Source organism: Paenibacillus sp. LC231 (assembly GCF_001860525.1).
In the GTDB taxonomy this organism is placed as follows: domain Bacteria; phylum Bacillota; class Bacilli; order Paenibacillales; family Paenibacillaceae; genus Paenibacillus_AQ.
Genome location: NZ_JFOM01000044.1, coordinates 342,701 through 395,847, shown reverse-complemented (window position 1 = coordinate 395,847; position 53,147 = coordinate 342,701). Strand labels below are relative to the sequence as shown.

Genomic DNA, 53,147 nt, shown 5'->3' with positions numbered 1-53,147 from the left:
GATCTCCTCCTCGTGTTTTAAATTTGGTTGGCGAACCGAATTTATCTTAACACTTCGGAGGATTTTTTTTATACAACGCTTAAGCTATCCTGAACCATACGCATAGCGTATGGTTTTCTTTTTACAATAAAAGACCCCCGCTAAAGCGGAGGTCTTATTTTTGCACGAACGGGCGCTGGCATCTGCACCTTAACGGTTTGCAGAATGGTCCCCTGGCGTGTTCAGTTCGCCAAACTCAGCATCAAACTTCTCGTTCGGTTTTTTGTAGTTCTCTTGAACTTTGGAATTCCCTTTTGGGTTGCTGGCTATGCTGGTATCTTCAGCAAACTCAGCGTTAAACTTTTCATTCGGCGTTTTAAAGTTTTCTTGTACCTTGTTCTTTTTAGCCACAGTATTCACCTCCCTGTTCATATGCAATACCATCATCCTCTTCAGGGGTTTGGCCCCCGAAAAGTAGTATGTGATGAACAGGGAGGCATTATTCTTAAATGTTTACTGCCAATCTACGCGCCAAAATCACCCTAAATGGCTTCTTCCAAAACGGATGCCGGCAGGAAACGATAGGTCTCGATCGCGTTATCCAGGGTTCTGAGCATTTCCTCCGTGCATTTGCCGCTCCCGGTTTTAATGACCTGTACCTCGACGTCCTTCTTCCCCCACTCCTTAAACACTTGTTTGGTTGTGGAGAAATAAAGATCGATTTTTTGCCCTTTGATCGCTGATCCGATATCCGCTACGATTCCATAACCATAGCCCGGTATATAGAGAATACTGCCAAGCGGAAATACATCCGGATCCGCGGCAATCGTTGATAGCGTATTTCGATCCCGCTTCACCTTCACCCCGGAATAGGTAATTCCATATTGAGGATGCCCGGGCTTCTTCCCGGTCGATTCATAACCTGCCGTATAGCCCGTAGCGGTTACCTTCACCGTATGCAGCACCTGGTCCTCCCTAGGCGCAAGCACGGGCATGGATTCGCGTTTCTTGCCAGGCACGCTGGCCTTAGGCCCCGTATCCGGAACATCCAAGTATCTATTCATATCGCTAAAACCTGCTACTCGAAGCGCATAGAAGCGAGACATTTCCACGTAATCGGAGCCTTGAAATTCCCCGGACGGATCATACACATTTCTTAAGTCTGTTGAATCATAGGATTCGCTTAGAATCAGATTATGGGCATCTACTATTGAAGAACCTGCACTGAACAAGACGGCTGATAAAATAAAACCAGCAAAAAACCTCTGCCATTTTTTCCATTGGATCATGTGAGTACCTCCCCCTTACTAGCGAGGGTTCCCACTTCCCAAAAAGAATATACGTGATGGCAGAGGTTTGCATGTCCCTTCGTTACTTAACCTTATAGCTAAACTTAAACGACGTGGGTGTTAATTTCTTCACGAAGCTTGAGGATGATCTCGTCGAGCGGCTGGGCACCGATATCCCCTTCGCCGCGTTTGCGAACGGAAACCGCGCCCGCATTTTTCTCGTTCTCGCCAACGATGAACATGTAAGGAATCTTCTCGAGCTGCGCTTCCCGAATCTTGTATCCCAGCTTCTCATTGCGAAGATCCGGCTCTACAGAGATACCGGCGAATTGAAGCTTCTCGGCCACTTCCTTGGCATAATCCTCAAAGGCATTGGAGACCGGAATGACTTTCACCTGTACCGGTGACAGCCACAGCGGCAGCGCACCCGCAAAATTCTCAAGCAAGAACGCAGTGAAGCGTTCCATCGTGCCCAGAATACCGCGGTGGATAACGACCGGACGATGCTTCTGGCCATCGTCGCCGACATATTCCAGCTCAAAGCGCTCAGGCAGCAGGAAGTCGAGCTGAACGGTTGACAGCGTCTCTTCCTTGCCTAGAGCCGTACGGATCTGAACGTCGAGCTTCGGACCGTAGAAGGCAGCTTCGCCTTCGGCCTCATAGAACGGCATATCCAGGCTTTCGACGACTTCGCGCAGCATGCGCTGGGACATTTCCCACATTTCATCATTCTGGAAATACTTCTCGGTATCCTGCGGATCCCGGTAAGAAAGACGGAAGCGGTAGTCATGGATGCCAAAATCCTTGTAAACCGTCATGATCAGCTGAATGACCCGTGCAAACTCTTCCTTGATCTGATCCGGACGGCAGAAAATATGCGAGTCGTTCAACGTCATCGCTCGCACCCGATGCAAGCCGGTCAATGCACCGGACATTTCATAGCGGTGCTGCATGCCAAGCTCAGCAATACGGATCGGCAAATCCCGGTAGCTGTGCATATCGCTCTTATATACCATCATATGGTGAGGACAGTTCATCGGACGAAGAACAAGCTCCTCGTTGTCCATCTCCATTTTCGGGAACATATCTTCCTGATAGTGCTCCCAGTGACCGGAGGTTTTGTACAGCTCCACGTTTCCGAGCACAGGCGTGTACACGTGCTGGTACCCGAGGCGCTCTTCCATGTCCACGATATAACGCTCCAGGGTACGACGCAATTTCGCGCCGTTTGGCAGCCAGATCGGCAGGCCTTGTCCAACAAGCTGAGAGAACGTAAACATTTGCAATTCCTTGCCCAGCTTACGATGGTCACGCTTCTTGGCTTCTTCCAGCAGATGAAGATGCTCATCGAGCTGCGCTTTTTTCACAAACGCCGTACCGTACACTCGCTGAAGCATTTTGTTCTTGCTGTCGCCGCGCCAGTATGCGCCCGCCACATTCATGAGCTTGAATACTTTGATCTTGCCGGTTGAAGGGACATGCGGTCCACGACAGAGATCAAAGAACTCGCCTTGCTCATAGATCGTAATAACGCTATCCTCAGGCAGGGCATTGATCAGTTCCAGCTTGTACGGATCCCCAAGCTCGCCAAAGATGCGCAGCGCTTCCGCACGGCTTACTTCCTTGCGGACAATCGGAAGATTCTCGCCGATAATGCGTTCCATTTCCTTCTCGATCTTTTGCAGGTCCTCCGGATTCAAAGGCTCTTCCAGATCCATGTCATAGTAGAAGCCGTCCTCAATGACCGGACCCACGCCCAGCTTTACTTCTTTCGCTCCATACAAACGCTTGGTCGCTTGAGCCAGCAAATGCGCTGTACTATGACGCATCACTTCAAGCCCTTCGGGCGTATCCTGCGTTACGATCTCGATCAAAGCTCCGTCCTGAAGCGGTGTCGAAAGATCCACGACGATCCCGTCCATTTTTCCCGCGACCGCATTCTTTCTAAGTCCGCTGCTGATTGAAGCAGCCACATCCTCAATACTGCTGCCCGCATCATACTCCCGTACGGAGCCGTCAGGCAATTTAATGCTAATAGCCACCTTGTATTCCTCCCAAGAAAAAGAATTTCACGTTTCTTCCATATATGAAGGACGCGTTAGTCTCCCCGCGAAGACAGGCATGGACCGCTGAGGTGCCCGCCAAGACTTCAACGAAAGATACCGGAACATGCAAAAAACACCCGTCCCGCGAAGGGACGAGTGTTATACCCGTGGTTCCACCCTAATTCGATCTCTTTCATCACCTTATGTACTGGGTACATAAACGATTAAGATCCTTCATCAGCATTGAGTAACGGTCATGAACCGGTGAAGCCTACTCATCCGCAATCATCATGACGTGCGGGTTCGACGACACAGCTACAAAGGGGTAAATCAATGGTGAACCGGAGGAAATTGCAGCCAAGGTTTCCTCTCTCTGAGCGGTCAAATCCAAAATTGATTCATGTCTTTGTCAGAGCTTTTACGTGAATTTATCAGTAATTATAATCCTGACCGCTTCGATGCGTCAAGTCATCATTCGTCCGCTTCCGAGAAGCGCGCTGCATTCGGGACAGCTGCAGCATACTTCGGCGCGGTTATCAAAGATATGGGCCAATGTCACGATGACGGGAAGCTCAGGCTGCCTCGTATGGATAATCATGCGGGCCGGAGATACCGAAATCAGCGTACTGACCACCATATCTTCAATCTCCATATCCTGGTCCAGCCTCTCCATAACGAGTCCTTCATCCCGAGGGCGTTCAATCGGGCGAAGATTGCCATCCAGCAGCAGGAACTCTTCCTCCCCCTTATGAATGACATGAACCAGCGGCATTTTGGGCTCCTGAAAATAAACAAAATATTTCAGCAGGCTGACGAACTCCTCGTACTGCTGATCGAGCATAAATTCATCCACTGCATACTCCGCCATCTCGCGGAGCTCCTGTTCATAAGACTGAAGCCGGAAGGTTATAAACCCATCCAGATTAAGCTCAGGCGCCTCGTTCAGGCATTGATATATGCCTTCCGACAGCTTGCGTTTGCGGCTCTGCCAAAAGTCCCCGGACGGGCCTTCCTCTTTTTGCAGGAGCATCAAAAACCACTGCAGGATCCGCCCCGCTTCTTCCTCATCATCAAACTCGAATTCCGAGAACATTAACCGTGCAGCAATCTCCTGCTCTTTCTCTTCCATAATATAAGCAGTGACTGCTTCGGCAGTGAGCCGGCGCAGCGTGTCGGCCGATGCGGTCCATGAGGACAGCGGAAGCTTGCCGGAGCACGTCCAAATTACGCGGTCATCCGAAGCGCTGAATGTGAATTTCAGCTGCTTGCATTGTTTATGTAGCTCTTTCTGCTTGTCTGACAATATACGGTGAAACGCCTTTTTCTCGTCTTCCGTCCGTGTACCGACAGAAATGCTGAACAGTTCCATGGAATCACTCCTTTCGAGTTCCCTTTTCAGTATATGGGGACCCGCTCGGGGATATACGGAACTCCTGCTTGGAAAAACAAGCAAGTCCGGAAAATATCTAATCAACGGCCGCATCCTAAATATGTCCATCAACGCACATACTCTCTGATGTAAATTAAAAAGGCGGACCGAGTTGCTCGGCCCGCCTTGCGGATCTACATGAAGTATAGAATTAGTTCTGCATAACGAAGTCACGCTCAACGGTGCTGTTATCTTCGAACACGCGCAGAATATCATACCGGGTGTTGCGTTGAGCCGGGATGTTGCCGGTCTCCCGGATCAATTGAATTATCGATTCAATATTGACCTTATAGACGGCTCCTGCGGAAGAAACCACGTTCTCCTCCATCATCGTGCTGCCAAAGTCATTGCAGCCGTAGCTGAGTGACAGCTTGCCGATTTCAGGTCCCATCGTTACCCAGGAGGATTGCAGATTCGGAACGTTATCGATCGCCAAGCGACCAATGGCTACCGTCTTCAAGTACGCCTCCGGCGTTTCGCGCTCGCGCTTAAGGTTCGTATTGTCCGGCTGGAACGTAAATGGAATGAAGGCCAGGAAGCCTTTGGAATCATATCCGTTCTGAATGCATTCATCCTGCGCATCACGTACGCGAAGCATATGTAACGCACGCTCTTCCATCGTTTCACCCAGACCGATCACCATGGTAGCCGTCGTGTTCATGCCGACTTTATGGGCCGTTTGCATGACATCCATCCACTGGCGCCATGTGCCTTTCAGACGACTGACCTTTTTGCGGATACGATCATCCAAAATCTCGGCCCCGCCGCCAGGCAATGAGTCCAGACCCGCGCTGTGAAGCTCGCGCATCACCTCTTCGAGCGTAAGCCCGGAGATCTCCACCATTTTCATAATTTCCGCCGGGGAGAAGGAATGCATCGTGATGTTAGGAAACCGCTTCTTAATGTTGCGAAGCAGGTCGGTATAATAATTGAAAGGCAAATCCGGATTGACGCCGCCCTGCATCAGAATTTCAGTACCGTTCACATCCTCGGTTTCCTGAATCTTCTGGAAGATTGTTTCATCGGGCAGTACATAGCCCTCGGAAGAGCCGGGTCTGCGATAAAAAGCGCAAAAACGGCAGAATACATCACATATGTTTGTGTAATTGATATTCCGGCCGATAACAAATGTCGTGATAGGATCCGGATGCAGACGCTTTGTCATCACATCCGCCGCATGACCAATTTTCTCAATCTCATCACTTTCAAAAAGCGTTACGGTATCTTCCAGGTTCAAACGCTCACCGCGTAAAGCTTTATCCAATATACGGTTTACCGCACTCATTCTTGCAGCCTCCCTACTTAGAGCAAAATAACAAATCACCAGCAAAACTTTTTCTATCTCATCCTACCACAATCCGGCATTAAAAACGACATCCCGTCCGTGACAGGATGCCGAATTCTATGATTTGGCAAATCTTTAGTAACTGGCAGCAAAAGCCCGATCCAGATCAGCAATCAGATCGTCCACATCCTCGAGTCCGACCGAGAAACGGAGCAAGCCATCCGTAATTCCGCGTTCATGCCGAACCTTCTCACCCATGGCCGCATGCGACATCATTGTCGGGTACGACAGGATGCTCTCCACGGCTCCCAAGCTGACCGCGACCAGCGGCAGCTTCACATGGTTCAGCACCTGCTTGGCGCGTTCGCCTGAGCCGACGTCAAAGGAGATGACCGCGCCATAACCACTCGATTGCTTCTCATGGACTTCACGTCCCGGATGATTCAAGAGGCCAGGGTAGTACACTTGCTCAATGTCGCTTCTCCCTTGCAGCCATGCCGCCAGCTTGGCCGCGCTTTGCTCGGAGTGGGCCATACGTGTGCTGAGTGTTTTCATTCCGCGCATAAGGAGCCAGGAATCCTGGACCCCAAGGACCGTGCCCAAACCATTTTGCAGCTGCTTCAGTTGGTCTCCCAGCTCCTCGGTTCTGGCTACCGCGAGACCTGCCAGCACATCGCTGTGCCCGCCAAGGAATTTGGTCGCGCTATGGATCACGATATCCACGCCGAACTCAATCGGACGCTGGTAAAACGGCGTCATGAACGTATTATCCAGCAGGGTAAGGAGGCCATGCTCCTTCGCCCAATCCGTCACCGCACCAATGTCGGTAATTTTCAGGGTCGGGTTTGAAGGAGTTTCCATATAGACGGCTTTCGTATTCGGTTTGAGGGCCGCCTTCACCTGATCCAGATCGGTCATGTCCACGAAGGTGCTCTCGATGCCCATACGGCTTAAAATGCTGGTCAGCAAGCGGTAGGTTCCGCCGTACACATCCTCCGTCACGATCATATGATCCCCCGCACTGAGCAGCATGAACGAGCTGGAGATCGCTGCCATACCGGAAGCATAAGCGAAACCGCGTACGCCTCCCTCCAAAAGGGCGATATAATCCTCCAGCGCCTGCCGAGTCGGATTGCCGGAACGGCTGTAATCGTGTTGCGGCGGGTTAAAGATATCTTCATGGTGAAACGTCGAGGCTTGATAGATCGGAACGCTCGAGGCGCCGGTTGCCCGGTCGATTTCCCCGCCGAAATGCAATAGTTTTGTCTCGAAACGCAGTTCTTCCTCGTGTCCCCGTTTAGCAGCTAACTGCTTGGTTTGCGTTTCCAATCCGGATGGACCTTTATCGATGCTCATTCTCCCGTGCTCCCTTCCACTTCAGCCATGGCCGCGCTCAGTGCAGCATCCAAATCCGCGATCAAGTCATCCGCATGCTCGATGCCGACCGAGAACCGGAGCAAACGGTCATCCACGCCGATTGCTTCCCGAATCTCAAGCGGGATGTCCGCATGGGTCTGAACGGCAGGGTATGTCATCAGGGACTCAACGCCCCCCAGGCTTTCAGCGAACGCAATCAGCTTAATGTGCCGCAGCACGGGCTCCACATAACGGGCGTCCTTCACCTTGAAGGAGAAGATGCCCGTGTTGCCGCTGGATTGACGATTCTGGATGTCATGTCCCGGATGGTCCGGCAGGGCAGGATAATACACCTCGCCGATCGCCGGGTGAGTTGTCAAAAACGTTGCCACTGCGGTTGCATTCGTCTCGTGCCGATCCATGCGCAGCGCAAGCGTCTTCATTCCTCTCATCAGCTGATAGGAATCCGTCGGGCTTAACACCGCGCCGATGGAGTTATGAAGGAAAGCGATCTCCTCCGATAGTTCCTTGCCCTTCGTTACGATGATCCCCGCCAGCACATCGTTATGTCCTCCCAAATACTTGGTGGCGCTATGTATAACGATATCCGCCCCAAGCTCGATGGGTCTTTGGAAATACGGAGTAAGCAGCGTATTATCCACGATGCTGATCAGTTGATGATGCCTTGCCCACGTACAGACGGCTTCGATATCCGTAATCATCATCAGCGGATTGGTGGGCGTTTCGATAAATACAGCCTTCGTGTTGGGCCTTCTTGCCCCTTCCAGCGCATCCCGGTCATTCGTGTCCACGTACGTAGCCGTAACGCCGAACTTGGACATAATCCGCTCCAGCAGCCTATACGTCCCACCATACAGATCCAGCGATACAATCAGATGATCCCCTTGACCGAACAAAGCAAAAATCGTCTGAAGGGCTGCCATGCCCGAGCTGCAAGCAAAGCCGGCATCTCCGGATTCCAGCTCGGCGCAGGCGTCCTCCAGTACCGACCGGGTCGGATTTTTCGTACGGGCGTAGTCAAACCCCGTGCTCTGGCCTAATTTGGGATGGCGGTATGCCGTAGCCTGATAAATCGGAAAATTCACGGCTCCGGTTACCGGTTCTTGCACCGAGCCGATCTGTGCCAGCCGGCTCTCTATATTAAAAGGTTTCTTCTCCATCACAAACTCTCCTCCCGTATACGGCTATATTTGCGGACCAATATCGTATGGCGTTTCCTGATATACATAGTAATTGAGCCAATTAGTAAATAATAAGTTTGCATGCGCCCGCCATATGGATGGAGGCGTCCTTGTTGGATCATTATTCGGATAATAGTTGCGCGGCAGTTCGATATCCATGCCCTTGGCAACGTCCCGGTCATACTCCCACTTCAGAGAGTCCGCATCATACTCGGAATGCCCTGTGGCAAAAATCTGCTTTCCATCCCGGCTTGATACCAAATAAATGCCTGCTTCCTCGGATTCGGACAGGATGACCAAATCGTCAATGCCTGTAATGTCTTCGCGCCGAACTTCCGTATGGCGGGAATGCGGAACAAAGAACATTTCGTCAAATCCGCGGAGCAGCTTGGTACATGTTTCATTGATCGTATGTGGAAATACGCCGAAGCATTTTTCCTCAAGGCTGTATTTCGGCACGCCGTAATGATAATAAAGTCCGGCTTGCGATGCCCAGCAGATATGGAGCGTGGAGGTTACATGCGTCTTGGTCCATTCAAAAATTTCAGTAAGCTCATCCCAGTAATTCACTTCTTCAAACTCCAACTGCTCGACCGGAGCGCCTGTAATGATCATGCCGTCAAAACGACGGTTCTTCACTTCTTCAAAGGTTTTGTAAAATGATTTCAGATGCTCAGCCGACGTATTCTTCGAAACGTGCGAACTCGGGTGAAGAAGGACAACATCCACCTGGAGCGGGGAGTTACCGATCAATCGCAGCAGCTGGGTCTCCGTCGTTTCCTTGGTTGGCATCAGGTTCAAAATAGCGATCCGCAATGGGCGGATATCCTGATGAAATGCGTGACTCTCATCCATGACAAAAATGTTTTCTCCAGCCAGAACTTCCTTTGCCGGCAAGGCATCCGGAATTTTAATCGGCATCGTGGCTCACTCCTTCGAAATATGAAATGATACATCCATAAAAAAGCTGTGAGAAAGAGCGTTAGACTGTATAAACGCAAGAAGACCTTTCTCAAAGTAGAGAAAGGTCATCATATACGTATCACAATGCGCCTCTCTCATCTGTCAGACTATACAACGGCTTCAAAGAAGCGTCGTATCTCCTGCAAGAATTAGCACCGTGCGATGTTGCCGCCGGTTGCCGGGTTTCATAGGGCTAGTCCCTCCACCTGCTCTTGATAAGATTTCGCTTTATTCAGTTGTCTTAAATTGTTCGTAATTGATACTTACTTTAAATCATTCCCAATTTTTCGTCAAGAACCTTTTCATAAAGTCCGTCACACTTCACCGAAGGTTTCCATACCCTGTACAAATGGCCCTTGGCTGCACCGGATTTCAACTTGAAAGGTCCTACACCCGGCGTTATACTAGACAAGTGCTGTTTAAAACCGAGTATGAAAGAGGTGACATGGAAGATGGACGGTGACCCGAGCCAGAAACTGGATGCACAAGACGCACAACCGCATAGGATCAAGATCAGCTTACCGGCAGAGGGCGGCGTTATTTTTCATGCGCTTTTTATCGTATTCTAACCTTCCTTGATTATGCCCGTATACCGGTGGGCTGATATCCTGTGCCTTTACTGCTTAACCAAGCAGCTTGTATTTGACAAAGGAGTGATATCAGATGAAAATCCGGTTGGTCGATTCGGGCGTATTTACCCCTATTGATGACATCGAAATGACGCTGACACCTCCGGCCAGCGGCTTCTACTGGCTGGATGCGGACGTGGATGATTTAGCCGAACTGCAGCCCCTCTTCTCCCTGCATGATCTTGCGGTTGAGGATTGCCTCAGCGAAGAGGAGCAGCGTCCCAAAATTGAAATATACGAGAACCACTATTTTATCGTCGTGAACAGCATCCGGTTTGACGACGAAGAGATTTTCCTTCGGGCATTGAATGTTTTCCTGGGCAGACATTTTATTATTACGGTGACCAAGCAAAAGATCCACGAGCTTCGCACCGTTAAACCTCTTCTCTGGGAGGATGAAGTCAGCACGCCTGACCGCTTCCTCTATCTCTTGATCGACCTTGTGACGGACAACTATTTCTCCGTCGGGGACCGCATCGAGGCGCGGATTGAAAAGCTGGAGGAAGACATTCTGATGCATACCAAAAAATCCCACCTCAGCGAGATCATCGGTCTGCGAAGCGAGATTCTTTGGTTGAAAAAGGTGCTTGGACCGCAGAAGGAAGTTATCAATACGCTGAACAAAAAAGATCTCCGGCTGATCGATGACCAGCTGCAAAAATATTTCAGCGATATCTATGAAAATGCCGTGAAAATTTCCGAAACCTTCGAAACTTATCGAGATCTCATGGGGAACCTACGAGAGGCTTACCAATCCAGTATCGCCAATCGGGCCAATGAAATCATGCGCGTGTTTACCGCCATTACAACGATCTTCATTCCACTGACGCTGATTACGGGCATTTACGGCATGAACTTTGACAATATGCCTGAGCTTCACTGGGAATATTCTTATTATGTAGTTATAGGCGTCATGATTTCTGCCGGTGCTCTCATGTTTTATCTGTTCCGTAAGAAAGACTGGATATGAATACTCGAAACCATCAGGACGGATCTCCCTGCCGCAAGGGAATCCGTCCTGTTTCATTACCTGGAATTAGCCTGCGTTCGCTTTACCAGGTTCTTGCCGCCGGAAGCGTATCCTGATCAGGCGCAGCCGCTCATACAGCTCCTCCGTTCCGCCAATCTCTTCTACCTCTCCATTGTGAGCTTGTCCTTCTCCATATACCCGTTGTAATACGGGTTTAAGAAATGTATCGCCCAGCTCCTCAAAAGCCTTCCATACCGTCGCCTGCTCGGTAGCCGTCATCGTATTCAGCTCAACCTCCAGCAGCTGCTCCGTATCATAACCTTCCTTCTCAAGACCTTCCAATTCCTCAACCAAATCTCGACGAGTTAACGAAGTGCGTTCTTCCAGCTCGGTCAGCGAAGCTCCCTCGGCTATGCCAAGCAGCATCGTACGGCGAATTCGGAAGCGGTCCAGCTCTTGCTTGTATCGCTGCTCCTTCTGCTTATACAGCCAGGACAAGAACACCTCTTCCTGCAGCTGCTTATCAACCCAATCCAGTGGAAAGGTTGTGGTTCGCTCGATTTTCGTCGTGATCTCCAGCCACTCCGCCCCATGCTCTGAAGACTTGCTGATCCCGATTCCCGGAAGCTGCAGCAGCTCTTCCTCATTCTGGGGGATGAAGGCGCTAATCATGCGCAGCACCCGATTGCTGGCAATGAAATAAGGTGCTTTTCTTCCGGAGGCCGCCTTTCTTCTGCGCCAGGCACACAGCTCCGTGTACAGCTCCTCCGAGCCATACAGCTCACTGTAGCACTGCAGCTTCTGCACACCAAGATTCTTTCCTCCAGTCTCTCCCGGTTCGTGGAATACCCCCTCCACAAGCGGCCGGAACCCCTCTCCAAGCTTCTTCGCTAATTGATGTCGGTACACGCATAATAACTCATTCCACGAACTTCCTTCATACCACTCATCATCGGATACTTCGCCGTCCGGTTCCATGTTCCGCCAACCGAGCCGCCATCCTCCCTCTTCCTCACCGATCCAGACTTGAGCAGAACGGAGGTGACCTGACTCATCCGCTCCGCTCATCTGATTCATGAATACAATTTGCATCCCTCGAATACCTCCCGTTTACGCATTCAGCACAACGATGGAACAACGCAAAAAAGCACCTCTCCTCCGCCGCAGCGACAAAGAAAGGTGCTTCCCGTTCCATACATTATACTGTTGAATTCATAATACCATAATCTGTAATAGAATGAAACCCATTTTTGCTCACTCTATATAAGAATAGAAGTTAAGCTTGACCGCTCTTGGCCTCATCTACTGCCAGCTTGGCCAACGCCAATGCACCGCAGAGACCCGCATTATCGCCGAGCATCGGCGGAACGATGAATTGATCAATCCCGTCATGAAGGCTTGGATGCTGTACATATCCGGCCAGCAGCTCCTGAAGCTTCGTGCGGATCAGCGGGAACAGCTGCTCCTGCTTCATAACGCCTCCGCCCATCACGATCCGCTGAGGGGACAAGATGAGGACATAATTCATCAGCGCTTGAGCGAGATAATAAGCTTCCATCTCCCAAGCCGGATGATCCGGCGTCAATTCCACGCCGGGAACACCCCAGCGTTTGCCAAGGGACGGTCCGGCAGCAAGCCCCTCCAAACAGTCTGCATGATAAGGGCAGGTCCCTTCATATTTGTCATCCGGATGACGGCGGACGTAAATATGCCCCATCTCCGGATGGGACAAGCCGTGAATCAGTTCGCCGGATACCACGGCGCCTGCCCCTACTCCCGTTCCGATGGTGATGTAAAGACAGCTGTCCAGTCCCTGGGCCGCCCCCCACGTATATTCTCCAAGAGCCGCTCCGTTTACATCCGTATCGAATCCGATCGGAACGTCAAAACGCTCTTCCAATGCTTTGACGATATTGTAATTGCTCCAATGCGGCTTCGGCGTCGTTGTAATGCAGCCATAGGTCGGGCTGCCTTTCACCGGGTCAATCGGTCCGAACGAACCGACTCCGATCGCCTCTATATCCTTATCAGCAAAAAAGTTAAAGACGTTTGCCATGGTTTCTTCAGGGGTTGTCGTCGGAAAGCTCACTCGCTCCACAACCGTTCCATCCTCTGTACCCACGCCGCAAACGAACTTGGTTCCTCCTGCTTCAATTGCTCCAAGTAAACTCATGCTTCTTCCATCCTCTCCACGATGTGCTGTGCCTTGTTCTCTATTTGGTTGCTAACAAGCTCTATTCGAAGCATATGTAAACATTGTGCTCCCGTCAAGTCGGCCTGCCTCTTTCTCTGCTTCTGCCCGTTCCAGACGCGGCCAGTAACAGCCATGAGAACAAAATAATGACCGCCGTCCACGCCCACGCCAGCCCGCTCTCGCCATTGCTTACTGCAACGTAAATCGCCGTGGGCAGCGTTTGCGTAACGCCCGGTATATTGCCTGCAACCATCCAGGTTGCCCCAAATTCCCCTAAACCTCTGGCAAAGGCCAGTATGAACGCCGAAATTCCCGCCCTGCGAACAAGCGGCAGCGTAATCCAGCGAAGGACCTGCCATTCGCCGGCGCCAGCCGATCGCGCCGAATCCTCAAGCTCCGGGTCCACGGACTCAAAGCCCACCCGCATGCTCTGATACACCAGCGGAAACGAGACCACAATAGCCGCTATGACCGCGGCTCCCCAGCTAAAAATGATGGGTCTGGCAAACAGCCATTCAGCAGCTGAACCTATCCAGCTGTTTCTGCCCAGCATGACAAGCAGAAGAAAGCCAACCACCGTAGGCGGAAGCACGAGCGGAAGCATCAGCAGCGTTTCTACCGCCGTCTTGCCGACAAACGAGCGCCGGGACATCCAGCGTGCTGCTGCTGCTCCCAGTATAAATGCAATGATGCTGGACAGCAGTGATGTTTTTATCGACAGCCATACCGGCATCCAGAACATTTCGGTCGTGGTCACGGCGATGCCTCCGCTACCTCAAATCCAGCCTCCGTGAAGATATCCCTGATCTCGGGCTTCCGCATAAATTCGAGAAGAGCCTCAGCCTCCTGCGGATGCTTGGCATTACCGGGAACCGCTGCAGGATATTCGATCGGTTGGTGCTTGTCCGGATTGACCTCAAGCGCAAGCGTTGCCTTGGCGGAACTCTTCAGATCGGTTTTGTACACAAAACCGGCGTCCGCATTCCCCGACTCTACATAAGCCAGAACTTGCGTCACGTCCTTGGCATACACCGCCTTGGATTCGACATCATCCCAAAGGCCTTCATTCTGAAGAGCCTCCTTGGCATATTCTCCGGCCGGTACCGTATCCGGCTGCCCGATAGCCAGAACGCGCACCTCGGGTTTTAATAGATCCGGTAATTGCTTCACGTTCTGTTTGCCGACAGGCTCAATCAGCACCAATGCATTTCGAAACATCAACTGAACCGCATCGGATTGCACGATCCCCTTCTCGACCAATCGATCCATCGGCTCCGTTGCTGCGGATATAAACAAATCTACGGGCGCCCCTTGCTCAAGCTGTTGTCCAAGAGAGCCCGAACCACCGAAATTATAACGCAGCGTAACATTCGGAAACTCCGCTTCAAATCGACGTCCGGTCTCTTCCAGACTGGATTTGAGGCTTGCTGCTGCCGAAACCATAACTTCCACCTTCTTCTCGGCCCCCGAGGGCTGTTTAGAGGTATCGGTTGAAGGAGTCTGGTCGGAGGCGCATGCCGATACAAGAAGCAGCAATGCCCCGAGCAGTAATCCGGTCAAGATTGATTTTCTTCCGAAATTAAACCGTCTCCGCATGACTAGGAAACCACCGCCACCCCAAAAAGATGACCGAGGCTCTTCATCTCAAGCTCCTCCAGTTTGGTTAATGCACGTTCGTGATCCACGCTTAAGCGGCACAGATCCAATTCGCACTCCATGGGAACCTCGCAATGGATTTCGGCCAAAGCCCGGGACAGATGCAGCATTTCCAGATCCGCCTCGATCTTGGTGCGGACCCCTTTGGTCAGTGAATCAAGATTCGCAAGAATGCCTTCCACCGATTCATACTCCTGAATCAACTTGACTGCCGTTTTCTCGCCAATCCCGCGTACGCCCGGATAATTATCGCTCGTATCTCCCATCAGGCCTTTCACATCGATAACCTGTCTTGGAGAAAGTCCTTTTTCCGCGTACAACGTTTCCGGGGTATAGTGCATATAATTGCCGTGTCCCTTTTTCATAATAATGACGGAAGTCGAATCGTTTACGAGCTGAAGCAGATCGTGGTCCCCCGACAGGATCTTTACATTCATGCTGTCCCCGTACCGTCTGGCCAGCGTGCCGATGCAATCATCGGCCTCATAGCCCACGACGCCCAGGTTCGGAATTCCCAGACATTCCGTCACATCGCGCACCAACGAAAACTGCGGAACCAGATCATCCGGGGCTTCCGGACGATTGCCTTTATACGACGCGAACTGCTCTGTTCGAAATGTTTTTGATCCCATATCCCAGCAGCACGCCACATGGGTAGGCTGAAATTTATCGATAGCATCCCACATATACCGCAGGAAGCCGTAAATCGCGTTGGTCGGCACTCCCGCTTTGGTTCGACGGATATAGCCGCTTGACGCGGTTGCATAATAAGCACGAAATAATAAAGCCATCCCGTCTACAAGCATTAAGGATGGTTGTTGATTGGGTATCACAGTCATGATCGCTCCTAACTTTAACTTCTCTGATATTACCTTAAATATACCTTGTCATTATACCATATCCCTATATAGACTTGGGCTTGTCATAAGGTATTTCTTTGAATTTCCTATCTTTGGCTGTCCATAAGAAAAACGTCTATCGACGTACTTTCTCAGTAGACAGACCGCATTTAGCGGAAGTTTTTCTTGCGAGATAAGGATGCTAAGCCTCGGATGTTTATACTATCTTATCTCTTAAAACAAAAGAACATCCCGGCGGTCGAAAGACCTTGGGATGCTCTACCTTCTTCAGCAGGAGAATGTGTACATGCCGGATCCATTCTACTTCTGCCATGACTCCTGATATTGTTCCGCTTTAAAGCCGACGGTCACTTTACTGCCGTCCGTCACGATCGGACGCTTAATTAATCTCCCGTTGGACGACAACAGTTCGATTTTCTCCTCATCGGAGAGCCCAGGCAGCTTGTCCTTCAGATTCATTTCCTTGTAGACCTCGCCGCTCGTATTGAAAAATTTCTTAAGCTCCAGACCGCTCTTGGCGATAAGGTCGGCTAGTTCTTCCTTCTGTGGCGGTTGTTCAAAAATATTTTGAAGTTCCAGCTCATGTCCTTCGTTCTGCAGCCATTTGACCGCGTTGCGGCATGTTCCGCATTTCGGATATTGATATACTTTCAGTTTGCTCATTCGATACGTTCTCCTTCTAGTGTTGTTTTGAACCTACTTAAGTCGCCTCATCCGCGAGCATGTTTCTCAGTGCGTTCATATCCTCAGGAAGCGGGGCTGTGAATGTCATCGTGCTCCCCTCAATCGGGTGAATTAGCGTCAGGCTCGCTGCATGCAGCGCCTGCCGGCCCATATAGCGGTCCAGCCTCATGATCGTTGCAGCTTCCAGATCTGCTGGACCGGCGGCCAAGTCCGAAGCCGCCCCGTCTGATCGTAACTCCCGATCGCTGTAAACCGGATGCCTGTACATCTGATCTCCAATCAATGGACAACCGATGCTAAGCATATGCACCCGAATTTGATGGGTACGGCCCGTTTCCAGCTTTAATTCGACCAAGGATGCGGAAGGGTAAGCTTCGCATACCTTATATCGCGTAAGCGAAGGGTATCCTTCGGGAGTTACGATGCGGCGGTGGGGGTCTAACGGGTCCCGATCAATCGGACCGTCAATATCGCCTGAGGGGAAAGCAGGCTTGCCATGAACAAATGCTACATACCTCTTGTCAACGGTGCCGGCTATCATTTGTTCGGAAACATGCTGGTGAATATATGCATTCTTCGCAATCACCAACACGCCGGAAGTCTCCTGGTCCAGCCTGTGAACCGCTCTGAACCGGTATTTCCAGCCCTTCTCCTGCCAATAGTGAACGACGCCGTTCGCCAGCGTGTCCGTATAATGCCCGTGCGTCGGATGGACAATGATCCCCGCCGGCTTGTTCAGCACAAGCAGATGTTCATCCTCGTACAGAATATGAAGATTCATCGGCTGGGGCAGCATATCGTCTGATCGTTCCTGCTCCATCCGGATTTCGATCAGATCTCCGGCATGCACGTTAACGCTAATGTATACACGGGCCCCGTTCAGCATGATGCCCTGCTCAGTCAACTTGAGGCGCGACAGCAGCTTACGGGATACCCCCATCCGTTTTTGCAAAATGGTCTTAAGTTGCATGCCGTCTTCCTGTGGGGACACGACATAACTGATAGGCGGATAATACAAACTCATGAATTACCGAAACACCTTTCCGCTTCGCTCATATTCGACATCCGGAATCCCGGCGTGCACATTGGCTGCCCGTGCAGTCACGAAGAAATAGTCGGACAAACGGTTCAAATAGCGGCGGACCTCCGGATTGATTTCCGTGGTTCGCTGCAGCGAAACGGTCAACCTCTCGGCGCGACGGCATACGGTCCGACATACATGAAGCAGCGAAGACAACGCGCTTCCGCCTGGCAAGATGAAACGCTCAAGCGGAGGGTTCTTCTCCTCGAAAGCATCCAGCCATACCTCCAGATTGTCCACAAGCTCGGCGCTTACCTTGAGTTTATCCTCTCGAGGTCTCGCATAGGCCAGATCCGAGCCGCAATCGAACAGTTCATGCTGGATTCGAACGAGCTGAAGATGAAGTTCCTCAAAGTCGGCTTCCTTGGCCAAAAACACGGCCTGACCGACAAAGCTGTTCAATTCGTCAATTGTGCCATACGCTTCTATCCGCGGGTCATCCTTGGGCACACGACCGCCAATAATTGAAGTTTCCCCTGCATCTCCCGTTCTTGTATATACCTTCATCACATTATCCTCCATTTCATCGTCCGATCCTTATCCATAAACACCATATATCTTAAGATTATAGAATTTATAGTTTCAGCGAAGCTTAGCAATTCTATAATCTCAAGAAAAACTTCCTTTAACCGCGGTCTGTCTTCTGAGAAAGTACGTCGATAGACGTTTTTGTTATTATGCTCAACTATAGCATATTTTCGAATCAGGGTCCCTCTACGCCGGAATAAGCCCAGGCCCATCATGATTCCGGGATGTTTTTTTTCATCAGAGGGAATCTTTAGACGCAAACAAGGCTGATCCGTAAGGCATCTAGCCCCAGGAACAGCCTTGTAATATTCAATCAGATCGTATTTTATAGTTTCTTTTTGGGATGGGCCTTCATATATTCGTTAATCTTCAAGTCCAGCAAACTGCTGATCTCGATGACAATCTCCGACGTGAAGGACTGCTCTTCCAAAAAAATTTGTTCCATCTTTCGGCGAAGCATATGAATTTCGTCTTCCAAGGTAATTTCCTGAGGAGTGGATTTGGCTGATTTAATTGACCATTTACCGTGATTATTGTCTTCAGCCGTATAGTCACCACGGTAGTTTGACAATTCATAATCACAAAACACTGGTGATCCCTCCTTGGAAAGTAAAATTCTGCCCCCAAAATAAAATTATAACATATATTTTGCCAATGGAAAGTGATTTTTTTGTTAATTCAAGGAAAAAGTTCAACGATTTCCTTGCCTACTTTATTTTTTCCACAAAATTACCCATTCTCTCCAAGGCCTCATTCAGTTGGGCAATGGATGTAGCATATGAGCAGCGAATGAATCCTTCCCCGCCAAGGCCGAATGCGGTGCCCGGTACGGCAGCCACTTTCGCCTCGGTCAGCAAGCGCTGGGCAAATTCATCCGAGCCGAGTCCCGTTCGCTTGATGCTTGGGAACGCGTAGAACGCTCCCTGTGGCTCGTGGCAATCCAAACCGATCTCGCGCAGCCCTTGAACCACGAGTCTGCGCCGCTGGTTATAGGATTCAACCATTCGGTCCTTTTCCCCCATGCCGTTACGCAATGCTTCGAGCGCGGCGACTTGCCCCATTGCGGGTGCACACATAACCGTATACTGGTGGATTTTCAGCATGGCGCCGATCAGATCCGAATGAGCACACACATACCCCATACGCCAACCTGTCATAGCAAATGCCTTCGAGAAGCCGCTCACCAGAATGGTGCGGTCCATCATGCCTGGCATCGAGGCAAAGCTGACGTGCTTTCCTTCATATGTGAGCTCAGCATAGATTTCATCGGAGATCACAATCAGATCGTGTTTTTCCACTACTTCCGCAATGGGCAGCCAATCCTCATAGGTCATGATTGCTCCTGTTGGATTGCTTGGGTAACACAGGATCAGAATCTTCGATTTGGGGGTGATTTGCGCTTCGAGCGCCTCGGCCGTCAGTTTGAAATGATGCTCTGCCGTCGTTTCAATACCAACAGGCACCCCGCCACCGATTGAAGCAATCGGCGAGTAAGAAATGTAACACGGCTCGGGGATCAGAATTTCATCTCCGGGAACAATCAAGGCACGCAGCGCCAGATCAATCGCTTCACTGCCGCCTACGGTTACGATCATTTCATTGGCAGGATTATAGGTCACGTGGAAACTGTCGTTCAAATATTCCGCGATCGCCTCCCGCAGTTCCGGCATACCGGCATTGGACGTATATCCTGTAAACCCGCGCTCCAATGAATATACGCAGGCTTCTCGTACATGCCACGGCGTTACGAAATCAGGCTCACCGACACCAAGTGTGATAATATCTTTATTTCCACTGACGAGATCAAAAAACTTACGGATTCCAGAGGGTTGAATGTCCCTGACCCTGGGCGCCAAATAGGAGCTCATCGATTTCCTGTTATTTTCTGCAAGCTGCTGTTCGTTCACAATCATAGCACACGCTTCCTTTACGGCGAGATCAGGAGACGATTGTCTTCTTGACGTTCTTCAAAGATAATCCCGTCTTGTTTATATTTTTTCAAAATAAAATTCGTTTTGGTCGATAGTACAGAATCGATAGGTGACAGTTTCTCCGAAACAAAGTTGGCCACCTCACGCAAGTTTCCGCCTTCCACTTCAACAAGCAAGTCGTAGGCGCCAGACATAAGATAGACCGACTTCACCTGCGGGAATAAATAAATCCGTTCCGCAATTCCTTCAAAGCCTCTTCCGCGCTCAGGTGTAATTTGAACCTCGATCAGCGCCGTAACCTTCTCGTCTTCCACCTTGCCCCAGTTGACTACGGTCGCGTACTTAACAATGACGTGATCTCGTTCAAGCTCCGCAATGGAGGTCTTTACTTCTTCCTCATCTACACCGAGTAGAGTAGAGAGCAGAGCCGGCGATCTTCTCGCGTCTTCTTTCAGCAGATCAAGCACCTTTAGTTTCAATTCGCTAAGCTCTTCCATATACGTATCCTCCAGCACTTATTCCGAATAACCGTTCTTATAGCATGATATATCGGAACAGAGATTAATACTTATATTACAATAACTTACACGGGATGTGCAAAAAAAAATACCGATGCATGCCGGCAGCGGCGGCTGCGGGGGTCATCGGCTCATAGATTGAGTTAACCATGGGATCATTGGGTTACATTATTAGAAGCAGGCGCTACATTGGTGGCATGCGGCGCTACATTCGGGTGATGCGCAAACGCGCCCATGCCGGAAGTTTTTTGATTAATGGTTTCCCGAGTTTTTTGCAGCGACTGCTGCGCTTGCTTATACTGCTTGTCCACATCGTATTTCAATGCATGCCGAGGCGCGGTATACATGTTCTGCTGCTTCATCATATTAAAAAACTCGCCTTGCAGTCTCAGTGTATCCGCAGTCAAATCTGTAAACATTTGGCGCACCTCAGGGCAAGAGGCTTCCGTCGTGGCTGTCGTATACTCTCGAACGGCACGTTTCAGCTCTCCCAGAATAGGGCTAAGCATATCCTCTTCGGGCAGGTATGAAGATCCATTAGGGGTTACCATAAGTCGTTCCTCCTTAACAATTTTGCTTCCTGGTCTATACATCTCCTCTTATTGAGGCTGCGTCGGCGCGATATTGCTGTGAATTTGCAGAGCGTTAACCAAGGTGTCCAGATGCTGCTCATGGCGTTTTACGAATCCCAGCAGCGCCTGCTGGATGGCTGGATTCTGACTGGCTGCTGCTGTCGCGGCACAATGCTTGGCCAGCATGGTTTCGTTGGAGATGCAATCCGCAATATAGTCCAGTTCTTTTGAGGTTAGAGGCTGTAATTGCTGATTAGGTGTCATCTTTGTGTTTGTTCCCCTTTCCATTTAGGTTGCACAGGAGCTAGTATGCCACCTATATAAAAATCTATGTCGTGAGATGTCATTAAAAACGAAAGGAACGTCCAAACTAATAACGATGTGACAATGAGGGGGTGAGGGACATTTTACTGACCGGCGGAATAACGCCCTGGAAATATTTAAACACTGAACCTGTAAAAAAATACCCCGGTCTATCAGAACAGCTCAGCTGTGATGTGCTCATAGTCGGCGGCGGTATAAGCGGCGCGCTGATGGCCTACGTGCTGACCATGCAAGGCGTGGACACCGTCCTACTGGAGAAAAAACGCGTGTGCGAAGGCAGCACATCCGCCAATTCGGGGCTGTTGCAATTTTCTAACGACTGCCCTCTATCTGATCTGATCCAACAATTTGGTGAACAACGGGCTTCCTCCTTCTACATGATGTGCAGACATGCGGTACGCCGGATCACCGAAATCGCAAATCATCTGTCCAGGGATTCCGGCCTGATCACGCGAAGCAGCCTCTACTATGCCAGTACCCCTCAAGATGTCGGCATGATTCGGCATGAGTATGACCTGCTCAAACGGAAGGGCTTCGATGTGGAATACTGGGGCCGCGAGCATATGAAGGCTAACTTCCCGTTCTCAAAAGAAGCGGCCATCTATGCCCGTGGCGATGCCGAAATCGATCCTTACCGTTTCGGGCATAATCTTCTCCGGGATGCCAGCGAGCATGGGCTGCGAGTTTACGAAAATAGCGAAGTGAAAGAAACACGGTATACCGATAGTGATGTCACCGTCTTAACCGATAAAGGAAGCGTTCTGGCCAAGAACATCATCTGGGCCACCGGGTATAGCACCCAGGAATGGAAGCCTGATTATCAAGCGGAGCTGCTCAACACCTATGCCATCCTGACGGAGCCGGTATCCGATCTGTCTTCATGGTATGAGCGCTCATTCATATGGGAAACAAATCGCCCTTATCTCTATTTCCGGACAACGCCGGATCAGCGAATCATAGCCGGGGGGCTGGATGAGCCGCTGCCTCCTTCTGGCAAACCAGAGGAGTACGCTGAACCAAGAAGCCGGAGATTGTTAAATGAAATTCATCAGCTGTTCCCCCATATGACGGATTTGAAGATCGCTTGCAGTTGGGCCGGCGTATTTGCCACAACCAAAGACGGCATCCCGCTGATCGGCAGGCACCCGAAATATCCGCACAGCTATTTTATCGAGGTGTATGGCGGAAACGGGACCGTATACAGCATGATCGCTGCGGATCTGCTGGGCGAGACGATAGCAGGACGTGAGCCCGAAGAACTGAAATGGTTCTCCCTGACACGGCCAATGGACCTTAAGACGTCATAAAATAATAGAAGGTATCACCAAGCAGGCCATGCAACCTTGGAGATACCTTCTTTGCGTGTGTACGGATTGCGCTCTCACAGTCGTTCAGCAAACCGTTTGTTTAACTAGCGGAATTCTTTTGACCCGAGGGATGTCATTAGCTTTAGGTGACTTGACCTTTGGACGGGAACAGCTTACGTATAAACAGCCACGATCCGATAGGGGATGCCCCCAGGAACAACAGCAGCAACGTCACCGTTAACGTGTCCTGTCTAAATGACAGGACAAGAATGAACACAAGCAGGCCCGTAATTCGTCCTATGGTTAAACTGAGCTCCCGCAGCACGACCAGTTCCACCCGCTTCTCCACGTTTTCCTGATTCACTCCCATAAGATCAAAGCTGGCCGATATAGCCGGCATCATATACAGCGGAATGAACAGCGACGTCCCGATTCCCAGCACCAGCAGCGTCGTATAGTTGACCGCAACCAGCAGCGGTAAAATGACCAGCAGCATCAATATGGAACCTACCAGCATGCCGGTTTTACGGAATTTGGGCTTGAACCACTTCCCGCAGGCCCAGTAGCTGACCAGCGAAACCGCCGAAGTAATCAATGCAAACTGCCCCAGCTTCGACTCCTGATCCGTTGCCACAAAAACAAGGAGCGTAATAAGGAAGGAAAATACACCTTCCCTGATTCCCTGAACGGCCAAGCCGAATACCGCGTATTTCCATACGCCGCCCTCCTTGAGCCGGCTCAACCCCTCCAGCCAATGATAGCCGCTTTGGACCGGCCTTTTTCGCAGAAAAAAGCTCAGCACCACCGTCACGGCGAAGATGACCATCGATACGGTAAAAATAAACCGGTAGCCTTGATCCCCACGCATCATCGTGATGATCCAGCCCGCCAGCCACGGACCGATAATCCCCGTGATGGAGCCCAGGAGTCCGATCCAGCCATTAAACCAGTCCCGATTCTCCGCGCTCGAAACCTCAAAATAGACCACATTAAAGGCTAACCAGAATAATCCTAATGACACGCCGAACAGCAAGCCGAGCGGCCAAATATAATGGACGGCGTCCCGCCCTGCCCACAGAACGCATAAATAAAACAGGCCGGACACCGCAATTCCCAGGCGAAGCGCATTCATTTTGTTATGCTCCTTCACCCATTTGCCGGCGGCCCAGAACGTCAAGCCCAATGCCACCTGCTGAGCAATCGTGAACCAACCGAGCATCGTATAATCCTGGCGGCTTTTCCATAGGTATACGTTGAGGAACGTACCCGACAATGCACTCGATAAGATAAACAACCCATGAACGGATAACAGAAGTATAGCCTGGGGGTCCTTTGTCAACTTCATATACAGTTCCTCCCTCGCCCTCACACTTGAAGTCCAAGGTATTTTACCCCTCTAATCCCCACTTCATGAACAAAAAAAAGGAAACCGCCGGTAGCAGTTTCCTTAAGTTCGCACGGATCGGCACACAGCGCCTTTCCGTAAACGCTATTCCTTTTTATGGATAAAGCTCTTGATCATCCGAAGCCGGTCATTCTCTGCCAGATTATACTGTACATGGAAGCATCCAGGGCACACATATACGTTCAAATCATATGGCGGCTGAAGGATAGGGCCTTGAATCAAAGCTGCGTTAACCGGCTGGAAGCCTTCCCCGCTCACGTGCTGCGTTCCGGCATGAAGCATATACTCCCGGCAATGCAAGCACTCGGGAACTTCCTCTTGCTGGTCCAGAATCCCCTCTACGGTCTCCTCAAATGCAAATAGGTCGTGATCCTCCCCGTACTTATCCACGGTTCGAAGCGAGGACAGCGATTCCTGGTCGGATCCCCAAATACGTTGAAGATCAACCACTTCCTCTTCGGAAGCCTCATAATCCTCTTCATATTCCTCCGGATCGTCTTGTGTTTCCTCGTCATCCAATGCGATATTCAATGTGCGGTAGCCTTTCAGCTCGTTCGCACAATGAGGACAAGTATCTTCGGGACCTATCTCTTCATCCCACACAATCTCACTTTGGCACCATGGGCAAACCGTCGGTTCCATCGATCATTCATCCCTTTCTTATTCAAACGGCCATGGATGGCCCTGTTCACTTTATTTTTATTGAGACATCAAGTATACAATACCCGCCACAAAAAAAATCAAGGCAGCCGCAAACAATATCCGCGGTAAATATTTCATCGTCCTTTTCCTCCCGAAGCCCTTAAATGATGCTCGCTCCAATAATGTAAGATAAAGATACGGTGATAAGAAGTACGATCAAGCCCACTGCTCGATTATCCTTGCTAATCTCTTCATCGACCGAAAACACAGGCGTCAAGAACTCAAGCAACCAATAAGCCAATAACAGCAGTATAAACCCGAAGAACGACCATTTAATCATGCCATAAATGGACGTATTGGCCGTTATGCTGTACCGCATCACGTTACAGATGCCAAAGATCTTCCCGCCGGTCGCCATGGCCGCGGCAACATTTCCTTTGCGTATTTCATCCCAGCAATTGTACTTGGTAACCAATTCAAAGCAATACAAGTAAACAATAAGTGCAAGTATCGCAACCGAGAAATAGCCGACGAGCACCCCGAGTGGATGGGTCAGCAAATGATCAATCGCTTCCGTCATTACCTTATTTCCTCCCTGATATAAACGGGATGCGGCACCTTTCGCATCCCGTCGTTCTAAACCTTATGATGATATGTTATACGATTGAAGGAGAAAACGGTTCCTGATTTCTTACTTTCCTTACTTCAGCTCGGCAATGGTGACGCCATTGCCGCCTTCGCCGTAATTACCTAAACGATGACTCTTAACATGCTTGTGCTTGCGCAAATAATCCTGAATTCCGGTTCGCAAGATCCCGGTGCCTTTGCCATGAATGATGTAAATCTGACCCAAGTTCCCCAGAAATGCCTCATCAATGAACCGATCCACCTCAATCAGCGCTTCTTCCAGATTTGCGCCTCTTAAATCCAGCTCATTCCGGATGTTGGTATCGCGAGTCCGTTTCAAGACAGTCGCATGCTGTTTCGGCGCCTGTTTAGCGTTTGCTGCCGGATTCGACAGCAGCTCCAAATCATCCAGCGATACCTTCATCTTCATGATGCCGAGCTGAACAACCGCCTCCTTCGAGCCGGCCATTTCCACGACATGCCCTTTCTGATTCAGGCTGTATACCCTAACCTCGTCTCCAGGCTCAATGCTGCGCTGCTGCTTCGCAGTACGCTGGCCAGCCGTCTTCTTGCCTTGCTGCGGTTCGGCATCATCCAAACGCTTTCTGGCAGCAATCAGCTTATGCTCCTTAACGGAAGCCCCTTCTTCTTGGGCAATCTTGCGCAGATCCGCGATGATTTCCTCGGCCTCATTCCGAGCCTTGTCCACGATCTGTCTCGCCTCTGCACGAGCTTTATCAACCAGCTTGTCCTTCTGCTCTTCCAGCTTCTGAAGCTCGTGCTGGTGACGAAGACGCAGATCCTCCATTTCCTTCCGAACCTGCTCCGCCTTCTCACGCTCTACTTCCGCGGTGTGACGGTTCTCTTCGAGGGATGCAATCATATGCTCCACCCGTTGATCCTCTTCCTTAACTTCGCCACGGGCAAATTCCAGAATGGATACCGGCAATCCCAAACGTTCTGCAATGGCAAACGCATTACTGCGTCCAGGTACGCCTACCAGCAGCCGGTAGGTCGGGCTTAGGGTATTGATATCGAACTCCATGCTGGCGTTGATCACGCCTTTGCGTTCATATGCATAAGCCTTCAATTCAGAATAGTGCGTCGTCGCAATCATGCGGCAGCCCATGCGGTGGATATGCTCCAGGATGGAAATCGCCAGGGCTGAACCCTCCGCAGGGTCGGTTCCTGCTCCAACCTCATCAAGCAGCACCAGACTCTTCGGCGTCATCTGGCTTAATATTCGGATGATGTTCGTCATATGGCTGGAGAAGGTACTGAGGCTCTGCTCAATGCTTTGCTCATCACCAATGTCCGCGTAAATTGCATCAAACACGCACATCTGGCTGCCTTCTTCGGCTGGAATAAAGAGTCCTGACATCGCCATCAGGTTTAATAACCCGATCGTTTTGAGCGTAACCGTCTTACCGCCGGTATTCGGACCCGTGACGATGATGGATGTATAGGAATTGCCCAATTCCACATCAAGCGGCACAACCTGATCCGCCGGAATCAGCGGATGTCGGCCTTTACGCAGCTTAATATAGCCTCTGTCATTCATTCTTGGCAGTGAAGCCTTCATGACATGGGCCAAACGAGCCTTGGCAAAAATAAAGTCGAGCTGGCCGATCAGATCCAAGTCAAGTGACAGCAGCTCAGCCTGTTCGCCGACCTGGGCGGTCAGCTTCTGCAAAATCACTTCGATCTCCCGCTCTTCCCGCATTCGCGTCTCGCGCAGCTTGTTGTTCATGGCTACGATGGATTCCGGCTCAATAAACAGCGTCGCGCCTGACCCGGACTGGTCGTGCACGATACCGCCAAAATGCGAGCGATATTCCGCTTTAACGGGGATGACAAAACGGTCGCCTCGTATCGTAATTAACTGGTCCTGCAGCATCTTCGCCACAGATTGCGATCGAATCATGGACTCCAGTTTCTCGCGAATGCGAACTTCTCCGCCCCTCAGCTCCCGCCGGATCTGGGAAAGCTCAGCGCTTGCGGAGTCAAGGACCTCAGCAGCATCATCAATACACAGCCGAATGGCGTCTTCCAGGGGCTTTTGCTCCGAAATAAGATCACTCAGATTATAGAGGATCTCAATCTTCTCGTCCTCATGAATCGCCGCAATAAACCGCTTGATTCGGCGTGATCCATGAATCGTATTCGATGTAGCCAGCAATTCATGGGGACTGAGCGTCCCTCCGATTCTGGCCCGCTTCAAAGCATCATTGATATCGGTAATCCCGCGGAAAGACGGATTGCCCTTGAGCCTGTCTACGGTGTAGGCCTGATCGGTAGCCGCAAGCAGATCCTTTACAGCCTCCAGGTCGGTTTCAGGCATTAACTTTTCAGCTCTTGCACTTCCCATAGAGGTTTGCGTGTATTGTATTAATGTATTTAAAATTTTCCGGTATTCTAAAGTTTGCAAAATCTTGTCATTCAAGAAGTTCACAACTCCTCTCAATCAATGCATATATTATATCGAAAGTGATGGGAATTCGCCAAGGAATCCAAAATCCTTCCACACATAACCGACGGTCCTATTGAACAAAATAAATTCTGCGTAACATTCCAGTCTTATTCTAAGGAGGCAGGTACCATGCAATTTCTCGGGCACGTTGTTCGATTTATCGTTGCCGCGCTCGTTCTTATGGTTGTCGGATGGATTGTCCCCCAATTCACCGTCGGCGGATTCGGAAGCGCCCTGTTGCTTGCACTCGTTATCGCCCTGATTGGTTGGGCTATTGAGGGCATCTTCGGCAAAAAAGTCACGCCTTTTGGACGTGGCATCGTGGGCTTCCTAGTGAGCGCACTCGTGATTTACCTTGCCCAATTCATCGTTGGAGGCGTTAGCGTCTCCGTATTGGGCGCCTTACTTGCTGCACTGGTCATCGGGATCATCGATCTGTTCATTCCGATTTCCACCCCTTTTGAAGCAGGCAAAACCCGCAAATAGAAGCACCCCGCTTCAGTTAGAGGATTCCTCTGGAACCCTCTAACTGAACGAACCGATCGGCAGCTGCATTACTCCACATTAACCCTCTGTTGCAATTTGCGCAGGGGGTTTTCATTTTGGGTAAAGCTCCATTCTTTTATTTCCATCTTCTCCTATATTATAAAGGAAATCCATATCATCGTTTGAAACCGTTCACGTTCACCAATTTTTCATAACACATATGTGCATCCACTCTTTTTCTGCGCTATCATAAAGATTGGAAATTATATTTCACAATTATTTCATAGTCAGGAGAGGTTATAGTGAAAAAAGGCATAGCTTTACTTGTTTCATGTATGCTCCTTTTTGTATTGGCTGCCTGCGGCGAAGACCAGAAAGAGTCCCAAGGAGGTTCCGGGATCTCGGATACTGGCGTAGCACCGGAAGCTGAACTCGTCATTAAGGGCACCAATTTTCAATTCGACCAAGAGGAATATCGGCTCAAGAAAGGGGTGCCCGTCAAGATCACTTACGAGAACGAAGACGGCAACCACGGCGTTATGATTCCTGCACTTGGCCTGCAGCTGGACCGTAAAAACAACTCCACTGTCGTTACGCCGGATGAAGCGGGAGAATTCGAAGTTTCGTGTTCCATTATGTGTGGAGCGGGTCACAGCAAAATGATCTCCAAACTTATCGTCGAAGAATAGTAGATCTGCTCACGAAAATAAACCTCCGGATCGCCAGAGTATCCTCTGTCTAATCCGGAGGTTTTTTCAGGTTCAATTCTTCGCCATGGCCTAACGCTGATCCTGCTCAATCAACTCGATCCACTCATTATATTCAACTTGGAGCTTCGCATACTCTTCCTTCAGCTTACGGTGTTCTTCTTCAAGCTGCGCAGATTGCTCCGCCTTCAATTCCTGTTCTGCCTGGAGCAGACGATACTGGTGCATAACCAGCTCATACTGTTCACCTAAATCGGAATACTGCTGCGCCGCTTCATTCTTCTCGTCTTCCAGACGCTCACAGTCTTGGCGTGCGGATGCAATTTCCTGCTGCCAGGACTGGAGCTCTTCTTCGAGAGCAAGCTTGGTTCGTTTCCACTCATCGCGCTCGGCGGCCAGCTTCTCGCTGTCCTCGGCAAGCTGCTCCCGTTCCGCCATCCATTGCTGGTATTGCTCCTGCCACTGAACGGCGCGTTCCTCTGAATCTCTCAGCTGCTCGGCGAGTTCACGTGCGCGCTCTTCACTGGCAGCCGCCTTCTTGCGAAGCTCATCCAGCTGATTCGACACCGTATCGTATTCTTCTTCCAGCATGGCGTACAATTTGCTGGTCTCTTCCTCTCGGGTTCCCGCTTCCTTCGTGAGCTTCTCCAATTCTTCATGGCGAAGCTGCAGTTCCTTCAATTCCTCCTGGGCACTTCGGCGCTCGGACATGCTCCGGTCAGCTTCGTCCTTCATGACCTGGATTTCATCCTGAAGTCCCTTCATTCCTTCTTCCAGGCTCTCGTTCGCTTCCATAAGCTCGACAATTCGCATCTCCAGCTCGCCGGTTTCCTCTTTGCGTTGATCAGCCAGCGTACGCCAGGATTGAAGCTCACTGCTTAGACGCTGCAGCTCTTCCTGCTGCTTGCGGGAAGTCTGATTCGCATCCACCACAAGTTTCTGCAGACGACGGCGCTCTTCCTCCGACTTGGCGGATTCCTGCTTCAGTCCTTCGAGCTCCTTCGTCAGCCCTTCCACCTTCGTACGGAAGGAACGCAGTTCCTGCGAAGAGGCTTCGGCTTGCTGCCTGGAAGATTGGAGCGATTCCTTCAGCTTGTCCGATTCCGCTTTTACAGTACCCAGTTCCTTCTCCGCGGACGACAAGCGTGATTGGAGCTGCCCGCCGCGCGTTCGCTGCTCGGCAAGCTGCTTCTCGAGATCCTGGACGGTCCTCGTATGCTTTTGTTCCATATCCTGCACGGTTTTCGTATTCTTCTGTTCCAGATCCTGCACCGTCTTCGTATACTTCTGCTCCATATCCTGCACCGTCTTCGTATACTTCTGCTCCATATCCTGCACGATCTTCGAGTGCTGCTGCTCCTTCAGGAGCGCCTCTTGTTTATAGGTACTCTCCTGTTTCTTCAATTGTTCAGCCAGCTTCTCTTCGGCCTGCTTCGCAGAAGCCCGTTGACTCTGTTCCAGCTTCTCGATGGCCTGCTTATGAGTGAGCGTCAGCTGCGAAATTTGCCCTTCATAGCGGCGCTTCATATCTTCAATAGACTGCTTATGGCCGCTCTCCAGCTTCTCACGCTGCTCCTTAAGACGCACCTCAAGCTGCTGCTTCTCCTTCAGCAGTTCCGCCACGCGGTCCGATTCCTTCTGGAGCAATTCCTTCGTACGCTCTGACTCCGCGGTTAGATTCTCCTTGGACTTCCTGTATTCCTCAGCCAGCGTTGTCTGCTCCGCCAGCTTGCCCTCGAGCTGCTCCAGTTGCTGACGATGTCTCTCCTGCTGCTCGATTTGAAGTCCTTGCACCTTGGCAAGCTCCGTGCGCAGTTCATTCCGCTCGGCCGTCATCTGCTTGGCCTCATTCTGAAACTCCAGCTTCTGCAAAGCTTCTTCAGCCATATGTACTGCAGCTAGGACGGCAATGCGCGGGGTATCCAATCGAGAGTGCGCCTTGGATATGGTACGCATGCGGTCATCTACATAATTCGCTACCTGTCTGGTATAATCACTGCTACTGCCAACGAGTTTATAGGAAGTTCCGTAGATGTCTACGGTAACGCTTTTACGGTCCGATGTAGTCAAAATTGTGCCCTCCTTCTATTATGTGTAGATTCTATGATGTCTGAAATGGTCTATTCTCTACATTCATTATATATGAGATAACATCTGTAGACGAACCTCAAGAAAACAGACCGAAGTTTGGTATATGATAACACAGTTTTGTGCTTATAATTATGTACCCTGCGGGCGTCCTGATGCAAATCCCAGTTCAATTTAGAGCAAAAAAGCCCGCATCGAATCCCTGATGTAATGGATTCGATGCGGGCGTTCACAATTCCTGCTATTTTCTTAATTCTGCGCCAAAAGTTTGCTGAAGGGCAGCAACCGCTTTTTCCGTGACGCCGGCAACCTCTTCATCGGTCAGGGTTCGTTCCTGATGACGGTACGTCATGGAGATGGCAACACTCTTCTTGCCCTCTCCAAGCTTGCTGCCCGTGAAGACGTCAAACACCTGAATCTGCTGCAGAAGCTCACCTGCATTCTCCTTGATCACTTGAATCAGGGAGCCGGCTTCAACCTCCTCATTCACTACGATGGCAAGATCTCGTTCCATGCCCGGAAATCTCGGCAAATCGCGGTAAACGACGCGGGCGTTGGTCAGATCATACAGCGGCTCAAGCAGAATCTCAGCGGCATAAGTATCTTCCAAATCCAGCTCCTGCTGTGTCTTCGGATGAATTTGTCCAAGTACGCCTAGCAGCTGCTTATTCTCGCCTTGACCCGCATACACGGAAGCGGAACGTCCCGGATGGAAGCCAACCGGTCCGTTAGCCTCGTAAGTGATATCTTCCGCGCGAATTCCAAGATAGTCGAGCACCGTTTCGAGCGCACCCTTCAAATCGAAGAAATCCACTTTGGCCGGCTGGACATTCCATTGCTTGCTGCCTTTGCGTCCCGACAGCAACAAACCAAGAACCGGACGCTCCAGCGGCTGCTTCGTCAACGTCTTCTCATGTGTATGGAACAGGTTCCCTATTTCAAACAGGGCCAGGTCCGGCTGCTTGCGGTTATGGTTGTACACCGCGATATCCAGCAGCTGTGGGAGCAAGCTGGTACGAAGGACGCTGCGGTCCTCGCTCATTGGCATGGCCAGCTTAACCGCCGTGCCATCTGACGACAGGGATGTGAACATTTCGGCTTGCTCCGGATGGATGAAGGAATAACCCAGAACCTCCTGGAATCCGCTATGCGTCAGCAAACGGCGAAGCGAGCGGCGGATGGCCTGAGCGATCGTCAATGAACCCGGTGTCGTCGGACCTTCTATGGCCGTTGTCGGGATATTGTCATATCCATACAGACGGGCCACCTCTTCAATGAGGTCTACGTCAAGCACGATATCGCCGCGACGGGACGGCACTTGCACATCCACTAATCCTTGGCCCGCATCTCCGCAAGGGAAATGCAACCGGGCAAAGATCGTTTTTACCTCAAGCAGGGACAGATCCGTTCCCAGATAGCGATTGAGCTTCTCCAGCGATAAAGTAATCACGGTAGGCTCGGAGTCCGCACTGCCTGCTTCGACGATTCCCTGATGAACAGCGCCGCCGGCATATTTCGCCATCAGTGCCGCTGCACGGTTCAGTGCAGGAATGACTGCGGCGGGATCCACTTCCTTCTCGAAGCGGGAGCTTGCCTCTGAACGCAGTCCGAGCTGACGGGATGTTTTGCGGACGGTTCCGCCATCAAACTTCGCCGATTCCAAGAAAATATTCACCGTGCTGTCCGTTACTTCGGATTCCAGGCCGCCCATAACGCCAGCCAAGGCCACTGGCTTGCCGCCAGCTGTAATCACCAGCATATGCGGCTCCAGACGACGCTCCGTGCCGTCCAGCGTCACCATCGTTTCGCCAGCTTCAGCCATACGCACGTGAACCGCGCCATCCTCCAGCTGATCAGCATCAAAAGCATGCAGCGGCTGGCCATATTCCAGCATCACATAGTTCGTAATGTCCACGATATTACTGATCGGGCGCACGCCTGCCGCCATCAAGCGGTTCTGCATCCACAGCGGAGAAGGACCGATCTTTACACCGGTAATGTAGCGTGCCGCATAATGGCTGCACTGCTCGTCAGCGCCAATCGTAACCGAGATATGATCGGCCGCTGCATCTTGAACCTCCAGCATTTCCTTTTCCGGATTCGGAAGACTGAGCTCACGCCCCAGTATGGCGCTCACTTCGTAAGCGGCTCCCAACATGCTGAGACAGTCAGAGCGGTTCGGTGTCAGATCCAGTTCCAAAATTTCATCGTTCAGACCCAGCACATCCACAATCGGTTTGCCGATTTCCGTATCCGTCGGAAGTACCAGAATCCCTTCCTGCAGCTCTTTAGGCAGCAGTTTGTCATTCATGCCCAGTTCCTTCGCCGAGCAGATCATGCCTTGGGAGAGCACGCCGCGCAGCTTGGCCTTCTTGATATCCATACCGCCAGGCAGCTTCGCGCCCACAAGCGCCACCGGCACCTTCTGGCCCGCATCCACATTTTTGGCTCCGCACACGATCTGGAGATCTTCCTCCTGACCCGCATCCACGATACATACATTCAGCTTGTCTGCATCAGGATGTTTCTCCTTGCTCTTAACGTAGCCGACGACCACTTTATTAATGCCTTGATTCCGTTTCTCGATCACATCGATTTCAATACCAGCCGAAGTAATGCGGCTCGCCAAATCCTCTGAGGTTACGCCTTCGAGCGAAATATAATCGGACAACCAATCGGTTGAAACTCTCATTGTCTATTCACTTCCCTTTATCGTAAAATTAGATCCGCGTGAACTGATTCAAGAATGCTGTATCGTTGTTGAAGAAGTGACGGATGTCATCCACGCCGTATTTCAGCATCGCAATCCGCTCAACCCCCATACCGAAAGCAAAACCGCTGTACTTCTCAGGGTCATAACCGCCCATTTCAAGTACCTTCGGATGAACCATGCCGCAGCCTAAAATTTCAAGCCAGCCTGTTTGCTTGCATACGCGGCAGCCGCTGCCGCCGCATCTTACACAGGATACGTCCACTTCCGCGCTCGGCTCCGTGAACGGGAAGAAGCTTGGACGCAGACGGATCTGCGTGTTATCGCCAAACATCTCCTGCACGAATTGCAGCAGCGTTCCTTTCAGATCACTCATGCGAATGTTCTCGCCGATGACCAGGCCCTCGATTTGGTGGAACTGGAACGAATGCGTCGCGTCATCGTCATCCCGGCGGAATACGCGTCCCGGGCAGATGATTTTGACAGGCGCTTTACCTTGCATCGACAGCATTGTCCGGGCTTGCACCGGGGATGTCTGAGTACGCATCAGCAGATCTTCCGTCAAATAGAAGGAATCCTGCATGTCACGTGCCGGGTGATTCTTCGGCAGATTTAGCGCTTCGAAGTTGAAGTAGTCCGTTTCCACCTCGGGTCCTTCTGCTACCTGGTAACCCATCCCGATAAAAATATCCTCGATATCCTGGATCACCTTGCTCAATGGATGAACAGCGCCTTGGCTGAGCTTGCGGCCCGGAAGGGTTACGTCCACCTTCTCTGCACGCAGGCGCTCTTCGGTTTCCTGCTGCAGGAATGCTTCCTGCTTGCCGGAGATGACTTCCTCAATCGCGCCCCGAACGTCATTGGCCACCTGGCCGATAACAGGACGCTCTTCTGCGCTCAGCGCTCCCATTCCGCGCAGGATTTCCGTCAAGGCCCCTTTTTTGCCAAGGTATTTCACCCGCAGATCATTCAGCTGCTGCGGATCGGTAACATCCTGCAATTGAGCCAATGCTTCCTGCTTTAATGCTTCTAATTTTTCCTTCATGGCTATTCGCACACCCCTTTGTAAACTCCATCTTCGAACTGAAAACAAAAAAGACTGAAAACAAAAAAGGCCTCTCCTCCCGAAAAGGGACGAAGAGACCGTGGTACCACCCTTGTTAACATGTTTCATACCCTAACCAAGGCGGTAAAAGCCTTAGCCCCGAGTATGCCTCATCATGCTCACTTGACCGACGTAACGAATCGGACCCGTTATCCCCTACTGACCGGCAGCATGCCGTGTTCAAGGAACTGCTCCGGAGCGAACTTCACCAGCCTGATTCTTTGAGGGACACTCTCAATCTACGGTATCCCTTCCCTGTAAAGAGGCACTGACTACTTTTCTCCATCAACGCATTTGTTACATATGCAAATATATAGGGTTTATTATATGCAACCTTTCGGGATATGGCAAGTTTCATTTCCCCATTTTAGCCCCATCCGGCTGATTTTAATCGCGATCCCTGATCTTATTCCGACTGAAGCCTAGCCAGCTCAGCCCGAAGCTCCCTAATCTCAGCAAGCCAGCTCCCCTCGTCCCCGGGTTCAAGATCTTCGGCTGACAAGCCCAGTAATTCCTGAATCCGGTATTCGAGCTCCATCCGCCGGTTGTCCTTCTCCGTATCTCCCTTGATCACGCCGGTCCGCGAGGCCTGCTCTTCCTCCTCATCCATACTTCCCTCGAACCAAATCGGATCTTCCCCGGGCGTCAGCGTAAGCAGTCGGTTCGCGATTTTACGCACAAGATACCGGTCATGGGATACGAGCGCAATCGCACCCGGAAAACTCACGAGCACTTGTTCAATTACCTCGCGGGTATCCACATCCAGGTAATTCGAGGGTTCATCCAACACAAGCAGATGCGCACCGCTGAAGTACAGCTTGAGAAAAGCCGTTCTGCACTTCTCTCCCATACTCAGCTGCCCCATCTTCTTAAACACATCGTCCCGTCTGAAGAGGAACGAGCCTAGCAAAGTACGCGCACGGCTCTCCGTCATTCCCGGAATGACAAGCAGACTGTCCAGCAGCGTGGTTTCGGGTTCCAGCCCCTCAAGCTCCTGTGAGAAATAACCAATCTTGACGGAAGGATTACGGGTAATCCGGCCTTCATGCGGTTCGATTTCGCCCAGAAGCAGCTTAAGCAGTGTCGTTTTCCCGCTCCCGTTAGGGCCTCTTACGGCCAAACGGTCGCCGCGGTTCAGATAGAAGGTGAGCTTATTAAAAAGCGGTTGATCTCCATATCCAAAACAGATATCCTTCACTTGAACGAGGGTACGGCCGCCGAAAGCCTCCCCTTCCAGCTCCATGTTCAGCTTGGGACCGTTTCGCGGTTTATCCACACGCTCTGCTTCCAGCCGTTCCAGCGCTTTCTCCTTGGCATGATATCTTGAGATGTTCTTCTTGGCCTTGGCCTTGTAAAAGCTGGCGGTGATCTTGACGTCATTCACGTCCCCGGCCGCGTTATGCGCTTTATGGAACCATTCCTCATATCTTCGGATCGATTCCTCCAGCGCTTTGCGGGCCAACTCCTGCTTCCGGTAAAGCGTCTCCTGCTCGCGCAGCTCCCGTTCCTTTTCGCGGCGGTAATCCGTATATCCTCCCCGGTAACGCCGGAGTTCCTCCGAGGTCAGCTCACATACAGAGGTTGCTACCCGGTCGATGAACTCCCTGTCATGGGATACAAACAACACGGTGCCTTTGTAGGATGATACCAGCCACTGCTCCAGCCAGACCAAGCTCTCACTGTCCAGATGGTTCGTGGGCTCGTCGAGCAGTAAAAATTTCGGTGCCGATACAAGGAGCCCTGACAGCATGACCTTCGTCTTCTGGCCTCCGCTCAGCTCACGGTAGGACACAGGCCATACCTCCGGACCGATGCCCAGCATCGTCATCGCTTTCTCCACCTCGGTCTCCCACTGGAAACCGTTCTGGGACTCGTAACGCTCCAGCAGATTGCCATATTGCTCAAGCAGTGATTCCAACTCAGCAGCGCTGCCGCCATTCATCTGCTTCTCGACGCCGGCAATCTGAAGCTTCAGCTGCCACAACGTAGGGTTACTGCGGCTGCGCACCGTATCGATGGCACTCCGATCGATTTCGTCCGGCTCATCCTGCTGCCTGAGCCAGCCCCAGCGATCTCGTGGGAGAATCGTCTCCACAACGCCTGAGGCAGGTTCGAGCTCGCCGGCCAGAATCGAGAGGAGCGTGGTTTTGCCGGTGCCGTTCCGCCCGTACAGCGCAATCCGCTCTCCTTCTGCCACCTCCAGCTGAATGCCTTCAAACAACGGTCTCCCTTGGAGCTCCATACTTATATCTTTCGCTTTTAGAATCATGGTCATATCGCCTCATCCTCTCTCTTTGGAAAAAACTAAAAAACCGCAAGCGATGGCCTGCGGCGGATATCATGAGAGAGGATTGGTTCTGATCTGAGTAACGGGACGAACGCGCGCCACAGCACACTGCCTTCGGCTGTTCATTCCAGGCCAGCCCTGACGGTATGGAGATATTAGGCTCTCTACCCTCGGCTGTCAGCGAAAGCTGCAATCCGTTCCGTATATGTGATTGTTTTGCATAAGAGTACCACTTTCGACATAACAAAAAGAGGTACCCCAGTCACATTGTTCAGACACACCAAATCTCTCCCTCTACCGCCGTAGAGAAACGCCTGCAAACCACATGCAGTTGTTTTTAGAGAAAAGGGTGTCTTACTTCATTGGACTAGGTTACCTCGCATTCTTGGAATGAAATTATGGCCATTATAACAGATATTCTTACGAAGTAAAAGGGCAATCTACGGCAGCCGCGTCAGATAACAGCCGAAGATCCTTGATATATCAAGGATCTCCCTTGCCCGCCTATTTTAAATACAATCCTTTTCCTAACTCGACATCCTCTGCCAAGTCGTTCCAGATCATAGCGGTACCGTTCACTTTCTCGCCGTCCGCCATCTTCAGTCCGTCCGTAACGTTCGGATAATTCTTGCCGTCAAACCGCAGCTTCACCTGCGTCGCTTCCGCCCCGCCGCCGGACATCTCCATAATCAGATCGCGCCAGCCGTTCGAACGTTCGCTGCTAACTATGATCGGGTTGCGGACAAGTTTAAACGACTGGATGTGTTCATAATGCCCGTTCCTCTGCCGGAACAGCAGACCCGTATCTCCGCCCGTGCCGCTTACAAACATTCCGACCAGCTGGACAAACACCTCGTTCTGCCCGTCCCCATCCAAATCGATATAATTATAATAATAACGGGTTTCCTTCAGCTCATTCGAAGCCAGATCGATTACCTTCTTGATACTCTCCTCCAGCTCCTGATTTCGAACCGTCTCCGATTTTAGATGCGTCATACCGCCGGAATCCGACTCCTTCACGTAAATGATGTTCTCCGACTTGTCCCATGCAACAGCATGTCCAAGCTGCTCGGCAATTCCTCTAAGGGGTATGTACGTTGTACCGTCGATTAGTATCGGATTGACCTTATTCCCCCGTTCATCCTTAAACTCCACAATCTCGCCGGATACATTCACTTTAACGTTGTTATATGAGACCCGATCTTCTTTGGGAACGTCTCCGGCTGAAACCGTACCTACTACAGCAGCCAATCCGATCGTGATCGCTGCCCCTGCAAGCATTCCTTTAATTCCGTCTGGCTTTATCATCCTTCTGCTCATCTCCTTTGGTGTCGTTTATACTCTCCCAAATTATAGTAGACATGAACGACAAGGAAACTACACATCGGTTACATGGACATGAAACTATCTTTCATCACTCTAGCTTATACTTTACAAGATTGATATAACTGGCTTCCAGAAGCCGGTCATGCTGCATTTATGCAACAAAAAAACCCTTGTCACCAAGGGTTTTCGGTCTAACGTAAGCGGGTGATGGGAATCGAACCCACGCTACCAGCTTGGAAGGCTGGAGTTCTACCATTGAACTACACCCGCATATATACCTACAAAAGTGACGCTATGACTCGGTGCATATCCCGATTACTTCTGTGAGGTCCTAAATCTTAAGCGAATCGGGACGACACGATTTGAACATGCGACCCCCTGGTCCCAAACCAGGTGCTCTACCAAGCTGAGCTACGTCCCGATAATAAAGATGCTGTCTTTTGAAGACAAAAATAAATATACCATGCCGAACGCGCAATTTCAACATGTATTTTATGGAAAATGTATCGCGATATAAAAAAGCAAACAGCATCCTTCCAAGGAGGAAAGATGCTGATTACCTTGACCTGATACGAGCAGGGCTACAAAAGCACCTTGCCTATTTTTTGTCGAAAGTCACTTCCGGTGTCGTCAATTTATCATAAAAATCCACAATTTTGTCTTTATCGTCCGAAGCACGGAGGGCCATGGCGGAGCGTGGATGTTCATCCAGGGTGCCTGTAATCATGTAAGGCATGATATAACCCCACTCTTCTTTTTCACGAAGTGGAATCATGTAGCGCTCGATAATATCCAGTACCGGACGCAGCTCATACTTGGTGCCTTTCAGATGGGTAACCAGAAGCTCGGTCGGGCAGTTGCCGGCCGCACGTCCCATCCCGTATACGGATGCATCCAGAAGCTCAACGCCAAGATCTGCAGCGACCAGCGTGTTGGAGAACGCCAGCTGCATGTTGTTATGGGTATGAACGCCCAGACGTTTGTTCGGCAGATGCGTCTTGAACTTATTCACAAGGTATTCCATATCTTTATGATCAAGGCTTCCGTAAGAATCGACGATATATACAACATCCACGACGCTCTCCCTGATCAGCTCAAAAGCTTCCAGCAGCTCGTTCTCCATTACGTTGGAGAGGGCCATAATGTTGAGCGTAGTCTCGTAACCACGATCATGGAAGGTCTGTACCAGCGCAAGCGCCTTATCCACGTCTTTAATGTAGCAAGCGACTCGGATGAGATCCAGCAAGCTTTCCTCGCGCGGCAAAATATCGTCTTCATCCACGCGGCCGATATCTACAAGCGCGGACAGTTTGGTTTTACCTTTATGAGGAATGACTTCTCTGAGGAATTCATCATCCAGAAAACGCCAAGGGCCCGCCTGATCAGCGCCTTTCAGCAGTTTAGGCGAATTTTTATAGCCGATTTCCATATAGTCCACGCCAGCCTCATTTAGGCCCGCATATAAATTTTGTACGAATTCTACACTAAAATCCCAGTTATTTACCAGTCCGCCATCGCGAATGGTACAGTCTACAATCTTTGTCTGACTACTCTTAATCATCTAAGCTAAACTCCTCTCGGCAATTTTTCTCTTCATCATACTTGAATGCCGGTTGAAAAGTAAAGCAAAAACGTCCGAAGGACGGACGTTATTCAAAGGGGTACGGGACGGCCGCTGTCTCTTCAATTCATAACAAACGCTTCAATTGACGACCTGGGCCTGCTTGAGTATCCAGTCGGTGATGGTGCGGACGAGCACGCCGGTTGCCCCTTTGGGATCCACGCCCCGCTCCTTGGATAGGTATGCCGTACCTGCTATGTCAAAATGCACCCAAGGCAGCCCATCAGCAAATGTCCCCACAAAAAGACCGCCCGTTATCGTCCCGCCTTCTCGGCCCGTTTGATTTCGCAAATCCGCCACCTCACTCTTCAATTTATCCCAGAACTCCGGATAGGATGGCAGCGGCCATATTTTTTCGCCGGCCCTACGGGAGGAGGCAATAAGCTCCTGCAAAAAAGTCTCATCATTGGTTACGGCCCCAGTGGCGATATCCCCAAGAGCCGAAACGACGGACCCCGTCAATGTAGCTACGTCAATCAAACGCGAAGCTCCAAGCTGCTTGGCATAGGTAATTCCGTCCGCAAGTACGATACGGCCCTCGGCATCCGTATTCAATACTTCGATGGTGCGGCCGCTCAGTGTCGTGACGATATCGCCGGGTTTAAAGGCACTACCGCTCATCACATTCTCCGCTGTCGGAATCACCATCACTACATTTACTCTGGGGCGAATCCGTCCTAACGCTTCCATAACGCCCAATACGGTAGCTGCCCCGCCCATATCACTGATCATATCCTCCATTCCAGATGCCCTCTTCAGCGATACGCCACCGGTATCAAATGTAACCCCCTTGCCAACAAGTCCGACAACATCCTCCCACGTCTCCCGTCCCTGATAACGGATCGCGATCATGCGCGGTGGATGGATGCTGCCTTTGCCTACGGCCACGAGGCCGCCCATACCCTTCTCGTCTATAGCGTCCTCGTCCAGTACCTGGGCTTCGAAGCCATACCGTTTCGCCAACTGAAGCGCCTTCTGGGCCAGGTCTTCCGGCAGCAGCATATTGCCGGGCAGATTCGTCAGGTCTCGTGCCAGACAGGTTGCTTCTCCAATCGCTGCGCCCAATGACATTCCCTTCGTCCACCCTGCTTCAAATTCCGCATCCATATCGCCTTCTATATAATAGAGGATTTCTTCTAAATTCGTTGGCTCGGAAGCATCACGCTTATAATGCGGTTTCCGATAGCTTCCGAGGATAAACCCTTCAGTTAAAGCCTGAGCAGCATCTTGCGGAGTCTGTTCGGCGGTAAAGTTAACCATCGTATTTGGAATTTGAATGGCGGCACTGCGTACACCCGATCTCCCGGCTGCTTTAACTGCCTGTGCTGCAAACAGCCGCAGCTGTTCGGATGTCAGAATTCCTTCGGGACGGCCCAGCCATATTAACAAGCGTGCTCCGCCTTCGATGCTCTCAGGCCATACGAATGACCGGTTCGGAGTGCCATCAAATAACCGATTCTCGACCAACTGTTTGAGCAGTGGATCCCAGGACTCGGAAATGCCGCCTTCCGCCGCTTGTTTTTTCGTTACGGGAACCATGATGGCATCGGTATGCACTTGCCCGGATGATAAACTGCCCTTTAATGTCCACTTCATGCGTTTAATCTCCTCCTAAAAAAGAAAAAGCCATTCCATCGGAACAGCTGCTCTCGTATTCATTTCAGGCACATATTGTACAAACTTAGACTTCCGGAACGTCCAGCTTGGGAAAAGTAATCACAAACTCCGTTCCGGCACCAACCTGGCTATCCACGGCAATCGAACCGCCATGGTTTCTGATGATACTGTAACTTACGGATAATCCGAGCCCCGTTCCACTCTCCTTCGTTGTGAAGAACGGGTTGAACAGGTGGTTCAGTGTATTCTGATCCATGCCGCCGCCGTTATCCGATATGCAGATGTTGATATGTTTCCCCGTATCGCGGGCTGAAATATCAATCACGCCGGTGATGTTCTCATCGTGATGCTCATTAATCGCATCCAGGGCATTTTTAATAATATTCAGAATCACCTGTTTGATCTGCTTCACATCCACGGATATAAACGCAGGCGGGGTCTTATCGGTATGCAGATTAATCTGGCATCCCTTCATTAAGGCTTCACTTTCAGTTAGCAGAACAACTTCCTTCAATAAAGAGGATACGGACACAATCTTGGTTTCTGGAGCCGAGGGTTTGGAGGAATTTAGAAATTCATATATAATATCATTCGCACGATCGATCTCCGTAAGTATAATTCTGGCATACTCGTCCTTACCTAGACTTACGAGATGCGGACGAAGCAGTTGGATGAAGCCACGGATGGAGGTGAGCGGGTTGCGTATCTCATGGGCAATGGAGGCCGAGATCTTTCCCAGCATGGCCAGCTTATCGTTCTGATAAGCGGTTTGCTCAATTCGTTTGAAGTCGGAAACATCCTTCACGCTGATCAGAAAATCGCCTTCCATTTGGTCCCCATAAGTCATCGTGATCAGCCACGATCGGCCATATTCATCAACCAATTCATGAAATCTCTTGCGGTGGAATACCGTTTCCCGAAAAATGCGAAGTATTTTTCTCTTCTTAAATCTGGAGAGCTGGGGATGTCGCAATAGTTGGGTCAGCGTACAGCCAGTCAGCGATTTACGGGATACACCTAACAATTTTGCCATCTGTACATTAACAAATGCTAACACACCGTCACTATCAAAGAGGATGATCCCGCTGTCGAGATTCTCCAGTATGTTCTCATACTTGTTCCTAATAAGCTGGCTGGAATGAAAAGAACGAATTGCCTGCAGCTCAGATTCACGGATTTGACTCAACAAGATGGCTCCCCCTTTTCATGAAAAGTTGAACTCACCAAACCGACAAAAAACCTTGCAAACATCAGCTTGTCCGCCTTTGAATCAGAAGCAGCCCGAATCTGCTTCCTTCCATGATAGTCATCGAGACAAAGAAACGTCAATCAGAAATCCTGTCGAAAAATGGGAAATTGCATAAAAATACCATACATCATGCTTATGTATTTCTGCTTATGTAGTGTATCTAACACCTAATTCCAAACAACAAACAACTAATATAAACATTACCCCCTTTTGTATGATTTGAAACATTAAAAAAGCCCCGGGTAATCACGAGGCTTTATTAATTCCTGGATTAAGGCTGCTTCTGGAGCCGGAGCCTGCGCTGACTCATCACGGCAAGCCGTCTTTTCAGTTCGCCCTGCCACTTCTCATCCTCCATCCATTTGGCAACCACCAGGAGATCTAACGACATATCAATCTGACTCTGAACCACCGTTAGCGGATCCTCCGACTCCCGGTTGACAACATTTTCAAAAATCGCATCCTCATCTTCCATCACATAATCCTGAAAATCCACCTGGGATGCTCCGTCACCATGGGCATATTCAGCTAATATTTCATACTCATTCTCAACCCGATGATGTACCTCCACGCGATGGCAGACCGGACAAGACAGCAGGGGAACATTATGTACTTGAGTGCGATAATGCTTCAGTGTACCCTTTGTACCCATCATACTAGCCCCACAGCAAAAACTCATATCGTTCACCCTCCTTTTGTGGATTCTCAACCGTTTCAAAATATTGTATTCGCTTTCACTCCCGCTAATTCCTTCATGAAAAGAACCTCGATTAAAATTTTAGGCACGATTCCCTAAACATAAGTCCGTAAGCCTATATATTTAAATTTAAATTATATATCAACGCAAGAGCGGTTCTCTAAACAAGAGTCTTCCCCTATTTCATCCATTAAAATCAGAGGTGAAAAAACCCCCACTACCTGCACATAATGTCAGATAATGAGGGTTGCCTTAACTTTAACGAAATGGAATTACAGGTTGCTGTCGCCTGGTTTCCAGTTCATAGCGCACAATCCGCCGGATTGAAGTGCTTGAAGAACACGAAGCGTTTCTTCTACACTGCGGCCTACGTCGTTATGGTTAACAACTTGATATTTCAATTCGCCTTCCGGATCGATGATGTACAAGCCGCGCAGAGCAACGCCTTCTTCTTCGATCAGAACACCGTAGTCTCTTGCTACGTTTTTGGTGATGTCGGAAGCCAGCGGGAAGTTCAATGCTCCCAGACCGTTAGCTTCTTTAGCAGTGTTGATCCAAGCTTTGTGGCTGTGGATAGAGTCAACACTTACACCCAGAATTTCAGTATCCAATGCTTTGAATTGATCATAAGCATCGCTGAGAGCCGTGATTTCAGTTGGGCATACAAAAGTGAAATCAAGCGGATAGAAGAAGAATACGAGCCATTTGCCGCGGTAGTCGGACAGGCTTACTTTACCAAAATCTTTACCGTCTCCTGATACAGTTTCCATTGTAAAATCAGGAGCCGCTTTACCAACCAAACGTTCTGCCATGATTGAATTCCTCCTTAACATATGTAAGAAAATACGTGTATTTCCTACATGCTATGTTCCTATGAACATTTAATAGAAATGTTATCATTGAGGCTAATCAAAGTCAAGATTGTAGACGTTACTTTATTATAATTATTATAAATAAGGATTTTCTTTGAACGGATGCTTCCTCTATTAACGGATAGCCGCAGCGATCAAATCGCCCATTTCTGTCGTACTGAGCGCTTTGCTCTTATCCACAGCAATGTCTGCTGTACGATGTCCGGCATCAAGCACCTCGGCAACTGCGCGTTCAATTGCGTCTGCCGCATCCTCGTAGCCGAACGTGAGGCGGTACATCAGCGCTACGGACAGAATCGTTGCGATCGGGTTTGCCAAGCCTTGGCCGGCAATGTCCGGTGCCGAACCGTGTACCGGCTCGTACAGGCCGAAAGCACCCTCGCCCATGGATGCGGATGCCAGCATGCCGATGGAACCTGTCAGCATGGCTGCTTCATCGCTTAGGATGTCGCCGAACATGTTCTCGGTTACGATCACGTCAAAGCTGGACGGGCGACGCAGAAGCTGCATCGCGCAATTGTCTACCAGCACATGCTCCAGCTCCACGTCCGGATATTCAGGAGCGATGCGGTTTACCGTTTCGCGCCACAAGCGGGACGTTTCCAGCACGTTCGCTTTATCGACGGAAGCCAGCTTCTTCCGGCGCTTCTGTGCAATCTCGAAGGCTTGATGGACGATTCGCTCTACCTCAGCCGTATTGTATACGCAAGTATCTACAGCTTCTTCGCCACCAGCACCTTCGCGTCTGAATTTCTCGCCGAAGTATATGCCTCCTGTCAGCTCACGAACGACCATCAAGTCAGTGCCTTCCAGAACTTCAGGCTTCAATGTGGACGCATCCTTCAAGCAATCGAAAATGACAGCCGGACGCAGGTTAGAGAACAGGCCAAGCTCTTTACGGATGCCAAGCAATCCGGTTTCCGGGCGAAGCTCCTTCGAATTGTTGTCCCATTTCGGACCGCCTACCGCACCAAGCAATACAGCATCGGCGCTCTTACATACTTTCAACGTTTCTTCTGGCAGCGGCGTCCCTTTCTCGTCAATGGCAATGCCGCCAAACAATGCATGTTCCGTCGTAAATGAATATCCGAACACCTCTTCGGTACGTTTAATGATCTTCTCCGCTTCAGCCACTACCTCAGGACCGATGCCGTCTCCGGCGATTACTGCGATTTTCTTCGTTTCTGCCATTCTTCGTCACTCCTTCATTTATATATACACTGGTCGTATTTAATCATCTAGTTAATGTTGTAACATACTTCCCCCTTGATTGACCAAGATATAGAAACTATGAACTTAATTCGTTTTGCCTATAAGTAGGGGGAATGTGATCAGGGAGATGGTTGCGCCGAAGAGTTGTGCAGACGCTCGAAGAGTTAATATCGCAAGAGCGACTGAATGCGAGTAAGGCTTACTTTGAGAAAGACTCGAGGTAAAGCTTAATCGTGTGTGCTTTTGTGCGTGGGTAACTTATGCGAGAGCGGCTTTAATGAGAGCAGCTTTATGCGAGACTTCGAAGACTTAATGTGGGAGGCTCCGAGTACGTATCGTTCCTCCAATCGCTGTTGTCGCCGAATTTCTGGATTGTATGTTAGCGGTTGAAATTCGGCTCCAAAGGCGACCGCTTCGCTTTTCCGGAATCGATTCGTCCTCTTCGCTGCTTCGAAGCTAATGAATTGGCGATTGGCAGGTCACTGGAGAAGAGCACATCTCCCTGACCACAAGGGTGGTGGGAGATAGAAGAGCCGCCCTATACATAAGCATGGGGCGGCTCTTGAAAGTAACATCTTGAAGAGATTCTCGGTTACTCCTAGTCCTGCTTGTGCTTCTTGCTCCTGCTTGTTGCTTCTTGAATTAAACAGATCACTCGCAGGTCGGCTTTCAGTGCAACCATATTAACGTCTCCGAACGCCGTTAGTTACATTTTTCTGCCAATACGCTACAATAGGGGTGAATTTGTCTTATACCCTAAACGACCAAGGAGTGATCATTGATTATGAAGTACACAGCTCTAGGTAAATCCGGTATGAAAGTAAGTCGTCTGTGTTTGGGGACGATGAATTTTGGTCCTGCTACGGATGAGAAGGAAGCCTTCCGCATCATGGATGCTGCGCTTGACGCCGGCGTCAACTTCTTCGACACGGCCAATATCTACGGCTGGGGCGAGAACTCCGGACTAACCGAAACTATCATCGGACGCTGGTTTAACCAAGGCGGGGGCCGCCGCGAGAAAGTCGTTTTGGCTACCAAATTCTATGGCTCCATGAGCGATCCTCTGGATGGTCCCAATAATGAAGCCGGGCTGTCGAGCTATAAGCTTCGCCGTCATCTCGAAGCGTCGCTAAAGCGTCTGCAGACAGACCATATCGAGCTGTACCAAATGCATCACGTCGATCCTTCCGTCACCTGGGACGAGCTGTGGGGTGCTTTTGAGGTTGCGGTTCATCAAGGAAAAATCGGGTATGTCGGATCCAGCAACTTTGCGGGCTGGCAGATTGCGGCTGCACAAGCCGCAGCCCAGAGCCGTCATTTCCTCGGCCTCGTTTCCGAACAGCATAAATACAGCCTGACCTGCCGATTGCCGGAACTCGAAGTGCTTCCCGCTTCGCAGCAGCTCGGACTCGGTGTCATTCCATGGAGCCCGCTGGACGGCGGACTGCTGGGACGCAATGCGCTTAAGAAAATCGAAGGCTCTCGCAGTGGGGGCAATGCGGAGCGCGTAGAGAAACACCGCTCGCAGCTGGAACAGTTCGCCGCACTCTGCCAGGAGCTTGGCGAACCACAGGATAACGTCGCCCTTGCCTGGGTGCTTAAAAACCCGGCGGTTACGGGACCGATTATCGGACCGCGCACGCTGGAGCAATTCGAAAGCTCCCTGCGCTCGCTTGAGATTGAACTCGATGAATCCGTAATGAAGCGTCTGGACGAAATTTTCCCGGGTCCGGGCGGAGCCGCTCCGCAGGCCTACGCCTGGTAAAATAAGGATAACGCCCGAACGAAACGCTGTCTTATCTCGCTGATCAGCTGCATCAGGCGGTATCGGCACACTGCCATGAGAGTTAAAGGCTCGGAGCTCGTATCTGATACCAGCATTCACGGCCGGCCAACAGCATCATAAAATAAATAAAAGAGGAGCCGCTTTAACAACGGCCCCTCTTTTTCTTTTGAATATCTCCTGCAGCACAAAACGATGCGATTCAGAGCTACCATGCACTTTAAGTATGGATTAAAGCGTAGCGCGCTCACGCCGGCTAAACGTTTTGCGTTTCTCGATCAGGACGTTAACCGCATCCACGTAAGCTCTTGCACTTGCTTCCAGAATGTCAGTGCTCAAGCCGCGGCCTTGCGCAGCCACGTCGTTTTGCGACAGCACGACATGCACTTCACCTTGAGCATCCTTGCCGTGCGTTACCGATTTGATGGAATAATCCGCAAGCGTAACCTCTTCGCCGGTCACCTTGTCGATCGCGTTATAGATCGCGTCGACGGAACCGTTGCCCTCGGCCTCTTCCTCAATCGTCTGCTCCGCAGTCGCAATACGAACCCGCGCCGTCGGTGTCGATTCATTGCCGTAAGCAACAAAAATCGTTTCCAGCTTGAACACTTCCGGCGTATCGATCAGTTTCTCTTCCAGCAGAGCCAGCAGATCCTCATCGGATACTTCCTTCTTCTTGTCGGCCAGCACCTTGAATTTGGCAAATGCGTCATTCACCTGTTCTTCGCTCAGCTCATAACCCAAATCCAGCAGCTTCTCCCGGAAAGCATGACGGCCGGAGTGTTTGCCTAACACCAGCTTGCTTTCTTTGAGCCCGATGGACTCCGGCGTCATGATTTCGTAGGTCGTCTTCTCTTTCAGCATGCCGTCCTGATGAATGCCGGATTCATGAGCAAACGCGTTCGCGCCGACAATTGCTTTGTTGCCCGGCACGACCATACCGGTCAGCTTGCTCACCAGGCGGCTCGTGCGGGCGATTTCCGTTAGTGCCAGCCCCGTCTTCGCTCCGAAAAACTCGGAGCGCGTCTCCAGCGCCATCGCAATTTCCTCAATGGCGGTATTCCCTGCACGTTCGCCGATTCCGTTGATCGTTCCTTCGATCTGATCGGCTCCGTTCAGAATGGCGGCAAGCGTATTCGCCGTCGCCATGCCCAGATCGTTATGGCAGTGCGCGCTCAGCTGCACCTTCTCGATATCCGGAACATTTTCCTTCAAGTATTTGAATATAGCCCCGTACTCCGAAGGATTCAAATAACCCACGGTATCCGGAATGTTAACGACATTGGCGCCTTCCCGTACAGCCATGCCTACGACCTCAGCCATGAAATCCAGCTCCGTCCGGCCGGCATCCTCCAGGGAAAACTCCACTTTGGAAAAGTATTTCTTTGCGTAACGGATCGAGGCCTGCGCCGTTTCCAGCACCTGCTGCTTCTCCATCCGCAGCTTGAACTTGCGGTGAATCGGGGAAGTCGCCAGGAATACGTGTATGCATGGATCCTGTGCTCCCTGAAGCGCTTCGCGAACCGCATCGATGTCACTCTCTCTGGAACGTGACAATCCAATGACCGTGACGTCTTTAACCGCGCGTGCCACTGCGTTCACAGCAGCAAGGTCACCGGGTGACGCCGCTGGAAAGCCTGCTTCCATGCGGTCGATTTTCAACTTCTCGAGTTGAAGGGCAATTTCCACCTTTTCCCGAGTGTTCAAGTTCACGCCAGGAGACTGCTCTCCATCCCGCAGCGTTGTATCAAAGACATAAATCTTTCGCATGTCGGCACCTCCTTGAAGTTTATCGCATGACGTAAACATCCGGCGGCAAGGTTCATGATATCCCCTGCCGCCGGCTGCTTATTCTAAAGGATCCCGGCAGTAGCACCATCATCTCATGCTTGACTGCCCCAAACCCGGAAGAATTCTTATGAATTCTATATATTCTTATTTTTTGATCCAATGCATCATTTCACGAAGCTCGGCACCAACCACTTCAATTGGATGCTCGGACTCGTTGCGGCGGGTAGCTGTCAGGAATGCACGTCCGGACTGGTTCTCAAGGATAAAGTCGCGAGCGAATTTACCTTGTTGAATATCGGAAAGGACTTCTTTCATTGCCTTCTTCGTATCTTCGGTTACCACGCGAGGGCCTGTTACATAGTCGCCATACTCCGCTGTGTTACTGATGGAGTCGCGCATGCTAGCAAGACCACCCTCATAGATCATGTCTACGATCAATTTCAATTCATGCAGACACTCGAAGTATGCCATTTCTGGCGCATATCCAGCTTCAGTCAAAGTTTCGAAGCCAGCTTTGACGAGTGCAGACACACCGCCGCACAATACAGCTTGCTCACCGAACAAGTCGGTTTCTGTCTCCTCACGGAAGGAGGTTTCGATAACGCCGGCACGAGTACAGCCGATGCCTTTTGCATAAGCGAGACCGATTGCCTTAGCTTGTCCAGTCGCATCTTTCTCGATTGCAATCAATCCAGGTACGCCAAAGCCCTCAACATAAGTACGGCGAACCATGTGACCTGGGGATTTAGGAGCAACCAGAAGGACATCGTTGTCTTTTGGAGCTACGATTTGACCAAAGTGAACGTTGAAACCGTGGGAGAACATCAGTGCCGCGCCTTTTTTCAGGTTTGGCTCGATATCGTTCTTGTATACCGCTGCTTGCGTTTCGTCCGGCATCAGAATTTGTACTACATCTGCACGGCTGACGGCTTCGGCTACAGGAAGCACTTCGAAACCATCGTTTTTCGCTTTGTCGAACGACTTGCCTTCACGAAGACCAATGACAACCTGAAGTCCGCTGTCGCGCAAGTTTTGCGCTTGAGCATGACCTTGGCTTCCATAACCGATAACCGCGATTGTTTTGTCTTTTAACACGCTGAGTTCTGCATCTTGTTCATAATAAGTAGTAATTGCCATTTGTATAAGTCCTCCTTTGATTTTAAAGACCCTTCATGATGAGCGGGTATCTCAATAGACCGCTGCTTTCCCGATCTGCTGAGACACCCGCTCATGCCATGCAGGTGTCTAACGCTTATATTGCAATAACTTTGTCATCCGGATAAAAGATAAACGTAAAATCATTACGCGTTACCGCGAATCATCGCGGTAACCCCGGTACGGGAAAGCTCCTGGATGCCATACGGCTTAAGCAGTTCGATCATGGCATCGATTTTGACGGTATCGCCAACCACCTGAACCATCAGGTTAGCTGTGCCGATATCCACGACGGATGCGCGGAACGTTTCGACAACGCCCATAATTTCCGGTCTTGCCGATGGCTCGGCTTTTACTTTGATCAGGGCGAGCTCTCTGGCTACCATCGGTTTCGAGCTCAGGTTAATGACTTTAATAACATCGATCAGCTTGTAAAGCTGCTTCTCCACCTGCTCCAGCGTCGTTTCATCACCGGTGGTTACGATAACCATCCGGGACAAGCCGGATTCCTCCGACTGCCCCACGGTAATGCTCTCGATGTTAAAGCCCCTGCGTCCGAATAACCCGGATACGCGCTGCAGGACACCCGGCTGGTCGTTCACTAGTACGGCAATGGTATGTTTTGTACTCATCTTACGCATCCCCCATCAGCATTTGATCGATTGTCGACCCTTGCGTCACCATCGGATACACGTTCTCGCCCTTCTCAACAACGAATTCAACGAGGACGGGTCCCGGTGTTTCCATCGCTTCGGCCCAAGCACGCTGTGCTTCTTCTTTCGTCGTGGCGCGAAGTCCTTTGACACCGTAGGCTTCGGCCAGCTTGACGAAATCAGGGCTGCCTGCCAGATCGATGTGGCTGTAACGGTTATCGTAAATGAGCTCCTGCCATTGACGAACCATACCGAGCACCTGGTTGTTGATGACAACGATTTTTACCGGAATGTTGTTGATGGCACAGATGGCAAGTTCTTGCGAACACATCTGCATGCCGCCATCCCCGTTGATCGAAATGACCAGGCGGTCCGGATGCGCCATCTGAGCACCGATCGCGGACGGGAATCCGAAACCCATCGTTCCGAGACCGCCGGAGGTGATCCAGGAGCGCGGCTGGTTGAACTTGTAATACTGCGCGGCCCACATTTGGTGCTGGCCAACGTCAGTCGTTACAATGGCTTCACCCTTCGTGGTATCGTTCAACATTTCGATAACCCATTGCGGCTTCAGCACCGTATCCGAATCGACGTAACGGAATGGGTATTCGGCTTTCCATTTTCTGATCTGGTCTCTCCAGGCATCTGCTTTCGCAGCGTATGGAACAAGCGGATTCAGCATCTCAAGCACGGTCTTCACGTCTCCGACAATCGGGATATCGGTTGGCACGTTCTTGCCGATCTCAGCCGGGTCGATATCGATATGAACAATCTTCGCATGTGGCGCGAAACCATCGAGCTTGCCTGTAACCCTGTCATCGAATCTTGCCCCGATGTTGATCAACAGGTCCGACTGCTGAATACCATGGTTCGAGGTGTAGGTTCCGTGCATACCCGGCATTCCTGTCCACAGCTCATGGCCGCTTGGGAAGGCACCCAGACCGAGAAGCGTTGTCGTGATCGGAATCCCGGATTTATTCACGAATTCGTACAGCCCTTCATGAGCTCCAGAGTAAATCACGCCGCCGCCAGCAAGGATCATAGGACGCTCGGCTTCCTCAATCGCGCGGGCTAATTTATCCAACTGAAGTTTGTTAGGTACCGTCCGAGGATTGTATCCTCTCAGTTGAATTCGTTCTTCCGGCTGGAACAGCGTCGTTGCGGCGGATACATCCTTCGGAATATCGATCAGTACCGGACCTTTACGGCCGGTTGAAGCGATATGGAAGGCTTCGTGAATCACCCTTGGCAGATCCTTTACATCTCTTACCAGATAGCTGTGTTTCGTAATCGGCATCGTGATGCCCGTAATGTCCGCTTCCTGGAAAGCGTCCGTACCGATCAGGGTTGTTGCAACGTTGCCGGTTATCACAACGAGTGGAACGGAATCCATATAAGCTGTTGCGATACCGGTCACAAGGTTCGTTGCCCCCGGTCCTGAAGTCGCTATGCACACACCGACTTTGCCGCTTGCGCGAGCGTAACCGTCAGCTGCATGAATGGCGCCTTGTTCATGACGGGTCAAGACGTGATTGAAGTCCTCAAAACCATACATGGCATCGTAGATGTACAGGACCGCTCCGCCCGGATACCCAAAGACGCATTCGACACCTTCGAGCAGAAGACTCCGAAGCAAGATTTCCGATCCGGTAATCACTTCAGGCTTCAACCATTTCTCTCGTAATTGTTCTGTAGACCGCACTTCTGGAGTTTGCGCGCTCATCAGTCATCCTCCTCTCAAATATTGGCACTCTTCATTCAAGCAACAAAAAAACCTTCCGTCGCCACACCCGGAGTATCTCCGTGTGAGGGACGAAAGGTTTAGCTTCCGTGGTACCACCC

At 50.7% G+C, this 53,147-nt stretch carries 45 protein-coding genes, 2 tRNA genes, 1 riboswitch and 1 other annotated feature; of the genes, 5 read left to right on the top strand and 42 right to left on the bottom strand.

The features are described 5' to 3' along the window. Positions 1-189 precede the first annotated feature (189 nt). From AK95_RS25480 to metA, 8 genes are all read right to left on the bottom strand, one after another. Positions 190-390: a hypothetical protein gene (locus tag AK95_RS25480; protein WP_071222739.1), complete on the bottom strand. Its 201-nt coding sequence runs from the start codon at positions 388-390 to the stop codon at positions 190-192. Between the two features lie 131 nt (positions 391-521). Beyond that, the gene (locus tag AK95_RS25475; protein ID WP_374198228.1) at positions 522-1,043 is read right to left on the bottom strand and encodes a 3D domain-containing protein; all 522 of its coding nucleotides are present in this window, start codon (positions 1,041-1,043) and stop codon (positions 522-524) included. A gap of 329 nt (positions 1,044-1,372) precedes the next feature. Then, positions 1,373-3,310: a threonine--tRNA ligase gene (gene thrS, locus AK95_RS25470; RefSeq protein ID WP_071222714.1), complete on the bottom strand. Its 1,938-nt coding sequence runs from the start codon at positions 3,308-3,310 to the stop codon at positions 1,373-1,375. 466 nt (positions 3,311-3,776) lie between these two features. Further along, positions 3,777-4,682 (bottom strand): putative sporulation protein YtxC, encoded by a 906-nt coding sequence (locus AK95_RS25465; RefSeq protein ID WP_071222713.1) that lies wholly within the window; start codon positions 4,680-4,682, stop codon positions 3,777-3,779. 211 nt (positions 4,683-4,893) lie between these two features. Continuing rightward, complete coding sequence (mqnC, locus tag AK95_RS25460) at positions 4,894-6,027, bottom strand: cyclic dehypoxanthinyl futalosine synthase (RefSeq protein WP_015737124.1); 1,134 nt, start codon at positions 6,025-6,027, stop codon at positions 4,894-4,896. A 135-nt stretch (positions 6,028-6,162) separates the two neighbouring features. After that, entirely contained in the window at positions 6,163-7,383 is a 1,221-nt protein-coding gene (locus AK95_RS25455) for an aminotransferase class I/II-fold pyridoxal phosphate-dependent enzyme (protein ID WP_071222712.1), read from the bottom strand. After that, positions 7,380-8,564: a PLP-dependent transferase gene (locus tag AK95_RS25450; RefSeq protein WP_071222711.1), complete on the bottom strand. Its 1,185-nt coding sequence runs from the start codon at positions 8,562-8,564 to the stop codon at positions 7,380-7,382. The genes AK95_RS25455 and AK95_RS25450 overlap by 4 nt, the downstream gene beginning before the upstream one ends. 24 nt (positions 8,565-8,588) lie before the next feature. Beyond that, entirely contained in the window at positions 8,589-9,506 is a 918-nt protein-coding gene (gene metA, locus AK95_RS25445; protein ID WP_071222710.1) for a homoserine O-acetyltransferase MetA, read from the bottom strand. Between the two features lie 134 nt (positions 9,507-9,640). After that, positions 9,641-9,770, bottom strand: a riboswitch (SAM riboswitch). Between the two features lie 441 nt (positions 9,771-10,211). Between metA and corA the strand changes: the two genes are divergently transcribed. Next, a complete protein-coding gene (gene corA / locus AK95_RS25440) occupies positions 10,212-11,147 on the top strand; it encodes a magnesium/cobalt transporter CorA (protein ID WP_071222708.1) in 936 nt (311 codons plus the stop codon). Between the two features lie 66 nt (positions 11,148-11,213). Here corA and AK95_RS25435 read toward each other — a convergent pair whose 3' ends face one another. The 13 genes from AK95_RS25435 to AK95_RS25370 all read right to left on the bottom strand — a co-directional run bounded on the left by AK95_RS25435 (position 11,214) and on the right by AK95_RS25370 (position 21,435). Further along, positions 11,214-12,239, bottom strand: a complete 1,026-nt coding sequence (locus AK95_RS25435) for an HRDC domain-containing protein (protein ID WP_071222706.1) — start codon at positions 12,237-12,239, stop codon at positions 11,214-11,216. Positions 12,240-12,423: 184 nt separating this feature from the next. Continuing rightward, on the bottom strand, positions 12,424-13,320 hold the full coding sequence (locus tag AK95_RS25430; RefSeq protein ID WP_071222704.1) for an ROK family protein: 897 nt from the start codon (positions 13,318-13,320) through the stop codon (positions 12,424-12,426). A gap of 94 nt (positions 13,321-13,414) precedes the next feature. Then, a complete protein-coding gene (modB, locus tag AK95_RS25425) occupies positions 13,415-14,098 on the bottom strand; it encodes a molybdate ABC transporter permease subunit (protein WP_235613228.1) in 684 nt (227 codons plus the stop codon). Then, a complete protein-coding gene (gene modA / locus AK95_RS25420) occupies positions 14,095-14,901 on the bottom strand; it encodes a molybdate ABC transporter substrate-binding protein (protein ID WP_235613227.1) in 807 nt (268 codons plus the stop codon). The genes modB and modA overlap by 4 nt, the downstream gene beginning before the upstream one ends. A gap of 38 nt (positions 14,902-14,939) precedes the next feature. Further along, complete coding sequence (locus AK95_RS25415; protein ID WP_201259430.1) at positions 14,940-15,836, bottom strand: 5'-3' exonuclease; 897 nt, start codon at positions 15,834-15,836, stop codon at positions 14,940-14,942. A gap of 321 nt (positions 15,837-16,157) precedes the next feature. Then, positions 16,158-16,520 (bottom strand): arsenate reductase family protein, encoded by a 363-nt coding sequence (locus tag AK95_RS25410; RefSeq protein ID WP_071222700.1) that lies wholly within the window; start codon positions 16,518-16,520, stop codon positions 16,158-16,160. Between the two features lie 37 nt (positions 16,521-16,557). Further along, positions 16,558-17,565: an RluA family pseudouridine synthase gene (locus tag AK95_RS25405; RefSeq protein ID WP_071222698.1), complete on the bottom strand. Its 1,008-nt coding sequence runs from the start codon at positions 17,563-17,565 to the stop codon at positions 16,558-16,560. Positions 17,566-17,568: 3 nt separating this feature from the next. Further along, the gene (locus tag AK95_RS25400; RefSeq protein ID WP_071222697.1) at positions 17,569-18,129 is read right to left on the bottom strand and encodes a cob(I)yrinic acid a,c-diamide adenosyltransferase; all 561 of its coding nucleotides are present in this window, start codon (positions 18,127-18,129) and stop codon (positions 17,569-17,571) included. 346 nt (positions 18,130-18,475) lie between these two features. Then, the gene (locus AK95_RS25390; RefSeq protein ID WP_009590300.1) at positions 18,476-18,739 is read right to left on the bottom strand and encodes an aspartyl-phosphate phosphatase Spo0E family protein; all 264 of its coding nucleotides are present in this window, start codon (positions 18,737-18,739) and stop codon (positions 18,476-18,478) included. 118 nt (positions 18,740-18,857) lie between these two features. After that, entirely contained in the window at positions 18,858-20,063 is a 1,206-nt protein-coding gene (locus AK95_RS25385) for an aminotransferase class I/II-fold pyridoxal phosphate-dependent enzyme (protein WP_071222694.1), read from the bottom strand. A 14-nt stretch (positions 20,064-20,077) separates the two neighbouring features. Then, positions 20,078-20,578, bottom strand: a complete 501-nt coding sequence (locus tag AK95_RS25380; RefSeq protein WP_071222693.1) for an Lrp/AsnC family transcriptional regulator — start codon at positions 20,576-20,578, stop codon at positions 20,078-20,080. 176 nt (positions 20,579-20,754) lie between these two features. Next, complete coding sequence (locus AK95_RS25375; RefSeq protein WP_071222692.1) at positions 20,755-21,150, bottom strand: spore coat protein; 396 nt, start codon at positions 21,148-21,150, stop codon at positions 20,755-20,757. Between the two features lie 48 nt (positions 21,151-21,198). Continuing rightward, on the bottom strand, positions 21,199-21,435 hold the full coding sequence (locus AK95_RS25370) for a hypothetical protein (RefSeq protein ID WP_071222691.1): 237 nt from the start codon (positions 21,433-21,435) through the stop codon (positions 21,199-21,201). A 131-nt stretch (positions 21,436-21,566) separates the two neighbouring features. Here AK95_RS25370 and AK95_RS25365 point away from each other — a divergent pair, with 131 nt between their 5' ends. Further along, positions 21,567-22,802 carry an NAD(P)/FAD-dependent oxidoreductase gene (locus AK95_RS25365; protein ID WP_235613226.1) on the top strand — a complete coding sequence of 412 codons (1,236 nt, stop codon included), beginning with the start codon at positions 21,567-21,569 and terminating at the stop codon, positions 22,800-22,802. Positions 22,803-22,944: 142 nt separating this feature from the next. Here the strand turns inward: AK95_RS25365 and AK95_RS25360 are convergent, their stop codons facing one another. The 4 genes from AK95_RS25360 to AK95_RS25345 form a co-directional block, all read right to left on the bottom strand. Beyond that, positions 22,945-24,171 carry an MFS transporter gene (locus AK95_RS25360; RefSeq protein ID WP_343225174.1) on the bottom strand — a complete coding sequence of 409 codons (1,227 nt, stop codon included), beginning with the start codon at positions 24,169-24,171 and terminating at the stop codon, positions 22,945-22,947. Between the two features lie 120 nt (positions 24,172-24,291). Further along, complete coding sequence (locus AK95_RS25355; protein ID WP_071222689.1) at positions 24,292-24,849, bottom strand: hypothetical protein; 558 nt, start codon at positions 24,847-24,849, stop codon at positions 24,292-24,294. A gap of 160 nt (positions 24,850-25,009) precedes the next feature. Then, entirely contained in the window at positions 25,010-25,429 is a 420-nt protein-coding gene (locus tag AK95_RS25350) for a DUF350 domain-containing protein (RefSeq protein WP_071222688.1), read from the bottom strand. Between the two features lie 120 nt (positions 25,430-25,549). After that, positions 25,550-27,919 (bottom strand): endonuclease MutS2, encoded by a 2,370-nt coding sequence (locus AK95_RS25345; protein ID WP_071222687.1) that lies wholly within the window; start codon positions 27,917-27,919, stop codon positions 25,550-25,552. Positions 27,920-28,075: 156 nt separating this feature from the next. On the opposite strand from AK95_RS25345, the gene AK95_RS25340 reads away from it, so the two are divergent. Beyond that, positions 28,076-28,432 (top strand): phage holin family protein, encoded by a 357-nt coding sequence (locus AK95_RS25340; RefSeq protein ID WP_071222686.1) that lies wholly within the window; start codon positions 28,076-28,078, stop codon positions 28,430-28,432. A 302-nt stretch (positions 28,433-28,734) separates the two neighbouring features. Beyond that, positions 28,735-29,121: a cupredoxin domain-containing protein gene (locus tag AK95_RS25335; RefSeq protein ID WP_071222685.1), complete on the top strand. Its 387-nt coding sequence runs from the start codon at positions 28,735-28,737 to the stop codon at positions 29,119-29,121. A gap of 90 nt (positions 29,122-29,211) precedes the next feature. Here AK95_RS25335 and zapA read toward each other — a convergent pair whose 3' ends face one another. The 13 genes from zapA to leuB all read right to left on the bottom strand — a co-directional run bounded on the left by zapA (position 29,212) and on the right by leuB (position 45,902). Beyond that, entirely contained in the window at positions 29,212-31,209 is a 1,998-nt protein-coding gene (gene zapA, locus AK95_RS25330; RefSeq protein ID WP_071222684.1) for a cell division protein ZapA, read from the bottom strand. A 259-nt stretch (positions 31,210-31,468) separates the two neighbouring features. Then, on the bottom strand, positions 31,469-33,919 hold the full coding sequence (pheT, locus tag AK95_RS25325; protein WP_071222683.1) for a phenylalanine--tRNA ligase subunit beta: 2,451 nt from the start codon (positions 33,917-33,919) through the stop codon (positions 31,469-31,471). Between the two features lie 28 nt (positions 33,920-33,947). Next, the gene (gene pheS, locus AK95_RS25320) at positions 33,948-34,982 is read right to left on the bottom strand and encodes a phenylalanine--tRNA ligase subunit alpha (protein WP_071222682.1); all 1,035 of its coding nucleotides are present in this window, start codon (positions 34,980-34,982) and stop codon (positions 33,948-33,950) included. An 82-nt stretch (positions 34,983-35,064) separates the two neighbouring features. Next, positions 35,065-35,340 (bottom strand) — a binding site (T-box leader). A gap of 108 nt (positions 35,341-35,448) precedes the next feature. Further along, positions 35,449-37,317 (bottom strand): ribosomal protection-like ABC-F family protein, encoded by a 1,869-nt coding sequence (abc-f, locus tag AK95_RS25315; protein ID WP_071222681.1) that lies wholly within the window; start codon positions 37,315-37,317, stop codon positions 35,449-35,451. Between the two features lie 516 nt (positions 37,318-37,833). Next, positions 37,834-38,637, bottom strand: coding sequence for a stalk domain-containing protein (locus AK95_RS25310; protein ID WP_071222680.1), 804 nt, complete (start codon positions 38,635-38,637; stop codon positions 37,834-37,836). Between the two features lie 217 nt (positions 38,638-38,854). Continuing rightward, positions 38,855-38,925, bottom strand: a tRNA-Gly gene (locus tag AK95_RS25305). A gap of 77 nt (positions 38,926-39,002) precedes the next feature. After that, a tRNA-Pro gene (locus tag AK95_RS25300) sits at positions 39,003-39,076 on the bottom strand. A 177-nt stretch (positions 39,077-39,253) separates the two neighbouring features. After that, positions 39,254-40,216, bottom strand: a complete 963-nt coding sequence (locus tag AK95_RS25295; protein WP_071222679.1) for an aldolase catalytic domain-containing protein — start codon at positions 40,214-40,216, stop codon at positions 39,254-39,256. A 141-nt stretch (positions 40,217-40,357) separates the two neighbouring features. Next, a complete protein-coding gene (locus tag AK95_RS25290) occupies positions 40,358-41,872 on the bottom strand; it encodes a leucyl aminopeptidase (RefSeq protein WP_071222678.1) in 1,515 nt (504 codons plus the stop codon). A gap of 85 nt (positions 41,873-41,957) precedes the next feature. After that, entirely contained in the window at positions 41,958-43,082 is a 1,125-nt protein-coding gene (locus tag AK95_RS25285) for an ATP-binding protein (RefSeq protein WP_071222677.1), read from the bottom strand. 331 nt (positions 43,083-43,413) lie between these two features. Beyond that, complete coding sequence (locus tag AK95_RS25280; RefSeq protein WP_015737147.1) at positions 43,414-43,821, bottom strand: hypothetical protein; 408 nt, start codon at positions 43,819-43,821, stop codon at positions 43,414-43,416. A 290-nt stretch (positions 43,822-44,111) separates the two neighbouring features. Beyond that, on the bottom strand, positions 44,112-44,651 hold the full coding sequence (locus AK95_RS25275; protein WP_009593058.1) for a peroxiredoxin: 540 nt from the start codon (positions 44,649-44,651) through the stop codon (positions 44,112-44,114). A gap of 174 nt (positions 44,652-44,825) precedes the next feature. Further along, positions 44,826-45,902, bottom strand: coding sequence for a 3-isopropylmalate dehydrogenase (leuB, locus tag AK95_RS25270; RefSeq protein WP_071222676.1), 1,077 nt, complete (start codon positions 45,900-45,902; stop codon positions 44,826-44,828). A gap of 805 nt (positions 45,903-46,707) precedes the next feature. Between leuB and AK95_RS25265 the strand changes: the two genes are divergently transcribed. Next, positions 46,708-47,688 carry an aldo/keto reductase gene (locus AK95_RS25265; protein WP_071222675.1) on the top strand — a complete coding sequence of 327 codons (981 nt, stop codon included), beginning with the start codon at positions 46,708-46,710 and terminating at the stop codon, positions 47,686-47,688. A gap of 249 nt (positions 47,689-47,937) precedes the next feature. Here AK95_RS25265 and AK95_RS25260 read toward each other — a convergent pair whose 3' ends face one another. The 4 genes from AK95_RS25260 to ilvB form a co-directional block, all read right to left on the bottom strand. Continuing rightward, positions 47,938-49,476: a 2-isopropylmalate synthase gene (locus AK95_RS25260; RefSeq protein ID WP_071222674.1), complete on the bottom strand. Its 1,539-nt coding sequence runs from the start codon at positions 49,474-49,476 to the stop codon at positions 47,938-47,940. Positions 49,477-49,641: 165 nt separating this feature from the next. Beyond that, positions 49,642-50,634 (bottom strand): ketol-acid reductoisomerase, encoded by a 993-nt coding sequence (gene ilvC, locus AK95_RS25255; protein ID WP_009589347.1) that lies wholly within the window; start codon positions 50,632-50,634, stop codon positions 49,642-49,644. 164 nt (positions 50,635-50,798) lie between these two features. After that, positions 50,799-51,284, bottom strand: a complete 486-nt coding sequence (gene ilvN, locus AK95_RS25250) for an acetolactate synthase small subunit (protein ID WP_071222673.1) — start codon at positions 51,282-51,284, stop codon at positions 50,799-50,801. A 1-nt stretch (position 51,285) separates the two neighbouring features. Next, entirely contained in the window at positions 51,286-53,028 is a 1,743-nt protein-coding gene (gene ilvB, locus AK95_RS25245) for a biosynthetic-type acetolactate synthase large subunit (protein WP_071222672.1), read from the bottom strand. Positions 53,029-53,147: the final 119 nt, after the last annotated feature.

Excerpts from the sequence above, each read along its gene's own strand:
- AK95_RS25475 (WP_374198228.1), bottom strand. The coding sequence starts at position 1,043 with ATGAATAGATACTTGGATGTTCCGGATACGGGGCCTAAGGCCAGCGTG.
- AK95_RS25465 (WP_071222713.1), bottom strand. The coding sequence starts at position 4,682 with ATGGAACTGTTCAGCATTTCTGTCGGTACACGGACGGAAGACGAGAAA.
- mqnC (WP_015737124.1), bottom strand. The coding sequence starts at position 6,027 with ATGAGTGCGGTAAACCGTATATTGGATAAAGCTTTACGCGGTGAGCGT.
- AK95_RS25455 (WP_071222712.1), bottom strand. The coding sequence starts at position 7,383 with ATGAGCATCGATAAAGGTCCATCCGGATTGGAAACGCAAACCAAGCAG.
- AK95_RS25450 (WP_071222711.1), bottom strand. The coding sequence starts at position 8,564 with ATGGAGAAGAAACCTTTTAATATAGAGAGCCGGCTGGCACAGATCGGC.
- metA (WP_071222710.1), bottom strand. The coding sequence starts at position 9,506 with ATGCCGATTAAAATTCCGGATGCCTTGCCGGCAAAGGAAGTTCTGGCT.
- corA (WP_071222708.1), top strand. The coding sequence starts at position 10,212 with ATGAAAATCCGGTTGGTCGATTCGGGCGTATTTACCCCTATTGATGAC.
- AK95_RS25435 (WP_071222706.1), bottom strand. The coding sequence starts at position 12,239 with ATGCAAATTGTATTCATGAATCAGATGAGCGGAGCGGATGAGTCAGGT.
- AK95_RS25430 (WP_071222704.1), bottom strand. The coding sequence starts at position 13,320 with ATGAGTTTACTTGGAGCAATTGAAGCAGGAGGAACCAAGTTCGTTTGC.
- AK95_RS25415 (WP_201259430.1), bottom strand. The coding sequence starts at position 15,836 with ATGACTGTGATACCCAATCAACAACCATCCTTAATGCTTGTAGACGGG.
- AK95_RS25410 (WP_071222700.1), bottom strand. The coding sequence starts at position 16,520 with ATGAGCAAACTGAAAGTATATCAATATCCGAAATGCGGAACATGCCGC.
- AK95_RS25405 (WP_071222698.1), bottom strand. The coding sequence starts at position 17,565 with ATGAGTTTGTATTATCCGCCTATCAGTTATGTCGTGTCCCCACAGGAA.
- AK95_RS25400 (WP_071222697.1), bottom strand. The coding sequence starts at position 18,129 with ATGAAGGTATATACAAGAACGGGAGATGCAGGGGAAACTTCAATTATT.
- AK95_RS25385 (WP_071222694.1), bottom strand. The coding sequence starts at position 20,063 with ATGATTGTGAACGAACAGCAGCTTGCAGAAAATAACAGGAAATCGATG.
- AK95_RS25380 (WP_071222693.1), bottom strand. The coding sequence starts at position 20,578 with ATGGAAGAGCTTAGCGAATTGAAACTAAAGGTGCTTGATCTGCTGAAA.
- AK95_RS25375 (WP_071222692.1), bottom strand. The coding sequence starts at position 21,150 with ATGGTAACCCCTAATGGATCTTCATACCTGCCCGAAGAGGATATGCTT.
- AK95_RS25370 (WP_071222691.1), bottom strand. The coding sequence starts at position 21,435 with ATGACACCTAATCAGCAATTACAGCCTCTAACCTCAAAAGAACTGGAC.
- AK95_RS25355 (WP_071222689.1), bottom strand. The coding sequence starts at position 24,849 with ATGGAACCGACGGTTTGCCCATGGTGCCAAAGTGAGATTGTGTGGGAT.
- AK95_RS25350 (WP_071222688.1), bottom strand. The coding sequence starts at position 25,429 with ATGACGGAAGCGATTGATCATTTGCTGACCCATCCACTCGGGGTGCTC.
- AK95_RS25340 (WP_071222686.1), top strand. The coding sequence starts at position 28,076 with ATGCAATTTCTCGGGCACGTTGTTCGATTTATCGTTGCCGCGCTCGTT.
- pheT (WP_071222683.1), bottom strand. The coding sequence starts at position 33,919 with ATGAGAGTTTCAACCGATTGGTTGTCCGATTATATTTCGCTCGAAGGC.
- pheS (WP_071222682.1), bottom strand. The coding sequence starts at position 34,982 with ATGAAGGAAAAATTAGAAGCATTAAAGCAGGAAGCATTGGCTCAATTG.
- abc-f (WP_071222681.1), bottom strand. The coding sequence starts at position 37,317 with ATGACCATGATTCTAAAAGCGAAAGATATAAGTATGGAGCTCCAAGGG.
- AK95_RS25310 (WP_071222680.1), bottom strand. The coding sequence starts at position 38,637 with ATGATAAAGCCAGACGGAATTAAAGGAATGCTTGCAGGGGCAGCGATC.
- AK95_RS25295 (WP_071222679.1), bottom strand. The coding sequence starts at position 40,216 with ATGATTAAGAGTAGTCAGACAAAGATTGTAGACTGTACCATTCGCGAT.
- AK95_RS25290 (WP_071222678.1), bottom strand. The coding sequence starts at position 41,872 with ATGAAGTGGACATTAAAGGGCAGTTTATCATCCGGGCAAGTGCATACC.
- AK95_RS25280 (WP_015737147.1), bottom strand. The coding sequence starts at position 43,821 with ATGAGTTTTTGCTGTGGGGCTAGTATGATGGGTACAAAGGGTACACTG.
- AK95_RS25275 (WP_009593058.1), bottom strand. The coding sequence starts at position 44,651 with ATGGCAGAACGTTTGGTTGGTAAAGCGGCTCCTGATTTTACAATGGAA.
- leuB (WP_071222676.1), bottom strand. The coding sequence starts at position 45,902 with ATGGCAGAAACGAAGAAAATCGCAGTAATCGCCGGAGACGGCATCGGT.
- AK95_RS25265 (WP_071222675.1), top strand. The coding sequence starts at position 46,708 with ATGAAGTACACAGCTCTAGGTAAATCCGGTATGAAAGTAAGTCGTCTG.
- AK95_RS25260 (WP_071222674.1), bottom strand. The coding sequence starts at position 49,476 with ATGCGAAAGATTTATGTCTTTGATACAACGCTGCGGGATGGAGAGCAG.
- ilvC (WP_009589347.1), bottom strand. The coding sequence starts at position 50,634 with ATGGCAATTACTACTTATTATGAACAAGATGCAGAACTCAGCGTGTTA.
- ilvN (WP_071222673.1), bottom strand. The coding sequence starts at position 51,284 with ATGAGTACAAAACATACCATTGCCGTACTAGTGAACGACCAGCCGGGT.
- ilvB (WP_071222672.1), bottom strand. The coding sequence starts at position 53,028 with ATGAGCGCGCAAACTCCAGAAGTGCGGTCTACAGAACAATTACGAGAG.